Genomic DNA, 57,671 nt, shown 5'->3' on the forward strand with positions numbered 1-57,671 from the left:
CCACGCTGGAGGAGCTGGGGGGGGGGGGTCCAACCGGGCGGATTCGGAGAGTCCGTTTGCCTAGCCCCTTCCGGGGGGGCCCTTTCCGCGTCTGGGAACCGCCCCCTCCGCGTGTCGGGCGCCGCGCGTGCTTCAGGCACCCGCCGGCGGCGGCTCCGGTGCCACGGGCGTCCCCGAGGGGTTCTGCGAAGGGGTGCAGACCGTGTCGGCGGCCGGCACCTTCCCGTCCAACAGGTAGGAGTTCACCGCCTGCTGCACGCACTTGTCGCCGCTGTTGTACGCGCCGTGCCCCTCGCCCTTGTACGTGAGCTCCACGCCGACGCCGGGGCCGAGCCGCTCCACCATCTTGCGGGCGCCCTCGTACGGGGTGGCCGGGTCGCCGGTGTTGCCGATGACCAGGATGGGCGCCGACCCGGGGGCCGAGACGTCCGGCGTCTCCCAGGCGCCCGGGACCGGCCAGTCGGTGCAGCTCATCAGGGCCCAGCCGAGGAAGTCCCCGAAGACGGGGGACGCGGCGCGGAAGGAGGGCAGCTTCGCCTTCGTCTGCTCGAGCGTGAAGCGGTCCTTGAAGTCGGCGCAGTTGATCGCCGTGTTGGCGGCGCCGATGTTGCTGTAGTGCCCCTGCTGGTCACGGCCGTTGAGCGCGTCGGACAACGCCATCAGCAGCTGCCCCTGCCCGCCTTCGGCCTCGTCCAGCCCCTGCTCGAGCAGCGGCCACAGCTCCTGGGAGTACAGGGCCTGTGCGATGCCGTTGGTCGCGGCGGAGTCGGTGAGCATCCGGGTGCCGATGCCGGGGATGGGCTTGTCGGCCAGGCTCTTCTGCAGCTTGATGATGTTGTCCTCGATCTCCTTGGCGGTGCTGCCCTGGAGCCGGCACTCGTCGCCGCGGTCCACGCAGGCCTGCGCGAAGTTGCCGAGGGCCAGCTGGAACCCCTTGGCCTGGCCCAGTGCCCCCTCCTCGGAGGTCTTGGTCGGATCGACGACCGCGTCGAAGACGGCCCGGCCGACGTTCTTCGGGAAGAGGTGGGCGTAGACCCCGCCGAGCTCGGTGCCGTAGGAGATCCCGAAGTAGTTCAGCTTCTCGTCGCCGAGGGCCTGGCGGATCCGGTCGAGGTCGCGGGCGGCGTTCTCGGTGCCGACGTACGGCAGCAGGCGGCCGGAGTTGTCCTTGCAGGCCTGCTGGTACTTGTCGATGTTGCCGACGAAGGTCTTCTCCTCGGCCGGTGTCTCGGGACTCGAGTCCTGGGCGTAGTAGGCGTCGAGCTCCTTGTCGTCCTCGCACCGCACGGGGGCGCTGCGGCCGACGCCGCGCGGGTCGAAGCTCACGAGGTCGTACCGCGAGCGGAGGGCCTCGTACTCCTTGGCGGCGCCGGGCAGCGTACTGATCCCGGACCCCCCGGGCCCGCCGAAGTTGAACACGAGCGACCCGAGCCGCTTGCCCTTGTCCCGCGCCTTGGCCCGGATGAGCGCGAGCGGAATGGTCTCGCCCTCGGGCTTGGCGTAGTCGAGGGGCACGTGGAGCGTGGCGCACTCCCAGTCCTTGGGCGGAGCCTGCCCCCCGCCTTCGGCGACGGTGGGCGCCTCGCACTCCCCCCACTTCAACGGCGCGGCCCCCTTGGTCCCGCCGGCCTTGGGCGTCTTGCTGCTCTCCTCGGAACACCCACCGACCCCGCCCAGCCCAAGGGCAACCACAACGGCAACGGCGCCCCGCACCACGTTTCGACCCATGCCCCCATCGTGCGTTCCCGGGCTGCGCCCCGCCCGTGCGCTGACCCATTCGGGTCGCACCGGTCGGGGCGCGTGCGCCGCCCCCGTAAGCCGTTCATCGCCGTCGGTCGTCCGTCCCCGACGCTGCTGAGGCGGCGGCCTCGGGTGTGGGTGTCGCGCTCCTGCGACCTGGCAGATCAGTGGTCGGGAACGAAGACGAGTAGTTCCTTGACACTGATCCGCCCTGCTCCGTTGCCGACGAGGGTGACTTTGGCCAGCGGGCCCCGACGCACGGTTTCCGGCCGGGGCGGGTACCAGTGGAGCGTGGTCAGTTGAACCTCGACGTCGGGCACACCGACGGCTCGGAACACCATGCCGACCTCTGCCTCACCGGTGAGGTTTTCCGCCACGCACAGCAGCTCCTCGGCGGAGCTCTTCGCGAGCTGGGTCACGTACAGCCGCGTCGCAGTCGGCGGCGCAGGCTGCGCGGCGATCGCCTGAATGATGAGTTCGATGTCCTCGGACGCGGCGATACAGAACTCCTGATCAGGCTGGCTGATGGCCGTTCCGAGTTCATGGAGGTCCCCTCCGTCCGGTCCGGTCTCGTTGAGCAGCCTCGACGGCATGATCAACGAATTCTTCCTTTCACCGAAGGACCAGGCCATGTTCCGCGGTGCATCTCGCACCACAGAAGTGAACATGTCCTTCAACTCCGGGTGTGGCTCGCTGAAACGCCAACCGAGCGTGGGTACCTGAATATGCCCAGTGGCGTGATCTATTTCGCTGGGCGATCTGAGCCACACTACAGGTGCAAATCGCTCAAGGGCCGCTTTTGCCCGCTGGAAGCGCGGCAGTGGTCCCGCCATGCTTTCTCACCTCCACTGCGTGTTCCTGCGTAGCTGCCACAGCGCGCTCAGGTCGGCTCGGCCTTCCAATCGTATGACCCGCTCGGGGTTCTGCGATCGCAGAGCCCGCTCGTAGTCTCCTCTGGGTATCGGGTCCAGGCTCAGGGTCGGATCGTATACGTAACGACCGTCGGTGTAGACCTGATGGAATTCATACTCGACATTTGTGATTCCGTTGGCCCCGGCCTCAGGAGTCCTGAGTGTCCCGGATGGGGTGATGTAGTGGACGATCTTTCCTTCGCCGTTTGCCTGTCGCATGATGAATTCGGAGATTTCGGTGCAGTCCACGTATTCGCCTCTAGGCGCATCCCGCATGGCGTCGATCAAATTCTGTTTCGGCGGGTGAGCGGGGTTCGGCTCTCTGAAATCAAAGGGATCGCGCTCCGGGCACCCATCCGGTGCAAGGCCATGAGGATCCGACCAGGTGTGGGGGTTGGTGACGTACGTGGCCGGGTTGGGGGCGGGGGCCAGGCCCAGGGGGTCCGGGGAGAGGTAGCGGGCCGATTCGGGGTCGTACGTGCGGAAGTAGTTGTGGTGGAGGCCTGACTCGGGGTCGTAGTACTGGCCCGGGAAGCGGAGCGGGGTGTAGGCCGTCGCGTCGCTGTTCCACGTGGTCGTGCCCCACAACGTGGTGCGGGTGCGCCACGCCGTCGTGCCGTCTTCGGCGAGGAGCTGGGTCGGGGTGCCGATCAGGTCGGTGACGATCGCGAAGAAGCGGTCGTCGACTTCCGCCTGGTCGAGGCGTTCCGTCTGGGTGAGGGGGTGCAGGCCCTGATGGGTCCAGGTGAGGGTGACGCCGCCGGTGGTCTGTTCGCAGAGGGTGGTGCCGTCCCAGGTGAAGAGGACCTCTTCCGCCACTGTGCCGTCTGCCGACAGGCTTCGCTTGGCGGTGCGGCGGCCCAGCGGGTCGTACGTGTACTGCCAGCGGGTGCCGTCCGGGGTGATGACCGCCGTGAGCTGGTCTTCCGGGTTCCATTCGTAGCGCCACGTGTCCGGCCTGCGGGACAGCCGGGTCTTTTGGCGCAAGGTGACACGGCCCAGCGCGTCGTGTTCGTACCGGATCGAGCCCGCGCGCGTGATGCGGGTGCCCGTGTACGCGCGCCCGCCCTGCGCCTCCGAACCCGGGTGACGGGTCGGCCAGGAGGCGCTGGTCTGGTTGCCCGCCTCGTCGTACGCGTACCGCTCCGACCAGGACGCGGCATCCACCGCCGTGACGCGGGCCGCCGCGTCGAGGGTGAAGGTGCGGGGGCCGGTCAGCGAGTCGTCGATGCCGTTGAGGTAACCGTCCGCCCGGTAGCTGTAGCCGCGGCGCTGGAGGGTCCGCCCGTCCTGGCCGACGACCGACTGAGCGGTCCGGCGGCCCATGTCGTCGTACTCGTGGGTGAGGCAGAGCGACGGGCTCAGCGTGCGGGCCAGCTCTTGGCCTGCCGCGTCTCGGTCGAAGCTCAACGTGCGACCAGCGGTGGTCAGCGTCGAGCGCCTCCCGACCGCGTCGTACGCCCACGAGGACTCCGACCCCGTGGGGGTGATGCGGCTCGTGCGGCGGCCCAGGGTGTCGTAGCCGTACGTGAGGGTGCGGCCGTCGACCGTCTCCGAGAGCAGCCGGGCCGCCTCGTCGCGCAGCCAGGTGACCGTTGCGTCCGGGGACACCGCACTCGACAGGGCGTCGAAGGCGTCGTACGCGTAGGTCGTGACCAGACCTGCCGCGTCCTTGCGAAGGACCTGGCCGAGCGCGTTGTGCTCGTACGTCGTGATCTCGCCCACCGCGTTCATGCGTGCGCTGAGGCGGCCGGCGCCGTCGTAGCCGTACGTGAGGGTGCGGCCGTCGAAGTCCGTCTCGGCGGCCAGGCGGCCGGCCGGGTCGTACGCGTAGTCCCAGGTGAGGCCCTGAGGGTTGGTGACCCCGGTGAGGCGGAGCTGCGTGTCGTGCGCGAAGGAGTAGCGGGCGCCGTCCGGGCCGGTCCGGGCGACGAGGAGGTCGAAGTCGCCGTACTCGGAGACGGTCACTCCGCCCACCGCGTCCGTGTGCGTCAGGCAGTTTCCTTCTCCGTCGTACGTCCACGATTCCGTGCTGCCATCGGCATTCACGCGGTGGAGCAGACGGCCTTCGACGCTCCAGGCGAAGCGGGTGGTGTGGCCCAGTGGGTCGGTGACGGCGATCGGGCGGCCGAAAGCGTCGCGGGCGTACTGCGTCGTCGCGCCGAGCGGGTCCGTCGCCGACACCACCTGGCCCGCCGCATCGCAGCACACCGTCGTCGTATGGCCCGAGGCGTCCGTCACCGCGGACAGGTGGCCGCGGGTGTCGTACGTGAACCGGGTCGTGATGCCGGACGGGTCGGTGACGGAGGTCCGGTTGCCGTGGTCGTCGTACGTCTGCCGGGTCACCCGCCCGTCGGGAAGGACGACCTCGACCGGCAGCCCCAGGGTGTTGTACGCCGCGTGGATCTCGCGGCCGTCCGCGCGGACCACCTTGATGAGCCGGCCCTGTTCGTCGTAGCCGAAGCGGATGGTGTGACCGAGCGGGTCCGTGCGGGAGAGCAGACGGTTGTACGCATCGTGGGTGAAGTGGGTGGTCGCGCCCGTCGGGTCGATTTCCGCCGTGATCTGGGCGCGGTCGTTGACCAGGAACTGGGTTCGGTGGCCCAGGGAATCGATCAGGGTGGTGCGGCCCGGCTCGTACGTGAAACGGACGTTGAGATGGCCGTTGGTGCCGGACTGGGCTGTGCAGCGGTGCCGGTCGTCGTAGACGTAGTCGAAATGGCGGTCGTTTGTGTCGGTCCAGGAAGTGATCCGGCCCAGTTCGTCGTAGCCGAAGCGCAGGGGACGGCCCGAGGAGTTCGTGACGTCGGTGAGGTGGCCGTCCGTGTAGCCGTAGCGGAGGACCTGGGGGCCGTCCGCCAGGGCGAGGCCGGTTACACGGCCGTCCGACGACGTCAGGTGCAGCTCGTGGCCGCCGCTGTGGGAGATGGCGCTCGGCGCGCCGGACCCGTCGTAAGAAAAGGCGATCCAGGCGCCGTTGCGGTCGTCGACCTGCAGGAGCGCGCCGTCCTCCGCGAAGTGGCGGACGTGCCCGGACTCGGGGTCGGTCACCGTGTACGCGCCGTCGACGTCGAGCGTGAGCGGCCACCGCTGGCCGTGAGTGGGCAGGACGGCGATCCCGGGCTCGGGGACCGGATAGGCGAGCAGGCTGCCGTCCTCGCGGACGAGGATGACGCCTTCCTCGTCTATCTCCAGGCGCTGGTCGACCGTACTGGCCCAGGTCGGGCCGAACCACCGGCCCGAGCGGTACGAGGATTCGAAGGTACGGCTGAACACCAGCGGCAGTGAGCCGGGGAGCACGAGGTCCGTCTGCGGGAGGATCATCCGGCCCGTCGCCATGTCGACGGGGTCCTCACGGCAGGTCAGGTCCTCCTTCTTGGCGCGCGCCGCGGCTTCCTGCTCGGCCTGCTGCGCTGCCCGCGTCGCCTCCTTCCGGGCTGCGCTCTCCGCTCCTTCCTCCGCGAGGCGGACGCTGGTACGGGTGGCGCCGACCGTGCCCTTGGTGCCGAAGAGCTCGGGGACGAGTCGGCCCAGGAACTCGCTCGGGTCTTCCAGGAAGCTGTCGAGCATGGGACCGGGAATGCGTTCGGGATGGGAGGCCGCGGAGACGAGGCCCGCCAGGGTCGTGTTGACGTGCTCGAGGTAGTCGGCGGGGTGGGTGAGGTTGTAGGGATCCGCGGGATTGAGTCCGCGCCCGAAGTTGAGGAGGCCGGCCGTGCCCTTGACGACTCCGCCGAAGAAGTGGCCGAACTCCACCGCCTGGGCGCCTTCGTAGTCGGCGAACTCGGCCAGGAGCTGCTTGGTCGTCGACGGTACGGCCGGGGCATGTGCCAGGGCTGCGGTGAGCGCCCGCTCGGCTGCCGAAGCCGCGTCGTCGCGCTGGCGACGGGCCTCGCTGAGGTGGTCCTTGGCCTCCTGGCGGCCCGCCTTGCCCGGGTCGGCGCCGAGGACGGGTTCCGGTCCGGCGTCGCGGCCCGCCGCAAGGTCTGCCTTGTAGGTCTCGGCCTTGGTCCGGTGCGCGTCCTCCGCGTCCTTCGAAGCCTTCTCGGCGGCCTTGTAGGCGTCGATCGCCGCCTGGGCCTGGCGCTGGGCCCACTCCAGCGTCTCCATGTAGCGCAGGAGCGCACCGGCGGCCGCCTCGCAGGCGTCGGCTGCGTACAGCCATTCCGTCGGGTGCATCGCGAACTTGGCGCGGAAGGCGTCGGCCGCCGCCCCTTTCCAGTGCCCCGAGTCCAGGGCCCGCATGCCCTGGCCGACCCGGTCGAAGGCGCCCTGGAAGTCCTGGAAGTGCTTGACGGTTTCGCGGATCGCGGACGGTGAGCCGTGCACCAGCTCGTTGGGCTGCTCGGTCTGGCCGAGTTCCTTCTCGCGTACTGATACTCCGAGTTTCGAGGCTACATCGTCGCCGAAGTCCTCGACCTTGTCGGCCAAGTCGTGGGCGCCGACCGTGTCGAGGGCCCTGCCGAGACCCTCGGAAGCCTTGTCCACGACATGTCCGGTGAACTCTCTCGCGTTGTCCAGGCCCTTGTCGACCAGCCGCCCCCAGTCCGTCATCGGCCGTGGCCTTCCGGTGCCGGGCCGAGCACGTCCTCGACCACGTCGTCGACTTCGCCGCGCAGCCCGGCCGCGTCGATGGCCTGGTTGCTCAGGAGCATGTCGGAGCTGTTCACGTCGTGGGCCGCACCCTTCCAGGCCTCCTTGATGTTTCCCGAGGAGCGGTCGAAGGACTCGAGGCTGTAGTCGGCGTCGCGGATCTGCGTGAAGGGGTTGTCCGACACGACGTCGCCCCAGCCCTTCCCGGTGATGTCGTCCTCGGAGGCGTACGGGTTGCCCCAGGCCGCGTTCACGGCGATCTTGAAACTGCCCTGGATGTTCTGGTCCTGCTCGTGGAGGACGCCTGCCGACAGGCCCACGTTCGCTGCGAACGCGTTCCCCTGCTGGACCAGGGACCGCACACCCCACTCCCAGCGTTGGCAGAACGACCTGAGGGTGGAGGCCAGGCCGTCGTGGCCCGTCTGCATGCCGGAGAGGCCCAGGTGGGAGAAACCGCGGCCCATGCCGGCCGTGCCGACCATGCCGAGTTCCTCCAGCTCGGACAGCGTGTCCGTGATGCCTTTCGCGATCTGATCCAACGCCTGCTTCGAGACGTCCAGATCTGGCTGATCCCCGCTCACGCGGCCGCCTCCCCGTCGAGCGCTGCCGCGGCAGGAACGATTCCGCGCATGGGCGGGAAAACCGCGCCGTCGGGGCCGGCAGCGTTCAGGGCCACCCCGCACGGGAAGTCCAGCGCCGGGATGACCTCATCGAGCAGCCGGGCTCCGGTCACCCCCCGGTACGTCCATTCCCGCGAGGCATCGCCCCGTGCTACGGCGAACCGGGCCAGCGCCTCCTCGTCGGAGAAAGCGCAGATCCAGTCCAGGCCGCCGAGTTCGGCCGTCCACAGGCCGCCTTGTTCGTCCAGCGGCACGAGTGCCACCCGGCTGCGAAAGCCCGCCAGTCGTTCCAGCACTGCTGCACGGGCCGACTCGAAGGGATCGGCTACGGGTTCGTGCGTTCGCCCCGCGGCCTCCGTCCGCAGCCGGCCCCACTCCTCGTCGAACCCCATTCCGACACCCCCCGTACCGTTTGCAATCGAACGCAATTCTGTGGGGTGTTCGAGTTGGATCCAACTTTGCGCCTTGCCCGGCGCACATATTGAGACGGCGTCAGGGCTCGGAGAGGGTTGCGCGCCGTGCGGGCCGTGGCGATGCAGGCCGCCACGCCTATGCCCTCGTACGCCGCGCCGCACAGGGTGAGGCCCGGGAGCATGACGTTGCCTCGCGGTTGCGGGTAGGCGCCGGCCGGGGAGGGGTGGAAGGAGCTGCCGTCGTCGTCTTGAGGACGTGGGCTCCGCAGGACTTCGACGGCTTGCGGAAAGGAGCCCGCGCCGCCGGCTACTTGGAGGGCTACCGGGGCGCAGGCCCCCGCCGCCTGCGTCCGGCGCGGGGCAGGAGGGCGCCCCTGCTCGGCCGGGGCCGCGCGCCGCGAGGGGTGGTCGGTGCGGCCGGCGGAAGTCCCGTCGGCGAACTCCGGCCCCGCCCGGCGTTCGAGGCGCGGGCCCGGCGCAGGCGGGCTGTGCGACGGGGGTCACAGCCGCGGCGCGGCGCGGGCGGGGTTCGCACCCGCGGAGTCAGATGGCTTCCTTGCGGGTCAGGTAGTTGAACGAGATCCAGCCCGGCAGTACCGGCAGCCAGAACGTCATCAGGCGGAACAGCAGCACCGCCGAGATGGCGACCTCCTTGTCCAGCCCGGCCGCGATCAGGCCCAGCGTCAGCGTCGTCTCCACCGCGCCGATACCGCCCGGCGTCGGCGCCGCCGAACCCAGGGCGTTGCCCGCCAGGAAGACCACGGCGATGCTCGCGTAGCTGATGGCCTGGCCGCCGCCGAACGCCCGGATCGACGCGTCCAGGCACATCACGAAGCAGCCCGTCAGCAGCAGCATGCCGCCGATGCCCGTCATGAGCTTCTGCGGCCGCTGGAGCACGTCCAGCATGCGCGGCACGACACCCGCGAACAGCGCCCGCACCCGCGTGGCCACGAACTTCCGCAGGAACGGCACCGCCGTCACCACCAGCACCAGCACCGCCACCGTCAGCAGACCCGCGATGACCGTCCGGGACGGGGTCATCTCCGGGGTCTTCTCGGTGCCCGTCAGGTAGCCGAAGGCCAGCAGCAGCAGGACGTGGCTCGCCAGCCCGAACAGCTGCGAGGCACCCACGCTCGCCACCGCCAGCCCCGGCCGGATCCCGGCCCGCTGCAGGAAGCGGGTGTTCAGCGCGACACCGCCGACCGCCGCCGGTGCCACCAGCTTCACGAAGGACCCCGCCACCTGCGCGACCACCGTCCGCAGGAACGGCACCCGCTCCGGTACGAAGCCCAGCAGGCTCATCGCCGCCGCGAAGTACGTGAGCGCCGAGAAGGCCAGCGCGGCTCCCACCCAGCCCCACTCCGCCTCGCCGACGATCGTCGCGAAGTCCACGTGCGCCAGCTGCGTGAGCAGGAAGTACGCACCGAACGCCCCCGCGATGAACGACACCAGCGTCCGCGGCCGGATCCGCTCCAGCCGGGCCGGCTCCACCGGCGCCTGCGGGCGGATCAGCAGCACCTGCTGGCGGATCTGGCTCAGCAGGTCCTCCTCGCGGGCCCCGTCGAGTGCGTCGTCGAGCGCCTTCTTCTCGGCCTTCTTCTCCGCGGCCGTGACCGCCGCCGACTTGGCCCCGGCCTTGCCCGCCTTGCCGCCCGCCTTGCCACCCGGCTTGCCGGCCTTCTCCGCCTTGCGGTCCGGCTTCGCTTCCTCCGCAGCCGCCTCGCGCGCCGCCTTCGCCGCCCGCGAGGACTCCAGTACGGCCTCCCGCTGCCGGTCGGCCCGCTCCCGGGCCAGCCTGCGCAGCGTCGCCCGGGTGGAGCGGCTCAGCGCGATCGGCTGGAGCAGCGGCAGGCAGTCCGCCACCGCGTCCGGGCCGAGCACCGACAGCGCCGAGGCCACCGCGCGCTCCGCGCCGATCCGCAGGCCGAGCGTGGTCAGCAGCTGCGCGATGTCCATCCGGAGCACCAGGTCGCCGGCCGCGATCTCGCCGCCGCGCAGGTCGGTGAGGACGACATTGCCGGAACGATCCACCACGAGCGCGTCGCCGGTGAGCCGCCGGTGCGCGATCCGCCGCGACTGGAGCGCCTGTACCTGCTTCCACGTGCTGCGGGTCAGGTCGTCGGTGATCTCCTCGTCGGCGAGCGCGTCGAGAGGCCGGCCGTCCAGGTGCTCGTACACGAGCATCACGGCGTCCGGGCCGAGCTCGGAGGTGGCGATCAGCTTCGGCGCGTTGGCCCCGGCCGCGATGGCCGCGTACGCGAGCAGCGCCTCCTGCTCCAGCGCCTGGCGCAGCGACTGGAGGCTGCGCCGCGTCGTGATGCCGCGCAGGGTGAGCCGGCGCCAGACCCGGTAGAAGAACCCGTGGGCCTGCTGCTCGCGGTCGACGACGGTGACGTCGAGCGGCGGGCCGTCCTCCAACGTGACGTGGTACCGGCGGCCCCGGTCGCTCACCTCCGAGGCGTCGGCGCCGTCCGGGAGCTCCGCGCGCATGGCGCTGACCGGCTTGAAGCCGACCCGGCGCAGGCCGGCGAGGAGGGTCTGCCCGGTGGGGCGGACGTTCGGCGAGCCGACGGCGTACAGGGTCCCGTACGCGACGCTCCAGCCGATCAGCACGGTCAGGATGATCGAGAACGGGGTGGTGTACCCGCTCACCAGCATCGCGAAGGCGTCGAGCAGCAGCACCACCCACAGCGCGACCCGCCAGCGCGGCCTGCGGGTCATGCCGACGGCGGTCATGTACGCGATGACGGGCGCGAGGTAGCCGTGCACCGGGTCGGTGAGGGGGCCGCCGGCGCTGGTGGGACGGGTGAGGGCGTCCTGGATGGTGTCGGACGCGGCCTGGGAGACCCACAGGTCGGTGGCCAGGGTGACGCCGTGCGCGAGGACGGCGGCGAGCACGCCGTCGGCGATGCGCAGCCCGTCCCGCTTGATCAGCCGCTCGATGGCGAAGGCGACGGGTACGAGCAGCACGGCGATGCTGGACACCAGCCCGGCGACCTTGATCAGCAGATCGGGTGCGGCGCCGGTGCCCTGGGAGATGTCGGCCTCGAGGCCGGCGGTGGTGCGGTGCGCGAAGGCGGCGATGCCGAGGACGACGGCGATGCCGAGGACGCCGACGAGGAGGCGTACGAGGTCGGACGGGCGGTGGACGCGGGCGGCGAGCAGCGGCTCGTCGACCTCGACCTGGTCGGCGGACGCGGAGGCGCGCCCGTGCGGCCCCTCGGAGCCGGCCGCGCCGGGCTTGTCCCCCGCTCCGGCTCCCGCCCCGGCGGTGGCCCGGGCCCGGGGACCGGGCTCGGGTGCGGACCCCGTCCGCTCGGGCTCGGGTGTGGCCCGACCGGGGGGCTCGTCGGGGAGCTTCCCGGGCCCGGGGCGCGGGTCTGGGCGCGTGCCGTCGTCCTCAGCCGCGCCGTCCGGAGGGCTCACACCCTGCTCCTTCGTCGTCACTTCCGTCTCTTCTTGATCACGTATCACCAGTCACCGCCCGGAAGATGGTGGCACGGACCGACCGGCGGGCGGGTCATCAGGGTGCGCGCCGGTACGGAAGGAAACCTTCCGGGAACCGGTCCGTGATGTACGGCACCATGGGCGGAATGAGCGAAGAGCTGCCCGCGTACGCGGAGCGGGTGCTGGAGGCGGCCGAGCGGATTCCGCCCGGCCGGGTGATGACGTACGGGGACGTCGCCGAATGGCTCGGCGAGGGCGGACCGCGCCAAGTGGGGCGCGTGATGGCCCTGTACGGGGGAGCCGTGCCCTGGTGGCGGGTGGTCCGGGCGGACGGGCGACCGCTGCCCGGCAGCGAGCACCGGGCCCTGGAGCACTACCGCGCGGAGGCCACCCCGCTGCGTCTGACCGGCGACGGCGAGGCCCGGCTGAACATGCCGCGGGCGCGCTGGGACGGGCCGGAGGAGCACGCCGCACGGGACGAGGGTCACATCTGACAGCTTCGTCCATGCGGGGCCCGGGCGGGCGGTCGGGCGCCCGTACGGGCGACGGTGCGGGGGACCGTCGAGGGCTGCCGCGGCCTCCCTGTCGGTACCCCGGGGAACTGCGCGGGACCCGCCGGTTGCCGTAGCGTTGCCTCTTCGGCAAGCGCGGCAGCGGCCGCGGAGCCCGCAGCGGGCGCAGCAACCGCAGCAACCGCAGACCCACCAGGACCTGGACCGGCACCCCACGTGATCACCTCTCCATCCGACCGCTCCGAGCGGCGGCGTACGCGGACCCCTGACGCGTACCGCCTCGTGCGCACCGGGCCGGAACGGGTGGATCCCCCTCTTCTGGACGCAGCGCAGCAGGCGGTGGTTGATCACACCGGCGGCCCGCTTCTCGTCCTGGCCGGACCGGGCACCGGGAAGACGACCACGCTGGTCGAAGCGGCCGCGGCCCGGGTCGAAGCCGGCACGGACCCCGCCCGGATCCTGATCCTCACCTTCAGCCGCAAGGCGGCCGTGGAGCTGCGCGACCGGGCCGCCCTGCGGCTCGGCGGGGCGCGGGCCCCGCAGGCCACCACGTTCCACTCCTTCTGCTACGGGCTGGTGCGCGCCCACCAGGACACCGACCTGTTCGCGGATCCGCTGCGCCTGCTGTCCGGGCCGGAGCAGGACGTGACGGTCCGGACCCTGCTGGAGGGCCAGCGCCACATCCGGTCCATCCGCTGGCCCGACGACCTGCGGGCCGCGCTGACCACGCGCGGCTTCGCGGACGAGGTCCGCGCGGTGCTCGCCCGCGCCCGCGAGCTGGGCCTCGGCCCGACGGCGCTCGACGCGTTCGCGACCCGGCTGGGCCGCCCGGACTGGAAGGCGGCGGCCGCGTTCCTCTCCGAGTACCTGGACGTCCTCGACATGCAGGGCACGCTGGACTACGCGGAGCTCGTCCACCGGGCGGTCCTGCTGGCGGAACGCACCCCCTCCCTGGCCCTGTCGTACGACGTGATCTACGTGGACGAGTACCAGGACACGGACGCCTCCCAGCTGCGCCTGCTGCGCGCCCTGGCCGGGCCGGCGGGCACGCTGGTGGCGTTCGGCGACCCGGACCAGTCGATCTACGCCTTCCGCGGCGCCGACATCAACAACGTCCTGGACTTCGAGGGCTCCTTCCCGGGAGCGGCGGTGCACGCCCTGACGGTGGCCCGGCGCTCGGGCGCCGACCTCCTCGCGGCGACCCGGCTGCTGACCACCCGCATGCCGGTCCCGCGCCTCCCGTCGGCGGCGGTCCGCGCCCACCGCGCCCTGGCCCCGGTCCGGGAGGGCGGCGGGGTGGAGGTGTTCACGTACCCCACGGCCGGCGCCGAACTGGACAACATCGCCGACATCCTGCGCCGGGCGCACCTGGAGGACGGCGTGCCGTGGCAGGACATGGCCGTCTTGGTCCGCTCCGGCGGCCGCACCCTCCCGGCGATGCGCCGGGCCCTGATCTCGGCGGGAGTCCCGGCGGAAACGGACGGCTCGGACACCCCCCTGCGCCACGAACCGGCGATCACCCCCCTCCTCACGGCCCTCCGCACCGCCGCGACCCCGGCCACGGCTGACTCCGGGGCGGACGGGCGGGGTCCTTCCCCCGACCCCGCCGCCGCGGACACGGCTGACCTCGGCCCGGCCGGGCACGGCATCGGCAGCTCCGCCGCCGCCCTGGCCGCCGCAGGCGCCGGAAGCGACGTCGCCCCCGAGACCGCCGGAAGCGACGTCGCCCCCGAGACCGCCGGAAGCGACGTCGCCCCCGAGACCGCCGCAGGCGACGGCGTGGACCCCGAGGCCGGGCCCGCCGCAGGCGACGGCGAGGGGTGGGTCGGCGTCGAGGCGGCGCTCACGCTGTTGAGTTCGCCGCTCGGCGGGATGGATGCCGCCGATCTGCGCCGGCTCGGGCGGGCCCTGCGCGACGAGGAGCGGGCCGCCGGCATCAAGGTGCCGGCCCCGTCCGACGTCCTGCTCGCGCGCGCCCTCGCCGAGCCCGAACGGCTCACCGCCCACGACCCCGCCTACGCCCGCGGCGCGCAGCGCCTCGGCCTGCTCCTGCGCAAGGCCCGCGAGCTCCTCCAGGGCGGCGGCACCGCCGAAGAGGCCCTGTGGACCCTCTGGGAGGGCACCCCCTGGCCCCAGCGCCTGGAGCGCAACGCCCGCCGCGGCGGCGCGGCCGGCCGCAACGCCGACCGCGACCTCGACGCCGTCTGCGCGCTCTTCGACACCGCCGCCCGCGCCGAGGAGCGCACCGGCGGCCGCGGCGCCCTCAACTTCCTCGAACAGCTCGAGGCCGAGGACATCGCCGCCGACACCCTCACCACCCGCGCCACCCGCTCCGAGGCCGTCCGCCTCATGACCGCCCACCGTTCCAAGGGCCTGGAGTGGCGGCTCGTCGTCGTGGCCGGCGTACAGGAAGGGCTCTGGCCCGACCTGCGCCGCCGCGGCTCCCTCCTCGAAGCCGACCGCATCGGCCGGGACGGCCTCGCCGAGCCCCTCACCCCCGGCGCGCTCCTGGCCGAGGAACGCCGCCTCTTCTACGTCGCCGCCACCCGCGCCCGCGACTGCCTCGTCGTCACCGCCGTCAAGGCCCCCGCCGAGGACGGCGACCAGCCCTCCCGCTTCCTCACCGAGCTCGGCGTCACCCCCAAGGACGTCACCGGCCGCCCCCGCCGCCCCCTGGCCGTTCCCGCGCTCGTCGCCGAGCTGCGCGCCACCACCGTCGACCCCGACGCCTCGCCCGCGCTGCGCGACGCCGCCGCCCGCCGCCTCGCCCGCCTCGCCGCGCTCACCGACGAGGACGACCGCCCGCTGGTCCCCGCCGCGCACCCGCAGCGCTGGTGGGGGCTGTACGAGCCCACCCGCAGCAGCGTCCCCCTGCGCGACCGGGACCGGCCCGTCGCGCTCTCCGGCAGCGCCCTGGACCAGCTCGCCAACACCTGCTCCCTCCAGTGGTTCCTCGGCCGCGAGGTCAAGGCCGACGCCCCCTCCACCGCCGCCCAGGGCTTCGGCAACGTCGTCCACGTCCTCGCCGACGAGGTCGCCTCCGGCCGCACCCCCGCCGACCTCGCCGTCCTGATGGAACGCCTCGACTCCGTCTGGGACGCCCTCGCCTTCGACGCCCCCTGGAAATCCCGCCAGGAGAAGGACAACGCCCGCGCCGCCCTGGAGCGCTTCCTGCGCTGGCACACCACCGACCGCGCGGGCAGGGCGGCCGTGGCCACGGAGCACGCGTTCGACGTCACGCTCGAAGCGGGCGACTACGCCGTTCGGATCCGGGGTTCCATGGACAGGGTCGAATCGGACCCCCAGGGGCGTGCGTACGTCGTCGACTTCAAGACCGGCAAGGCCGCGCCCACGAAGGACGAGGTCGCGCGGCACCCCCAGCTCGCCGTGTACCAGCTCGCGGTGCGCGAAGGCGCCGTCGACGAGGTCTTCGACGGGTTGCGCCCCGAAGCGGGCGGTGCCGAGCTGGTGCATCTGCGCCAGGGCGCCGCCCAGCGCGACGGCGGCGACGCGGTGCCCAAGATCCAGGCGCAGCAGCCGCTGAACGGCGAATGGGTCGGCGACCTGCTCGCCACCGCCGCCGGGCGGGTCCTGGACGAGCGCTTCGCGCCCGCCACCGGCAAGCACTGCGACCACTGCTCCTTCCGCAGCTCGTGCAGCGCGCGCCCGGAGGGCCGCCAGACGGTGGAGTGAGTCACACGGCCGGAACCACGGGGCAACCGGTGACCGGCCATTGGCCGACCGGCCGGTGAGACGGCGGCCGGGAGTGTCCGTGGGTCCGGCTAGCCTCTTCACGTGTCCGCGCGTCCGTCCGTCCTCACCGACCCCGAGCAGCTCAAGGAGCTCCTCGGCATCCCCTTCACGCCCGAACAGCTGGCCTGCATCACCGCCCCGGCCGCCCCTCAGGTCATCGTGGCCGGCGCCGGCTCCGGCAAGACCACCGTCATGGCCGCCCGCGTGGTCTGGCTGGTCGGCACCGGAGCGGTCGCGCCCGAGCAGGTCCTCGGCCTGACCTTCACCAACAAGGCCGCCGGCGAGCTCGCCGAGCGCGTACGCAAGGCCCTCGCGCGGGCCGGCATCAGCGACCCGGACCCTTCCCCGGCCGAGGCCGACGCCGCCGGCGGGGAGCCGCGCATCTCCACGTACCACGCCTTCGCCGGCCAGCTCCTGAAGGACCACGGCCTGCGCATCGGCCTCGAGCCCAGCGCCCGCCTTCTCGCCGACGCCACCCGCTTCCAGCTCGCCGCGCGCGTGCTGCGCGGGGCCCCCGGCCCCTATCCGGCGCTCACCAAATCCGTTCCCGACCTGGTCAGCGACCTGCTCGCGCTCGACGGGGAACTCTCCGAGCACCTGGTCACCCCGGCCGAGCTGCGCGCGTACGACACGGAGCTCCTCGACACCCTCGCCGGCGCCAAGCTCACCAACGAGGACCTGCGCAAGGTCCCCGAGGCCGTGCGCGGCCGCCTCGAGCTGCTGGAGCTGACCGAGCGCTACCGCGCCGCCAAACGCTCCCGCGACCTGCTCGACTTCAGCGACCAGATAGCCCTCTCCGCGCAGCTCGCCACCACCCGGCCCGAGGTCGGGGCGCTGCTGCGCGAGGAGTTCCGGGTGGTCCTGCTCGACGAGTACCAGGACACCTCCGTGGCCCAGCGGCTCCTGCTGTCCGGCCTGTTCGGCGGGGGCAGCGGGCACGCCGTGACCGCCGTCGGCGACCCCTGCCAGGCGATCTACGGCTGGCGCGGCGCGTCCGTGGCCAACCTGGACGACTTCCCCGAGCACTTCCCGCACGCCGACGGGCGCCCCGCGACCCGGTTCTCGCTGAGCGAGAACCGGCGCAGCGGCGGCCGCCTCCTGGACCTGGCCAACGGGCTGGCCGCGCCGCTGCGGTCCCTGCACGAGGGCGTCGAAGCGCTGCGCGCGGCGCCGGGGGAGGAGCAGGCCGGTACGGTCCGCTGCGCCCTGCTGAACACGCACGCCGAGGAGCTCGAGTGGCTCGCGGACTCGGTCGCGCACCTGGTCCGTACGGGGACGGAGCCGCGCGAGATCGCGGTGCTGTGCCGGTCCGCGCGGGACTTCGCGCAGATCCAGGCCGTACTGGTGGCCCGGGACGTGCCGGTGGAGGTCGTCGGGCTCTCGGGACTGCTGCACCTCCCGGAGGTCGCGGACCTGGTCGCGGTGTGCGAGGTGCTCCAGGACCCGGGGGCCAACGCCTCCCTGGTCCGGCTCCTCATCGGCCCGCGCTGGCGGATCGGCGCCCGCGACCTGGCGCTGCTGGGTCGCCGGGCGCGGCAGCTGATCGGCCGCGCGCCGGCCGAGGTCGAACCGGACGAGCGCCTCGCGGCGGCGGTGGAGGGCGTCGACCCGGCGGAGATCGTCTCGCTGGCGGACGCGCTGGAGACGTTCCTGGACGGGGCCGGCTCCGGCTCCGGCTCTGGCTCTGGCTCTGGTTCTGCCTCCGATGACCTGCCGTTCTCCGCTGCGGCCCGGGTCCGCTTCGCGCACCTCGCCCAGGAGCTGCGCGACCTGCGGCGTTCGCTCGCGGACCCGCTGATGGACGTACTGCACCGGGTGCTGGCCGTGACCGGCCTGGACGTGGAGTTGTCGGCGTCGCCGCACGCGCTGGCGGCCCGGCGCCGCGAGTCGCTGTCCGGCTTCCTGGACGTGGCGGCCGGTTTCGCGTCGCTGGACGGCGAGGCGTCCCTGCTGGCCTTCCTCGGTTTCCTGCGCACGGCGGTCCAGTACGAGAAGGGCCTGGACCACGCCCTCCCCGGCGGGGAGAACACGGTGAAGGTGCTCACCGCCCACAAGTCCAAGGGGCTGGAGTGGGACGTCGTGGTGGTCCCGGACCTCTGCGCGGGCTCGTTCCCGAAGGAGAAGGCCCCGGAGCCGTGGACCTCGTACGCCAAGGTCCTGCCGTACGGCCTGCGGGGCGACGCGGCCACCCTCCCGGCCGATCCGCCGTGGACCTCGGCGGGCCTGAAGTCTTTCAAGGCCTCCCTGAAGGAGCACAAGGCGGTGGAGGAACTCCGTCTGGGCTACGTGACGTTCACCCGCCCCCGCTCGCTCCTCCTGGCCTCGGCGCACTGGTGGGGCCCGACGCAGAAGAAGCGCCGCGGCCCGTCCCCGTTCCTGTCCTCCCTCTACGACCACTGCGTGGCGGGCCACGGCGAGATCGAAGCCTGGGCGGAGGAACCGGACCCGGACGCGGAGAACCCCTCCCTCGCCACGGAGTCCACCCCCGACCGGTCCTGGCCCCTGGCCCTGGACCCGGACTCCCTCGAACTCCGCCGCGCGGCGGCAGCCCTGGTCGAGTCCCACCTGGCCACCCCGGCCCCGGACCCGGACCCCTACGTCTGGCCCCCGCACTGCGAGGACCCGTCGTACGCCGACGAACCCGCCCCTGCCGACGACGACCTCTGGGCGGCCGACGAGGCCTGGGCCGCCCCGGCCGCCGCCGAACCGAGCCCGCCGGGCCGGGCCGCCACCCCGTCTCCGGACTCGGACGATGACCTCTGGGCAGCGGATCCGGCCTGGGCCGGGCCGAGCGACGGCGTGGCGATCCCGCACGCCCGCGCCGAGGCGGGCTCGGACATGCCGGCCGGCACCGACCCCTGGCCGGCAGACGCCTCCGGCGCCGACCCCTGGCCTGCAGACGCCTCCGGCGCCGGGCCGGCCGACGGCGCCCCCGCCGTGCCCCGGGCCCGGGGCGGCGCCCCCGCCGACCCGTACGACGATCTGTGGCCGGACGACGACCGGGATTCCGGCGAACCCCGGGAAGGGCCGGGCGCGCCCGCCGCGGGCCCGCCCCCGCTCGGAGCCCGGAGCCGGGGCGGGAGGCGCCCGGCCCCCGGAGCCGGTGCCCGGGGCGCCACGGCAGCGGCCGGTCTCACGCCCGAGGAAGCCCGGGCCGTCGCGTCCTGGGACCGGGACCTCGACGCCCTCGAGGGCGAGCTCCGGCGTGCCCGCGCCGCCGTGCGCGACGTCGAGCTCCCGGCCGCCCTCTCCGCCAGCCAGCTCCTCCGCCTCGCCGCGGACGAGCAGGGCTTCGCCCGCGACCTCGCCCGCCCCATGCCCAAGCCCCCGCAGCCCGCGGCACGCCAGGGCACGCGCTTCCACGCCTGGGTCGAGTCCCGGTTCGACGAGCTCCCGCTGCCGCTCCTCGACGTCCTCGACCCCGCCACCGAGCTGCCGGGCTCCGATCAGGAGATCGCCGACGAGGCCGACCTCGACTCCCTCAAGGCCGCCTTCGAGCGGAGCGAGTACGCCGAGCGCACCCCCCACCGCATGGAGGTCCCGGTCCAGCTCACCCTCGCCGGCCGCGTCGTCCGCGGACGGATCGACGCCGTGTACCGCAACCACGACGACTCGTACGAAATCGTCGACTGGAAGACCGGCCGCACCACCGAGGCCGACCCCCTCCAGCTCGCCGTCTACCGCCTGGCCTGGGCGGAAGCCACCGGCACGCCCCTCGACCGGGTCCACGCCGCTTTCCTCCACGTCCGCAGCGGCCGCGTGATCCGGCCCCGCAACCTCCCCGACCGGGCCCGTCTTGAGCGGATCCTCCAAGGCAAACCGGACACGGACAGTGACCGGCAACCCGACAGTTAGGCTCGTAGGCATGAGCGAAACCCCGGCGGACAGCGTCGTCCGCACGTACATCGAGACCCACCGCGCCGCCTTCCTCGACGACCTCGCCGAGTGGCTGCGCATTCCCTCCGTCTCGGCCCAGCCCGAGCACGCGGACGACGTACGTCGCAGCGCCGAATGGCTCGCCGCCAAGCTCAAGGAGACCGGCTTCCCGGTCACGGAGGTCTGGCCGACCCCCGGCGCGCCCGCCGTCTTCGCCGAGTGGCCGAGCGCGGACCCGGACGCCCCGACCGTCCTCGTCTACGGGCACCACGACGTGCAGCCCGCCGCCGTCGCCGACGGCTGGCACACCGACCCGTTCGAGCCGGTGATCCGCGACGGCCGGATGTACGCGCGCGGCGCCGCCGACGACAAGGGCCAGGTCTTCTTCCACACCCTCGGCGTACGGGCCCACCTGGCCGCGACCGGCGCCGACGCCCCGGCCGTGCACCTCAAGCTGATCGTCGAGGGCGAGGAGGAGTCGGGTTCCCCGCACTTCCGTGCCCTGGTCGAGCGCGAGGCGGAGCGCCTCGCCGCCGACGTCGTGATCGTCTCCGACACCGGCATGTGGTCCGAGACCACCCCCACCGTCTGCACCGGCATGCGCGGCGTCGCCGACTGCGAGATCGACCTCCACGGGCCCGACCAGGACATCCACTCCGGCGCCTTCGGCGGGGCCGTGCCCAATCCGGCCACCGTCGCCGCCCGCCTGGTCGCGGCCCTGCACGACGCGGACGAGCGGGTCACGATCCCCGGCTTCTACGACAACATCGCCGAGCTCACGGACGAGGAGCGGGCGCTGATCGCCGAGCTGCCGTTCGACGAGTCCGAGTGGCTGCGTACGGCCAAGTCGCACGCGGCCGCGGGCGAGAAGGGCTACTCCACCCTGGAGCGGGTCTGGGCCCGCCCGACCGCCGAGGTCAACGGCATCGGCGGCGGCTACCAGGGCCCCGGCGGCAAGACCATCGTGCCCGCCTCCGCCCACCTGAAGCTGTCGTTCCGCCTGGTGTCCGGGCAGGACCCGTACGAGGTCGAGGCGGCCGTCCGGGACTGGGTCGCGGCGCGCATCCCGGAGGGGATCCGCCACTCCATCGTCTTCGGCGCCCCCACCCGGCCGTGCCTGACGCCGCTGGACCATCCGGCGCTGCAGTCGGTCGTACGGGCCATGGGCCGGGCCTTCGGCGAGAAGGTCCGCTTCACCCGCGAGGGCGGCTCCGGACCGGCGGCGGACCTCCAGGACGTACTGGACGCGCCCGTCCTGTTCCTCGGCATCTCCGTGCCGTCCGACGGCTGGCACGCGCCGAACGAGAAGGTCGAGCTGGACCTGCTCCTCAAGGGCGTCGAAACGGCCGCCTACCTGTGGGGCGACCTGGCGGCCGGCCACGGGAAGCCCGCCTGACGCAAGCCCGCACCACTGCACCACCCGCACCACCGCACAGCCCGCACCACCGCACAGCCCGCACCACACGTACCGCCCGCACCGCACGTACCGAGTCACCGAGCCTGCCTGTCCCACCACCGGGGGAGTTGGAAGTACCTGTGAGCACCCATACCGAGCAGCCGATCTCGCTCACCGCGCCCAGCGGAATCGACCGCGCCGCGCACCACCGCCTCGACGAGGCCTGGCTCGCCGCGGCCTGGAGCCACCCGACGACCCGCGTGTTCGTCGTCTCCGGCGGTCAGGTCCTGATCGACGACACCCCCGACGGGGAGACCGGGATCGTGATGACCCCGGCCTTCGAGGCCCCGCTCACCGAGACGCACCGCTACTTCCTCGGCACCGACGAGGACGGCGTACGGTACTTCGCGCTCCAGAAGGACTCGCTGCCGGGCCGGATGGACCAGTCGGCCCGCGCGGCCGGCCTGCGCGAGGCCGGACTGCTGCTGTCCCCGCGCGACGCCGGGCTGATGGTGCACGCGGTGGCCCTGGAGAACTGGCAGCGGATGCACCGGTTCTGCTCCCGCTGCGGCGAGCGCACGGTGGTCGCGGCCGCCGGGCACATCCGCCGCTGCCCGGGCTGCGGCGCCGAGCACTACCCGCGCACCGACCCGGCCGTGATCATGCTGGTCACCGACGAGCACGACCGCGCGCTGCTGGGCCGCCAGGTGCACTGGCCGGAGGGGCGCTTCTCGACGCTGGCCGGATTCGTGGAGCCGGGCGAGTCGATCGAGCAGTCGGTCGTGCGCGAGGTGTGGGAGGAGGCGGGCGTCAGGATCGGCGAGGTCGAGTACGTCGCCAGCCAGCCCTGGCCGTTCCCGTACAGCCTGATGCTGGGCTTCACGGCGCGCGCCACCACGACGGAGATCACGGTCGACGGCGAGGAGATCCAGGAGGCCCGCTGGTTCTCCCGCGAGGAGCTGCGCGCGGCGTTCGAGTCGGGCGCGATGGTGCCCCCGTCGGGGATCTCCATCGCGGCCCGCCTGGTCGAGCGCTGGTACGGAGAGCCGCTGCCTCGCCCGCTCGCCTAGGGCGGACGGACGACGTAAGGCTTCTCACACAGCAGAAGGCCCCCGCCGCGGCGGGGGCCTTTCTGTTCACGCAGCTCGGTTCACGCAGCTCGGTTCACGCAGCTCGGTTCACGCAGTGCGCCGAGCTGCGGCTCAGACGGCGAGGGCCTGCTTGACCTGGGCCAGGCTCGGGTTGGTCATGACGGCCTCGGTGCCGGCCGGGGACACGACGAGGACGGTCGGAACCGTCTGGTTGCCGCCGTTCGCCTTCTCGACGAACGCAGCGGACTCGGGGTCCAGCTCGATGTTGATCTCGTTGTACGCGATGCCTTCCCGGTCCAGCTGGGTCTTCAGCCGGCGGCAGTAGCCGCACCAGGTCGTGCTGTACATCGTGACGGAACCCGTGTCCTGCATGCTGCGCTCTCCTCTGTGGGGTCTGGGTGGTCCGAGTACTCGAACGTACGGGACCGCGGGGCCATTCCCGCACCCGCGGTACGGCTGGTACGTCAAGTACGTCACGTCCGTCAAGGACACCGGTACGAAGAATGCCCGCACCCTGTGGACAAGTTTCCCGTGCGCCCCTGGAGACCTGGCAGCATGGCGGGGTGACATCAGCAACGCACCCCTCATCCTTCCCTGCCGGAGCCGACTCGGCCGACGCGGTGCTCCTGGGCCTGGACCCGGAGCAGCGCGAGGTCGCGACGACCCTGCGCGGGCCGGTGTGCGTGCTGGCGGGCGCGGGCACGGGCAAGACCCGGGCGATCACCCACCGCATCGCCTACGGGGTCCGCTCCGGGCAGCTGATGCCGGCCAGCGTGCTGGCCGTCACGTTCACCAACCGCGCCGCGGGCGAGATGCGCGGCCGCCTGCGCTCCCTCGGCGCGGGCGGGGTGCAGGCGAGGACGTTCCACTCCGCCGCCCTGCGCCAGCTCCACTACTTCTGGCCGAAGGCCATCGGCGGGGAGATGCCCCGGCTCGTCGAACGCAAGGTCCAACTGGTCGCCGAGGCGGGCGCGCGCTGCCGCATCCGGCTCGACCGGGGCGAGCTGCGCGATGTCACCGGCGAGATCGAGTGGGCGAAGGTCACCCAGACCGTGCCCTCCGACTATCCGGCGGCCGCCATCAAGGCGGGCCGCGAAGCCCCCCGGGACATGGCGGAGATCGCCCAGATCTACGGGACGTACGAGCAGCTCAAGCGCGACCGCAGCATGATCGACTTCGAGGACGTGCTGCTGCTCACGGTGGGCATCCTCCAGGACCGGCACGACATCGCGGAGCAGATCCGCAGCCAGTACCAGCACTTCGTGGTGGACGAGTACCAGGACGTCAGCCCGCTCCAGCAGCGGCTGCTCGACCTGTGGCTCGGCGAGCGCGACAGCCTCTGCGTCGTCGGCGACGCCAGCCAGACGATCTACTCCTTCACCGGGGCCACCCCGGACCACCTGCTGAACTTCCGCACCCGCTACCCGCAGGCCACCCTGGTCAAGCTGGTCCGGGACTACCGCTCCACCCCCCAGGTGGTGCACCTCGCCAACGGGCTCCTCGCCCAGGCCAAGGGCCGCGCCGCCGAACACCGCCTCGAGCTGGTCTCCCAGCGCGAGCCCGGCCCCGACCCGGTCTACGCCGAGTACCCGGACGAGCCCGCCGAGGCCGAGGGCGTCGCCATCCGGATCCGGGACCTGATCGCGGCGGGCGTCCCGGCCGGCGAGATCGCCGTGCTCTACCGCATCAACGCCCAGTCCGAGGTCTACGAGCAGGCCCTCGCCGACGCCGGGGTCCCGTACCAGCTGCGCGGCGCCGAGCGCTTCTTCGAGCGGGCCGAGGTGCAGAAGGCGATCCTCGCCCTGCGCGGCGCCGCCCGCTCCGGCGGCAACGACCCGCTGCTCGACGACGTGGTCGAGCTCGGCTCCCAGGTCCGGGCCGTGCTCAGCTCCACCGGCTGGACGAGCGAGCCGCCCGCGGGCTCCGGCGCGGTCCGCGACCAGTGGGAGTCCGTGGCCGCCCTGGTCCGGCTCGCCGAGGACTTCGCCCGGAGCCGGCCCGGGGTCACCCTGGCCGACCTGACCGTCGAGCTGGACGAGCGCCGGGCCGCCCAGCACGCCCCGACCGTCCAGGGCGTCACCCTCGCCTCCCTGCATGCGGCGAAGGGCCTGGAGTGGGACGCGGTGTTCCTGGCCGGCCTGACCGACGGCATGCTGCCGATCACGTACGCCAAGACCGACGAGCAGGTGGAGGAGGAGCGCCGGCTGCTCTATGTCGGCGTCACGCGGGCGCGGTTGCACCTGACGCTGTCCTGGGCGCTCTCCCGGGCTCCGGGCGGCCGGGCCTCCCGACGCCCCAGCCGCTTCCTGAACGGGCTGCGGCCGGGCTCTGCGGCCCCGGGCGGCCGGGCGGGCGCCGGGGGCGCCCCGGCCGAGCGGGGGGTCCGCAAGCGGGGCCGTCGCGGCCCGGCGCTGTGCCGGGTGTGCGGCAAGACGCTGACCGAGGCCGGCGAGCTGAAACTGATGCGCTGCGACGACTGCCCGTCCGACATGGACGAAGGCCTCTACGAGCGGCTGCGGGAGTGGCGCGCGGGGCAGGCCAAGGAGCAGGGCCTGCCCGCGTACTGCGTGTTCACGGACCGGACGCTCGTCGCGATCGCCGAGGCCGCGCCGTCCGAGGAGGGCGAGCTCTCGATGATCTCTGGAGTCGGCGGCCGCAAGCTCGACCGGTACGGAGCCGACGTCCTGGCCATCTGTGCAGGTCAGGAGCCTGGGGGCGCGGAAGCTGACGACGCGTAGAAACTCGTCGGAAAAATAGTTTGCACATGCCCAGCGAATCCCCATAGGTTCTTAGCAACGGAAACGGTGGCTTCTCCGAAGCTCCGGATCCGTGCTGTACTTATCCGAATACGTATGGGACAGGCCCCCGGGCCCCGTCCCCGAGACGCCGAGAGGAGGCGAGACCAGTGACCAGCTTCATCACCAGCAACAAAATGACCGATCGCTCGGTCGCCGCTTCCTGCACGCTCGGCTCCTCCTCGCTCCTCCCGCTCCTGGGTACCGGTCTGTCTGCGATGTGCGCTGACAGCCGCGCCCTGCTGGCCGCGCCCGCCGCGCGCCTTGCGAGCGAGCGGAATGAGCGACCGACCCAGGCACCGGTGGCAGTACTGGAAGCCCAGGCGCACGGCGCCTATGGGTTTGCGGCCGCAGCCGGTGCCGGATCCCAGACGAAGCAGACGAAGCAGCAGCACCACCTGATGTGGGCCTTCCGCGGGCTCGAACCCTGGAGTGATCCAGCCTGATTCCAAGATCAGGCCGGCGCCTTCAGGGCCGCGGAACCCCACCCGGGATCCGCGGCCCTTCTGTTTGTCCCCGAACGGGGACGACGGCACGAAGGAGCCTCGGGACTGGCAAGACCAGTCGGTGTGAGACGTAGCCCAGCCGCCCCCGGCCGAACCCGGCCGGAACGACTAGCCAAACAAGACGAGGAAGAAAACACCGTGCAACTCGAAGCGCACGCCCCGTCCGTACCGCAGACCCAGACGATCTCCCCGCCCGCAGTCCCGGAGGACTCCACCTTGACTCCCCTCACCGCGCTGACCGCGCTCGACGACGCCATCGAGAACCTCGGCGTACCCGTCGCCTGCCGTACCTACGACCCCGAGGTCTTCTTCGCCGAGTCCCCGGCGGACGTCGAGTACGCCAAGTCCCTGTGCGCCACCTGCCCGCTGGTCGAGGCCTGCCTCGCCGGTGCGCTCGAGCGCCGCGAGCCCTGGGGTGTCTGGGGTGGCGAGCTGTTCGTCCAGGGTGTCGTCGTAGCCCGGAAGCGCCCCCGTGGCCGTCCGCGCAAGAACCCGGTTGTTGCGGCATGACCGCCATCGGAACCATCGACCGCCCCCTGACGCACGACCCCTTGAAGCAGGCCTCCATGACCGCCCACACGACGAGCGAGCAGCCGTACGGCTCCGCCACCGCAGACTTCATCACCGCCGGCGCGATCACCTCGCGTCAGAACAGGACTCGCGAAATGCAACTCATCCCAGAAGCCCTGGCTCGTGCCCATATGGACGACCGCATGCGTGAGGTCGACGCCGAGCGTCAGGCCCTGCGCCTGGTCGCCGCCCGTCGCATGCAGCGGCGAGCCGAGCGCGTCTCGCTGCGCGCCCGGCGTGCACTCGCCATGGCCGTCATGCACTGACAGCCGAAGAAGACAGAACGTCGGCCCTCACCAACCGGTTCACCGGAGGTGGGGGCCGACGTCCGTTTTCGGCGGTGCGCACGAGCCGGCGACCTGCTGGTGCGTCAGGACCTGGTCCCACGAGCCCCCGCGCGCTGATGACCCGGTGAGCACGGCGGACCGTCGCCCGGCACGACGGACTCCCGCAGGGCCCCTAGGGTGCAGGGCATGCAGCGTGACACGAGGCGCGCCCCGATGGCAGTGAAGCCGGCCGAGCTCGCGCACAACCCGTTCAATCCGCGTCTCCGGCTCGGCGACATCGAGGAGATAGCCAGGTCGCTGACCACCAGGGGACAGATCCAGGCCGTCACCGTGGTGCGGCGCGAAGCCTTCCTCGCCGTCCACACCGGGCAGGAGCACGTACTCGGCGAGGCGGACTACGTCGTGGTCGACGGGAACCGCAGGCTGGCCGCGGCCCGGGTGGCCGGGCTCGCCGAGCTGAGGATCGACATCCGTGACGAACTCGCGGCGAGCGCCGAGGAGATGCTCGAGACGGCGCTGATCACCAGCATCCACCGCGCCGATTTAGGGCCGCTGGAGGAGGCCATGGCGATCCGGCAGCTGGTCCTGGCGTACGGTCGCCAGAAGGACGTGGCGGCGAAGCTCGGCAAGACCGCCGCCTGGGTCTCGCAGCGGCTCGCTCTGCTCAAGCTCACCGATGACCTGAAGGACAAGGTCCGCAGCGGCGAACTCCCGGTGAAGGACGCCCGTCGCATCGGCGGGCTGGCCGCAGAACGGCAGCAGGCGGAGGCTGAGCAGGCGATGAGCCGGGCCAAGTCCGCGCGCAGGACGCCGACTCGGTCCGCGACCGGCTCCGGCGCCGCTGTGGCCGGTACCGGCGAACTGGTTAACCCGGTTAACCCGGTCCAGGTGTTCGCCGCGTACGTCGACCGCGCCGTGGAGTTCGCATCCAGCATGAAGGGTGTTGCCGCCGCGTACCGGGATGCCGCCACGGCCGACCAGGACGAGGCGGACCGCATGGTGGCGCGCCTGCTGGAGCGGATGGACCGGGTCGCACGGCACCTGCGCGACCAAGAGGTTCCGGCCGTCCCCGGCCCCTCGTGCCGCACCGCGGTCGCGGCACAGCCCCTTGACGCCGACCTGGCACCGTAGGCGAAGGCGGGGCAAGCAGAAAGGAGTTGTGGGTGAACAGTTTCGCCGGGAGCAGTCTCGTCAACCGCCGCGTCAGGATCTACCGGAAGACGCCGGAGATCGTCGCCGTGCAGCGGGCACTGATCGCGGAGCAGTTCGCGGCATGCCAGCGGATCGCGTTCACCACGTGCTCCGATCCGCGCGTGGACATCGAATGCGTCGTCGAGGACGCGTACGCCCGGCTCTGCGCCGACTGGGTGCGTCAACAGAACCGGGCGGTGGAATCGTTGCGCCGACTGGTGAAGTTCTACGCTCGCGAGGCGCTCAAGGACTTGCCGGACACCTGGTCCGGCAAGAGCTGGAGCAGCAATGAGTACGCCGTTCTCTTCGCCGACGTAGCCGACCCCGAGGTGATGCTGGGGCTGCGGGCCATCGACGGGATGCCCGACGCGATGAAGCGGGTCTTCGAGGCCCGCCGGGTCTTCGCCTATCCCATGGCTCTGGCCGCAGACCGGCTCGGGGTCTCCATCAACTCGGTCGGGACCACGAAGGCGGATGCCCGCATCAGCGCCGTGACGGACCTCGACGCCGTGGTGACGTTCTTCGCAGATCACATGGAAGGAGGTTCCTGATGCCCGGCAAGGACGCTCGACACAGCGCACTGACCGACCAGCGCTACGCACGAATCATGGAGAAGGCCGATGCGATCCAGGCTCGGCAGCACCGGGAAGACGAACAGACCAGCGTGGTTCTCGGCACGACCTCGCTCGCCACCCTCACGGCCGCCGTGAGTCTGATGGTGACCCTCACCGCCGCAGACATCTCCACGGTTCTCATTCCCGTGATCATGTCCGTATTCGCGGTCATCCCAGGCGTGGTCACGCTCTACCTGCGCTTCAAGAACCGACACTGACAAGCGGGCCCGCCCTCTCACCGACCGTCTCTCACAACACCCGATGAGGGGCCGGCCCACGGCGTATCCGGAGGGACACACCATGTGCAATCGTTGCACAAGCAGCTCACAGACACCCGAGCAGCCGGAAATCAGTCCAGAACCGACCACGGGAGCGACGGCGGCGACCGAACTGCCGCACAAGGCGGTGCGCTGGCTGCCCGATCCCGTCTCCCGGCTGGGCGCTACCTTCTACGCCTTCGCCGGCGCGGTGCTCTGGGAAACCCTGAGCTACGCGGCGCACCACGTCGACCTGACGATCACCCTGGTGTGAGCCGAGGCGGATGAGCCGAGTGGAGGGGAACCGTCCCCTCCGCCGGTGCGTTGCGCGCGGCTGTCGGCTCCGGACGGAGATATCGTCTGGAGGTGGACCAGCCGAATCCCCACCCCGCCCCGTCGGGACCCGAGGCCCAGCCCGCCGTCTGTGCGCGCTGCGGCAAGAAGGCACCCGACGGCGCCCCGCCCACCTGGACCTGCTCGGTGGAGAACGGGACCAGACAGTACTTCTGCGTCGACTGCGCGCGCGCCAACCTCAGGGCGATCGAGGGCCGCCTCGATTCGTCCTGGTGGTGACCTAGAGCCCCAAGGCCTCGGGCCCGCAGGCCTCGGACCGCAGGGTCTGTGCGCTCACTCCTCGGGCAGGAAACCCGGGAGCCAGGACTCCAGTTCACTCCGCAGCCGTACCGTCGCGCCCAGCTGGCAGAGCACCCCGATGGTGCTCAGCGTCACCCGGTGGATCAGCAGGTACGAGGGCGGCAGGTTGATCTGCCGGCCCAACTGGTGTGCGGGGGACCGGGGATCGGCGATCCGGGCCGCCTGCCCGCGCAGCCACGGCCGCGTGAAGGTGAACTCCTCGGCCTGGGCGGGCTCGATGATGGGCAACAGGTAGTCCAGCACCGCCTCCGGGTCCAGTTCTATGGACTCCTTCACGAACCCCTCGGCGCACAGGTGCCCGTATATCCCCTCGGCATCGCCCTCGAGCGTCATCCGCAGCGATGTGCCGATGGACTTGGGCAACCCGCCGGGCAGCCGGTCGACGGTGCCGAAGTCCAGCACGCCGAGGCGCATCCGGCCGTCCGCCCCCGTCAGCAGGCGGAAGTTGCCCGGGTGCGGATCGGCGTGCAGCAGCCCGGTGCGGGCAGGCCCCGAGAAGAGGAACCGCGCCAGCAGCTGACCGGCGCCGTTGCGCTCCTCCTCCGTGCCGTCCGCTATCACCTCCGACAGCGGGGTCCCCTCCATCCACTCGGTCACCAGCACCTGGTCGCCCTGGTGCACGACGTCCGGTACGACGACGTCCTCGTCGCCCTCGAACGCCTCCGCGTGGATCCGCTGGGCCTCGGCCTCGAGCTCGTAGTCCAGCTCCTCCGAGACCCGGTCCCGCAACTCCTTGATCAGCGGCTTGACGTCCATGCCGGGAATCAGCGGCCCCAGCAGCCCAGCGAACCGGGCCAGTTGCTTGAGGTCCGACAGCAGCGCCTCGCCGGCTCCCGGGTACTGGACCTTCACCGCGACCTGCCGGCCGTCGTGCCACACCGCCCGGTGCACCTGCCCGATCGAGGCGGCCGCGGCCGGCTTGTCCTCGAACTCCTCGAACAGGTCCCGCCAGTCGGCGCCCAGCCGGTCCGCCAGCACCTGGTGCACCGTCTCGGCCGGCAGCGGCGGGGCCGCTTCCTGAAGCTTGGTCAGCGCCGCCCGGTACGGCCCGGCGACCTCCTCGGGCAGGGCCGACTCGAAGACCGAGAGCGCCTGCCCGAACTTCATGGCGCCGCCCTTCAACTCCCCGAGCGTGCGGAACAGCTGCTCGGCGGTCCGCTGCTGGAGCTCGCGCGCCACGATCTCCGCAGACTTGCCCCCGATCCGCTTCCCAAGCCCCCAGGTGACCCGGCCCGCGAAGCCGAGCGGCAGCGCGGCCAGCTTGACGGTACGGGTGACCGCCTTCCGGGGAAGATCAGACATGTGCCCCTCCAATTCCCAGACTGCTGTCCCGCAAGCGGCGGTTCAGGTTGACCCTCGGCCAACCGCATCCTGTCATGGCGCCCCCGCCCCACCCCGTCCGAGGCACCCGTCCCGGACCAGGCACCGATCCGGCCATCGCCGCACGGCATGCACCCCCGTGGGACAGCACGCCCGGACAGCGGATCGAGCGCTCACGGCCCCACCGCCTGCTCCGCCGGGACCCGGGCTGCCGCGCAGGGGCAGGCGGCGTGCGGGTGGAGCGGGGTCCGGTCCCAGTGGAGGCCCGGGAGCGCGGCTTCCCAGCGGGAGGCCGTGGAGGCGGGGAGTTCGCCGTCGAGGAAGGACAGGGCGTGGGCCGCGGCGAGGCCGGCCACCGCCGTGGCCAGGCCGAGGTCGCAGGCCGCGGCGGTCCGGCGGCGGTGCGCCGAGCGCCACTGGACCAGCATCCGGGGCCAGGCCGGGTCGGACTCGACCCGGTCGCGTTCCATGCAGCCCGCGCACGCCGTGGCACCCGGCAGCACCAGCGGCCCCACCAGCCCGGTGCCCTCCAGCACCCCGGCATACAGATGAGGGGTACCGGTGGCGATCCAGTCGGCCGCGAGCCCCGGATCCGGGGCCCATGCCTGCAGGCCGTCCCGGGGCGCGACCACGACCAGGGACACCCCCGGCGCGGGTCCCTCGTGCTCCGCGGTCCGCGGCGCGCGCCCCGGGGCCGATGTGCGCACCAGCCCGGCCGCGGCCTCGGCCCGCAGCCGGCCGATGCTGCCGGGCCCGAGACCGCCCGGAGCCACGTCCGCCGGCTCCACGCGGCCGCCGTCGAGGACCTCGACCCGGCCCACGCCGGCTCCCGCCAGGACCCCGGCGATCACCCCGCCCACCCGGCCGCTCCCGCGCACCTGGACCCGTATGGCCCGGCGCGCCGCGACGCCCCGCAAGTCCCCTCCCGGGTCGCGGTGGACCAGCGAGAGCGAGGCCAGATCGGGGCCGAGCCGCTCCAGGGTCTCCGGTCGTTTGCGCACGGCCTGGGCCCGCGGCCCGCCCGCGGTGGCATCGTCCAGCAGCCCGGCCGCCGCCAGCCTCCGCACCAGCGCGTCCACCTGCCCCTCCGGCAGCCCCACGGCCGCCGCCTCCGCGCGCAGCAGTTCCATGCCCCGCGTCCCGTCGATCCGGTCGAGGAGCGATCCCGTCGCCGTGTCCACCGGGCCGAGCACCACCGCATGCGCGGGCGTCACCCCGAACTGCACCGTCTGCAGATCCCGCCAAGCCCTCGCCAGCGCCGGCTTCACCTTCGGATACATGGCCTTTTCCCCCCTCGTACGAACTCCGCCGTTTTCCCTTCCCCCGCAGAGTGCCCGCCCGCCGCATTCCGTGCGCGCATTTGTCCACAGGCAAGGGTTATTAGGCATATGAGATGAAGAAAAGGGGTGTTTCCTGTACCGGCTCCGAATCGGTCATGTTCGAACCGTGGAGCAGGGCGACTTCCTCCACGGCGAGCGGGTACGGTCTTGGGCGTGTCCGCCGACCCACAGCAGCGCGCCGTCGAAGTCCGCCGGAGCGCGCGCCGCCGCAGGACCGTATCCGCCTATCGCGAGGGTGACCGTACGGTCGTCCTCATCCCTGCCCGGATGTCCGAGGCCGAGGAACAGCGCTGGGTGGGGGTCATGCTCGACAAGCTGGCCGCGCAGGAGAGCAAGCGCACCCTCGGGGACGCGGAACTCACCGAGCGCGCCGAGCGTTTGTCCGAGCAGTACTTCGGCGCCCGTGCCCGCCCCCGCTCGGTGCGCTGGGTCACCAACCAGAACACCCGCTGGGGCTCCTGCACCCCGGCCGAAGGCAGCATCCGGCTCTCGCACCGCCTCCAGGGGATGCCGGAGTACGTCGTCGACTACGTGCTGCTCCACGAACTCGCCCACCTCCTCGTGCCCGGCCACGGCCCCCGCTTCTGGGAGCTGCTCGAGGCCTACCCGCGCACCGAGCGGGCCCGCGGCTACCTCGAGGGCGTGGTCGCCGCCGAGCGCCTCCCCAAGGTCCCGGCGGCCCGCGAGGAATGACGCCGTCCGCTCACCGTCGGGCCCGGAGGTATCGATATGTACCGGGTCGGTACCGGCTTGGCCGGATGTCGGCAGATGCAGCTAGCCTGAGCGGCACGCATTTCACTGTCGGGATGGGGGACGGTCGTTACGTATGGCCAGGGAATTCCAACGCGGTCACAAGGCCAAGATCAGCGATCTGACGGCAGGCACCGATCTGTACGTGGGCGTCCAGATCGCCGGCCCCGGACTCGCCTTCGACATCAGCTGCTTCGGTCTCGACGCCAACGAGCAGCTGTCGGACGACCGCTACTTCGTCTTCTACAACCAGCCGAAGTCGCCTGAGGAGTCCATTCAGCAGCTCGGCACGCAGGCCGGCGACACCGAGTCCTTCCGGGTGACGCTGGACCGCGTTCCGGCGAGCATCCACAAGCTGTCGTTCACCGCCACGATCGACGGCGCCGGACAGATGTCGCAGATCGGCCCGGGTTACATCCGGATCGTGGCCGGTGGCGAGGAAGTCGTCCGGTACTCCTTCACGGGCGCGGAGTTCAGCACCGAGCGCGCGGTGATGCTCGGCGACTTCTACCTCAAGGACGTGTGGCGCTTCGCCGCCGTCGGCCAGGGCTTCGACGGCGGACTCGCCGCCCTGCTGAAGAACTTCGGCGGCGAGGTCGCCGAGGAGGACCAGGCGCAGGCCCAGCAGCAGCCGCAGGCCCCCGCCCAGGCCCAGTCCGGCGCCGCGCCGGGATTCGCCCCGCCGCCGCAGGCAGCCGCCCCGGCGCCGTCCTTCGGCGCCCCGGCCCAGGCCCCGCAGGCCCCGCAGGCCCCGCAGGCACCTCAGCCCCCGCACGTCCCGCAGCCGGCCCCGGCCCCCGCCCCCGTGCACTCGGCCCCGACCATGGTCGGCCCGATCACCACCCCGCCGGCCCCCGCGCCGTACGGCCAGCCGCCCCACGCCCCGCAGCCGCCCGGCCCGCCCTCGTACGGGCAGCAGCCGCAGCCCTCGTACGGCCAGATGCCCGGCCACGGCCAGGTCCCGCCGCCGGCCCCGGCCCCCGCGCCGTACGGCCAGCAGCCCCCCGGCTACGGCCAGGTCCCCGGCCAGCAGCCGCCCCCGTACGGCCAGGCGCCCGGGCAGATGCCCGGCCAGCAGCCCGGCTACGGCCAAGGCGTCCCGCAGGCCGCCGGTGCCGGCCTCGCCGCCGCCCTCCAGCCGTACAAGGAAGTCCCCACCGGCACCCGCTGGACCGCGCAGAACCAGCAGCTCGTGCGGGTCGACCTGGCGATGGGCGGCCAGCCCGTCCTCGCCCGCCAGGGCAGCATGGTCCTCTACCAGGGCAAGGTCGACTTCAGCTACAAGGGCGCGGGCTTCGCCGGCCGCATCGTCGGCAACGCCACCGGCCAGGAGATGCAGCTGATGCGCTGCAGCGGCCGCGGCCAGGTCTTCCTCGCCGAGAACGGCGCGCACCTGCACGCCATCGAGCTCCAGGGCGACGGAATCTGCGTCTCCGCCGAGAGCGTCCTCGCCTTCGACGAGTCCCTCCAGCACGAGGTCCGCCGCATCGAGGGCCACGGCATCCCCGGCGGCGCCCTGTTCACCATGCTGTTCCAGGGCTCCGGCACGGTGATCGTCAAGACGCACGGCACGCCGGTCGTGCTGCCCGTCACCCCGACCACCTTCGCCGACAGCAACGCCATCGTCGCGTGGTCCGCGGCCTCCCAGGTGATCGTCTCCAGCCAGGTCCGGCTGCGGCGCAACGCCTACCCCGGCCACAGCGGGGAGACCGTGAACCTCCAGTTCCGCGGCGCTCCCGGCAACTTCATCGTCGTCCAGCCGTACGAGGTCTGAGGGAGCCCGTCATGAACGCAATGAACCAGCAGCTCGCGGGCTACGCCCCCACCCCCGTCACGGCCCGCATGGAGAACCACGGCCGGGCCATGCTCAAGGTCGCCATGCAGAGCGGCCAGGACCTCTTCGCGCGCACCGGATCGATGGTCGCGTACGAGGGCTTCGTCCAGTACGAGCCCAACCCGCCGGCCCTGCGCCAGATGGCCTCGCAGTGGCTCACCGGCGAGGGCGCCCCGCTGATGAAGTGCACCGGCGACGGCCTGCTCTACCTCGCCGACTACGGCGCCGACGTCGTCGTGATCAACCTCAACAACGACGCGCTGTCGGTCAACGGCACCAACCTGCTCGCCTTCGACGCCCACCTCCAGTGGGGCGTCGAACGGGTCAAGGGCATGGCCAAGTTCGCCGGCCAGGGCCTGTTCAACGTGCAGATCGCCGGCACCGGCTGGGTCGCGATCACCTCCCGCGGCACCCCGATCGTGGTCGACTGCGGCCGCGGTGAGGACGAGACGTACGTCGACCCGGACGCGCTCGTCGCCTGGTCCCCGAACCTCAAGGTGAAGGGCAAGCGCAGCTTCAAGGCCTCGTCGATGATCGGCCGGGGCAGCGGGGAGGCCTACCAGATGGCCTTCTCCGGCCAGGGCATCGTCGTCGTACAGCCCAGCGAGGACAGCACCGACCGGCTCCGGACCCGGGGCTGAGGGGGAGCGGACACATCATGCAGAGCGCACTTTTCGCCCACGCCGAGGCGCAGTCCCAGGAGCGGTACGCCGTCCAGAACCCGCAGCTGCTGCGGGTCACCCTGACCGGCTCCGACGACGTGCTCGCCCGCAAGGGCGCCATGGTCGCCTACCAGGGGATCGTCGACTTCGACGGCGAGTACCAGAGCACCAACCAGCGCAACGCCCGCCGCCGCACCGGCGAGGGCCTGGACCTGATGCGCTGTTCCGGGCAGGGCACGGTCTACTTCGCCAACCTCGCCCAGTACGTGCACGTCGTGGACGTCGACCACGACGGGCTGACCGTCGACAGCAGCTACGTCCTGGCCATGGACTCCACCCTGCACTCCGAGGTCATCGCGGTGGACAGCCAGTACGGGATCTCCGGCTCCGGCAAGTACCAGCTCAACATCTCCGGCCGCGGCAAGGTCGCGCTGATGACCTCCGGGCAGCCGCTGATGATGCAGGTCACGCCCGACAAGTACGTCAACGCCGACGCGGACGCGATCGTCGCCTGGTCCACCTCGCTGCGCGTGCAGATGCAGGCCCAGACGCACTCCACCGGCGTCTGGCGGCGGCGCGGCAACACCGGCGAGGGCTGGGAGCTCAGCTTCCTCGGCACCGGCTTCGCGCTGGTGCAGCCGAGCGAGGTGCTGCCGCCGCAGAACTCCCAGCTCGGGCAGGGCATCGCCGCGCAGTACGGCATGGGCCAGCACGGCGCCCACGCCCAGAACCAGAACAACGCCTGGAACTGACCGGCCACGTACGGAAGGGGCGGCTCCGCGGATGCGGGGCCGCCCCTTCCGGGCTGTTCAGAGGGCGTCAGAGCCGCGCCCGGGTCGCCTCCAGCAGCCGCACGACCGAGGTGTCGGCCACCGCCGCCACTTCCTCGTACGGGAACCAGCGCAGGTCCAGCGACTCCTCGCTGATCTCCGCGACCGCGTCGGCCGGCGCCAGCGCCGCGTACTGCACGTCCAGGTGCCAGTTGCACGGCGCCGGGATCGGATGCCGGTCCAGCCGCACCGGGCCGCCCGGCAGCAGGGTCAGCCCGGACGCGATGCCCGACTCCTCGACGGCCTCGCGCAGCGCGGCCCCGGCGAGGGTGGTGTCCTCGGGCTCGCAGTGGCCGCCCATCTGGAGCCAGATGCCGAGCTTCTTGTGCAGGGTCAGCAGGACGCGCCCGCCCACCGGGTCGACGACCAGCGCGCTGCCGGTGATGTGCCCGGTCTGGCAGGGCTTGTAGACCCCGTCGGGGTGCGCGGCCAGGTGCTCCAGATAGCGGTCCCTCAGTTCGGGCTGGCCCTCGTACTGCTTGAGGACCAGCACCGCGTCGTCGTACAGGCTCACTTCTTCGCTTCACCCTCGCCGTCGGAGTCGGAGTCGGAGCTGCTCTGCTCCTCCTGGGCACCCTGCTTGCCCTGGTCGCGCTTCTGCGCCGCCTCGCCGAGCATCTTGTCGATCTCGGAGAAGTCCAGCTGCTCACGGTGCACGAACCCGTCCGGGTCGTCCAGGTCGGAGGCCGTCGGCAGCATGTCCGGGTGCTCCCACAGGCCGTCGCGGCCGTCCACGCCGCGCGCGTCGGTCAGCGAGGCCCACAGCCGCGAGGCGTCCCGCAGCCGGCGCGGGCGCAGCTCCAGCCCGATCAGCGTCGCGAAGGTCTGCTCCGCCGGGCCACCCGAGGCGCGCCGCCGGCGCATGGTCTCGCGCATGGCGTCCGCCGAGGTCAGCCGGGGCTTGGCCGCCTCGTGCACGACCGCGTCCACCCAGCCCTCGACCAGTGCGAGCGCCGTCTCCAGGCGGGCCAGCGCGGCCTTCTGCTCGGGGGTGTCCTGCGGCTGGAACATGCCGCCCTGCAGGGCTTCCTGCAGCTGCTCCGGGTTCGACGGGTCGAGCTGGCCGACCACGTCCTCCAGCTTCGAGGTGTCGACCTTGATGCCCCGGGCGTACCCCTCGACCGCGCCCAACAGGTGCGAGCGCAGCCACGGCACGTGCGCGAAGAGCCGGGCGTGGGCCGCCTCGCGCAGGGCCAGGTACAGCCGCACCTCCTCGGCGGGGACGCCGAGGTCCTTGCCGAAGCTCTCGATGTTCAGCGGCAGCAGGGCGGCCTTGCCGGCCGGGCCCAGCGGCAGGCCGATGTCGGTCGAGCCGACGACCTCGCCCGCGAGCACGCCCACGGCCTGGCCGATCTGCTGGCCGAACATGGCCCCGCCCATCGAGCGCATCATGCCGAGCAGCGGGCCCGCCATGGCCTGCATCTCCTCGGGCAGCACGCTGCCCATGGCCGCGCCGACGCGCTCGGCGACCGGGTCGACGAGCTCCTTCCACACCGGGAGGGTCGCCTCGACCCACTCGGCGCGGCTCCACGCGACGGCCGTCGTGGCGCCCGAGGCCAGCGAGGTCACCCCGTCCAGCCAGTGGTCGGCGAGGCGCACGGCCTCCTCGACGGCGGACTTCTCGGCGACGCCGACGCTCGTGTCCTTCACCCCGTCCGTGCCCTGGGCGACGGTCTGGCGGGCGATGTCCTTGGCCATGTCCCAGTTCACGGGACCGCCCTCGTAGCTGAGCATCTGGCCGAGCTGCTGGAAGGCCGCGCCGAGGTCGTTCGGGTTCATCGATCCGAACATCGCCGCGAACGGATTGTCCGCGCCGCCGGGGCCGCCGGCGCCGCCAGGCAGGCCCATGCCGGGGAACCCGAACGGATTCGGGCCGCCCTGACCGCCCTGATTGCCCTTCTTGTTGCCCTCGTCGCCGTTCTCCGGCTCCTCCGGCGGAAGGCCGAATCCGAATGGGGTGTCGCTCACGGGTTTCCTCGGCTCGTAGGGCCGCCGGCGAGGGCCGACGGGAAATGGTCCGACAACACCACCCAGCGTAGACACCACACCCGCTTCCGGGCTCGGTGCTCCGCCGACTCCTGGGCTGCGGCAGGATGGACATCACCTGGTAGGTACGCGTCACGGCGCGTCCCTACTGAAGACAACCGCTGGAGACGCCTGGTGAGTTCCCCAGATCCGCAGGTTCGCGCGCCGCACGACGCCGAAAACCGCCCTGAGCACGGCGAGAGCGCCCATGGCGTTCGCCAGCCGCGAAACCAGGCAGCCCGAGGCCCCGTGATCGCCGTGACCGGTGCCGCCTCCGGGGTCGGGGCGGCCCTGGTGGCCCGCCTGGCCGCTTCCGACGAGGTCAAGCAGGTCGTGGCGATCGACGAGCGGCGCGGCGAGTGCGCGGCCGCGCAGTGGCACGTCCTGGACGTACGGGACCCCGCGATCGCCGAGAAGCTGCGCGGCGCCGACGTGGTCGTCCACCTGGCGCTGGACCTCGACCTCGAGACGGACCCGGCGGCCCGTACGGCGTACAACGTGCGCGGGACCCAGACCGTGCTGACGGCCGCCGCGGCGGCGGGGGTGCACCGGGTCGTGCTGTGCACCTCGGCGATGGTCTACGGGGCCCTGCCTGACAATGACATCCCGCTGTCGGAGGACGCCGAGCTGCGGGCCACGGCCGAGGCGACCGGCGTCGGCGACCTGCTGGAGATCGAGCGGCTGGGCCGCCGGGCCCCCCGGGCGCACCCCGGCCTGAACGTCACGGTGGTCCGCCCTGCGGTCCTGGTCGGCGGCACGGACACCGCCCTGACCCGCTACTTCGAGTCACCGCGCCTGCTGGTGGTGGCCGGATCCCGGCCGACCTGGCAGTTCTGCCACGTCGAGGACCTGGTCAGCGCGCTCGAGTACGCAGCCCTGGAGAAGGTCGAGGGCGAGCTCGCGGTGGGCTGCGAGGGCTGGCTGGAGCAGGAGGAGGTCGAGGAGCTGAGCGGCATCCGCCGCATGGAGCTCCCGTCGGCGGTCGCGCTGGGCGCGGCGGCCAGGCTGCACCGGATCGGCCTGACGCCGTCCCCGGCGGGCGACCTCGCGTACACGATGCACCCGTGGGTGGTCAGCGTCAGCGGGCTGCACGCGGCGGGCTGGCGGCCGCGCTGGACCAACGAGGAGGTGCTGGCCGAGCTCCTCCAGGAGGTCGCGGGCCGGCACACGGTCGCGGGCCGCCGCCTGGGCCGCAAGGACGCCACCGCCGCGGGCGCCGCGGGCGCGACGGTGGCCCTGCTGGGCGCCGCCGCGGTCGTCCGGGCCGCCCGCCGCCGCCGAGGCCTCTGACCGGCACCGCCCCCCTCCGGGGCCTGCCCCGGCCCGGGACCCGGCCCCGGCCCCGGGACCCGGCCCCGGCCCCGGCCCCGGGTGCCGGCCCAGGTCCGGGCCTCGGGGGTGTCTTGGTTCGGGGAGCGGGCGGGGGGTTCTGTAGGAGGCTCCATATCCGCAGGCCGCACAGCCGGTCGAATTGGCTATTCCGGGATGTGAGAGCGGTGGTGCACGATGGCTGCATGGCACCGCACTTCGACCACCCCGGCGAGCAGGCCGCTCCGGACCCGATCCGGCTGCTCGAGATCCGCGAGACTCCGCTCTCGATCGACGAGGTCTTCACGGCCGTCGGCGACGACGCGACGGGGGGCACGACGCTCTTCGTCGGCACGGTGCGCAACCACGACAGCGGGGCGGACGTCGACGCGCTCGGCTACTCCTGCCACCCCTCGGCCCAGGCCGAGATGCGGCGCATCGCCGAGCGCGTGGTGGCCAAGTACCCGGTCCGCGCCCTGGCCGCCGTACACCGCATCGGCGACCTGTCCGTCGGCGATCTCGCGGTGATCGTGGCCGTGTCGTGCCCGCACCGCGGCGAGGCCTTCGAGGCCTGCCGGATGCTGATCGACGACCTGAAGCACGAGGTCCCGATCTGGAAGCACCAGACCTTCTCGGACGGTACGGAGGAGTGGGTCGGCGCCTGCTGAAGGCGTTCGGGCAGGGCTCCCGGCCGACGGTTCGGCGGGCGGGCTCCGGCGCGGCCGTGCGACGCCTGCGAGGCGCCCGGCGCCGCGCAGCGCGAGGGCGGCCGCGAAGCAGGGGACCCGGGCGTCAGGAGGTTTTCGCGAACCGGTACTGTCCCACCCGTTCGGCCGCGCAACACGCCCTCGATTTGCGTAACCCCCTCCCGGGCACGAGCGTTGAAGCCACCAACGACACGTACTTTCGGGGCAGGGAGGCACGTCCATGGCGTCACTGGCGTGGTTGCTGATTCCGCTGTTCGCCGCCATCGGAGCGGCGATATGGGGCAGCTGGGCGGCGCGCGACCGTACTCAGGGTGACATATCCGAACTCGCGGGCTACGCGAGGTTCCGTGAAGTGATGGACAAGTCCGATCAGGCCAGGGCGAAGGCAGCGGCCCATTCCGGTTCCGACGCGGTGTGACGCGTCCCGGGCGAGGCCCCCTCGGCGCCTGAGAATCCGCTGAGAGTTCCGCGTACGGGCGCCGTACGGACCGGCCCCGGCGGCCGCCCGTCAGGGCCGTCCCGTACTGTCGATCCATGCCACGCCGCACTGCGACGATGCTCGCCTCCACCCTCATGCTGTTCGCGCTGCTCTGCGCAGGGGTGTTCATCACGGTCCCGTACTCGGAAATGAGCCCGGGCCCCACGGTGAACACGCTCGGGGACTCGCGCGGCGAGCCCGTCATCAGCATCGCGGACCACAAGACGTACCCGACCAGCGGGCACCTCAACATGACGACGGTCCGCGTCACGGGCGCCGACTACGACATGAACCTGCTCGAAGCGGTCTACGGCTGGCTGTCCGACGACAACATCGTCGTCCCGCACGAGAACCTCTACCCGGACGGGAAGACGGAGGAGCAGTCCACCCAGGAGAACGCGGAGGAGTTCAGCCAGTCGCAGGAGAGCGCCAAGGTGGCGGCCCTCAAGCAGCTGGGCACGCCGGGGGTCACCTCCCGCGTCGTGGTCTCCACCGTCGTCAAGGGCAGCCCCGCCGAGGGCAAGCTGCACGCCGGTGACGTGATCCGGGCGGTCGACGGCAGCCCGGTCAACGCCCCCGAGGACGTGGCCAAGCTCGTCACCAAGCGCAAGGCCGGGGAGCCGGTCGAGTTCACCATCGTGCCCACGGCCGAGGCGGCCGAAGCCGAGAAGGCCCACCGCGAGCCCACCCAGTCGACCAAGGTCGTGATCACCACCGCCAAGGCGGAGGGCGACGGGCACGCCATCGTCGGCATCCGGGCGGGCACCGACCACACCTTCCCCTTCACGATCGACATCAAGCTCGCCGACGTCGGCGGACCGAGCGCGGGCCTGATGTTTGCCCTCGGCATCGTCGACAAGCTCACCCCGGGCGATCTGACCGGCGGCAAGTTCGTCGCGGGCACCGGAACCATCGACGAAGCGGGCAAGGTCGGCCCCATCGGCGGCATCCAGATGAAGACGATCGGCGCCCGCCAGGCCGGCGCCGAGTACTTCCTGACGCCCGCCGAGAACTGCTCCTCCGCCGCCCAGCACATCCCCGACGGCCTGACCCTCGTGAAGGTCTCCACCATCGGCGACGCCACCCAGGCGCTGGAGAAGATCAGCAAGGGGGACACGGCCGGGCTGCCGCAGTGCGGCTAGGAGGTGTCGTCAAAGTCCCGTCTGGCCGGCGGGGCCCGGCACGCGCGCTCGCCGCGTTGTCGTCGGTCGACGACGCGAGCGTCGCCTCCCTCCTCCGCCTTGCGATCACACGCACCAGACCCCGCCGGCCCCGCCCTCACGGGCGGACGACGCTACTTAGACGACACCCCCTGGCCCTGACCGGTCCGCCGAAGACGAGGCGGCCGGCCCCGCTCAGTCCAGGAACGTCGCCGCCAGCGCGTCGGCCAGGCCCGGGACCAGGCTCGCGCCGGTCAGCACCTCCGTCGACGAGTCCTTCTCGCGCAGGCGCACGGCAGACTCCCGCGACCCGTCGCGCAGCACGCCCACGGTGAGCCGCACCTCCTGCCGGTCCGGGTGCGCGGCGACCCACTTGGCCAGCTGCTTGTCGCCCAGACCCTCCGGTACCGAGGCCTCCGCGGACGGCGGCAGCATCAGCCGCTCCACCGTCAGCGCGCAGCCGACGATCGACGGGGGCCACGCGATGGTTCCCAGGAACTTGTCCAGCGGCGTGCCCTTCGGCACCTCGTCCTGCTCGATCGGCGTGAGCTGGCTCTTGCCCGCGTCGTCCTGGTCGAGGCCGAGCTGGCTCGCGAGCCGGGGCTCCGACGTGCGGAGCTTGGCGGTGTCGACGAGCGCGAACAGCCGGGCGGGCTTGTCCCAGCCGAGGGTGGAGGCGTACTCGTCGATCTCGAGGACGGCACGCGTCAGGGGTGTGGCCGCCATCGGCGTGCCACCCGGGGAAGGCGAAAGGTTGGACATGGACAACATCCTGCCTCCTTTCCGCCCGATACCGGGAACTGACTAAAGCCTCAGTAAGTTGCATGAGTGGGCCCTACCATCGGGGGCCCAGCTTGAGAAATGTCCAGTAACGAGACTCAGCGACTTTCGAGGTGCGCACCTTGGCTTTCCAGATGCCGGACCGCGGCGGAGGCCCCTCCGGGCCACGGATGAGAGTCGGCCGCCCCTCCCGGCGTGCCCGAACTCTTCTGATGACCTTGGGCGTACTGGCCGTCCTCGGCATGGCGTTCATCATGTTCGCGGGCTTCTGGACGGACTGGCTCTGGTTCCGCTCCGTGAAGTACTCGACCGTCTTCACCACCACCCTGTGGACCAAGATCGGCCTCTTCGCCGTCTTCGGCCTGCTGATGGCGGGTGCCGTCGGGCTGAACATCTGGCTGGCGTACCGGCTGCGGCCGCCGCTGTCCGCGATGTCGATGGAGCAGCAGAGCCTCGACCGCTACCGGATGAGCGTCGCCCCGTACAAGACGTGGCTGCTCCTCGGGATCGCGGCGCTCGTCGGCATGATCGCGGGCGCCTCGGCGGCGGGCCAGTGGAAGACCTGGCTGATGTACGTGAACGGGGTGCCCTTCGGGCAGAAGGACCCCCAGTTCCACCTGGACGTGTCGTTCTACACCTTCGACCTGCCCTGGTACCGCTTCCTGCTCGGCTTCGGCTTCGCCGCGGTCGTGCTGTCGGTGATCGCCGCGGTCGTCGTCCACTACCTGTACGGCGGGCTGCGCGTGACCAGCCCGGGCGCCCGGGCCACCGCCGCGGCGACCGGACACCTGTCGGTGCTGCTCGGCCTCTTCGTGACGCTGAAGGCGCTCGCGTACTGGCTCGACCGGTACGGCCTCGCCGTGAAGTCCAGCGACTTCAAGGCCGCGGACAACTGGACCGGCCTGCGCTACGTCGACGCGAACGCGTACCTGCCGGCGAAGACGATCCTCGTCGCCATCGCCGCCATCTGCGCCGTGCTCTTCTTCGCGACGCTGTGGCGCCGCACCTGGCAGCTGCCCGTCATCGGCTTCGGCCTGATGGTGCTCTCGGCGATCCTGATCGGCGGGCTCTACCCGGCGATCGTGCAGAAGTTCCAGGTCCAGCCGAACGAGCAGGCCAAGGAATCGCCGTACGTCGAGAAGAACATCAAGGCGACGCGCGACGCGTACGGGATCGACCAGTCCGACGTGAAGGACTACCCGGGCGTCCCGCAGACCGAGGACAAGACCAAGCTGCGGCAGGCGGCCAACACCACCGCCAGCGTCCGGCTCCTCGACCCGAACATCGTCTCGCCGGCCTTCCAGCAGCTCCAGCAGGTCAAGGGCTACTACGCCTTCCCGTCCACGCTCGCCGTGGACCGGTACAGCGGCCAGGACACGGTCATCGGGCTGCGCGAGCTGAACATCGGCGGCATCCCGAAGAACAACTGGATCAACGACCACTTCAAGTACACGCACGGCTACGGCGTGGTCGCTGCCAAGGGCACCACCGTGAAGGACGGCGCTCCCGACTTCACGCAGTCCGACCTGCCCTCCAAGGGGATGTTCGGCACGGACTTCGAGCAGCGCATCTACTACGGCGAGCAGACGAAGCAGTACTCGATCGTCGGCGGACCGCAGAAGGAGCTCGACTACTCGGACGACAAGGGCGAGAAGGAGACGAGCTACAAGGGCGACTCCGGCGTCAACCTCGACAACCCGGTCAACCGGGCGGCGTACGCGCTCGCGTTCAGCGAGCCGCAGATCCTTTACTCCGGCGCCATCGGCGACGGTTCGCGGATCCTCTACCACCGCACGCCCAAGGAGCGCGTCGAGGCCGTCGCCCCGTGGCTGACCATCGACGGCGCCCCGTACCCGGCGGTCATCGACGGCCGGATCAAGTGGATCGTCGACGCGTACACGACGACGAACGGCTACCCGTACGCCTCGCGCACCACGCTGGGCCAGAGCACCGCGGACTCGCTCACCAACAGCCAGCGCGCGGTGGTGGCCCAGGAGAACCAGGTCAACTACATCCGCAACTCGGTCAAGGCCACCGTCGACGCGTACGACGGCACGGTCGACCTGTACCAGTGGGACACCGAGGACCCGGTCCTGAAGACCTGGATGAAGGCGTTCCCGGGGACGGTCAAGCCCAAGAGCGACATCTCCAAGCCGCTCATGAACCACCTGCGCTACCCGCAGGACCTGTTCAAGGTCCAGCGTGAGCTGCTCACCCGGTACCACGTCACGGACCCGCAGACCTTCCTCAGCGGCAGTGAGGCCTGGGCCGTCCCGGACGACCCGACGACCAAGGCCGGCACGGCGGTCCCGCCGTACTACCTGTCGATGAAGATGCCGGACCAGAAGGAGAAGGACCAGGTCTTCTCGCTCACGACGACGTTCACGCCGAACGAGCGGGACAACCTGAGCGCCTTCATGGCGGTCAACGCCGATCCGGGCACGGCGGACTACGGCAAGATCAGAATCCTGAAGCTGCCGACCAGCAAGCCGGTCGACGGCCCCAAGCAGGTGCAGAGCAAGTTCCAGTCCGAGCCGAAGATCGCCGAATCGATCCGGCTGCTGCGCGGCGGCGACTCCGAGGTCGAGTACGGCAACCTGCTCGCGGTGCCGCTCGACGGCGGGATGCTGTACGTGGAGCCGGTGTACGTGCGCAGTTCGGGGCTGAAGTACCCGCTGCTGCGCAAGGTGCTGGTGACGTACGGCGGCCAGACCGCGTTCGAGGACTCCCTGGAGAAGGCGCTGAACGTGGTCTTCGGAGCCGAGGCGCCGACGGTGCCCACGACTCCCGTGACCCCGCCCGGCGAAGGCACCACCACGCCCCCGACCGCCACGGACCCGACGGTCAAGACGGCCCTCGACGATGCGAAGAAGGCGATCGAGGCAGCCGAGAAGGCCCGTCAGGCAGGCGACTGGGCGGCCTTCGGCAAGGCCCAGGACGACATCAAGGCGGCGCTGCAGCGGGCGATCGACGCGGAGGCGAAGCTGACGGCCCCGACGCCTGGTGGTTGATCGGTAATGGCTCAGTCCCGCGTCGTGATACTGTGGTTTCACCGACGCGGGGTGGAGCAGCTCGGTAGCTCGCTGGGCTCATAACCCAGAGGTCGCAGGTTCAAATCCTGTCCCCGCTACTGAAGATGAAGGCCCGGATCCATGGGATCCGGGCCTTCGTCATGTCCGGGTTCATCACGTCGTTCGCCATGTCCAGGGGGACACGCGGGCGTCATGAGGTAGCTGAGACGGGTGAGTTGGGGCGGGAGCGTGTTTGACTTATCTCTCTGTGGGCATGTCGACAAAACGCTGTAGTGACCTCACAGGCTGCGACATACCAGGTGTACGCGGGTAGCAGGTGATGCGACGATGGGATTTATGGGGGACAGGTCAACTCTGCTGGAGACAGGGCGGTTTGTGAGGGCGGAAGTCGAATCGGGCGCAGAGGCCGACGAGGAGGCTCCGGTCGTTAACGCGCAGACCGCACTGACCGATGCGGATTTCGCGGAAGAAATGTTCGCCGAGACCGACCCGGCGAGCGACACCGAGCTGGAAGCACGGCACCGGGTCGCGGCCGACCGGGGCGACCCGGGCGCGATGAGCGTGCTCGGGGCGCTGCTGCTGCGCCGCGGTGACCTGACCGGCGCCGAGCCGTACCTGCGCGGCGCCACCGCGGAGGGGGACCGCGCCGCGGCCAACAACCTGGGAGTGCTCCTGCTCCAGCGCGGCTACCCCGAGGAGGCCGCCGGCTGGTGGCGGGTCGCCGCCGTCGCCGGATCCGCGCCGGCCGCACACGCACTGGGCCGCCACTTCCGCGAGCGCGGGGACGAGCCCGCCGCCGAGTACTGGCTGCGCCAGGCGGCCGAGTCCGGGCATGCCCTGGGCGCGTACGGGCTGGCCGAACTGCTGGAGCACCGCGGTGACAAGGGCGTCGAGCGCTGGCTGCGCCAGGCGGCCGAGCAGGGGCACCGCGAGGCCGCCTACCGGCTGGCCCGGCACCTGCGCAAGGGCGACCCCGCCGAGGCCGAGCAGTGGTACCGGCAGGCCGCCGCGCGCGGGCACCGGCGGGCCGCGCTGCACCTGGGCGCCCTGCTGGAGGCGCGCGGGGAGCTCAAGGAGGCCGGGCGCTGGTACCTCACCTCCGCCAAGCAGGGCGAGGCACGGGCCGCGTGCGCGCTCGGCTTCCTGCTGCGCGACGCCGGCGACGAGGAGAGCGCCGTCGCGTGGTGGAACCGGGCCGCGCAGGACGGCGACGGGAACGCAGCCAATGCGCTGGGTGCGCTGCACGCCGCGCGCGGGGAGACCCAGACCGCGGAGAAGTGGTACCGGACCGCCATGGACGCGGGCGACCAGAACGGGGCGTACAACCTTGCTTTGCTGTGCGCCGCACAGGAGCGGACCGCGCAGGCCGAGCAGTGGTACCGGCGGGCGGCCTACGCCGGCCACCGGGAGGCGGCCAACGCCCTCGCGATCATGCTGCTGCAGGTCGGCGACGCGGCGGGGGCCGAACCGTGGTTCTCGAAGGCGGCCGAGGCGGGCAGCGTCGATGCCGCGTTCAACCTCGGGATCCTGTTCGCGAGCCGGGACGAGGACCGGACGGCGCTGAAGTGGTACGAGCGGGCCGCGTCGGCGGGCCACACGGACGCGGCGCTCCAGGTCGGCATCGCGCTCGTCCGCGACGGCGAGGACCGGGCGGCCGAGCGGCACCTGCGCTGCGCCGCGGGCGGCGGCAGCGCCGAGGCGGCGTTCCGGCTGGCCGCGCTGCTGGAATCGCTGGCTCCGCCGCCGGAGCCGGTGGCGCTGGGCGAGCCGGTCGGCGGCGCCGAGCGCACCGAGAGCGAGGAGTGGTACGAGCGGGCCGCGGAGCTGGGGCACCGGCGCGCGCAGGTCCGGGTCGGGATGCTGGCCGCTGCGCGGGGCGATCTGGCGGTCGCGGCGCGGTGGTACCGGGAGGCGGCCGAGGCGGGCTCCCGGAACGGGGCGTTCAACCTCGGGCTGCTGCTCGCCCGCGAGGGCAACGAGCCGGAGGCCGCGCTGTGGTGGACCCGGGCCGCGGTGGCCGGGCACGGCCGGGCGGCGCTGCGGCTGGGGCTCCTCGCCGCGCGGCACGGGGACCTGGCGGAGGGGCAGAAGTGGTGCGTCCGGGCCATGGAGCTGGGGCCGGCGGAAGTCTCCGAGCGGGCGGCCAGGCTCCGCGAGGCGCTGGCGGAGGAGCTTTCGGCGTAGGGGCCGCGACCGGGTCCGCCCGGTGGCCCGAACGGCGAACGCCGGGCCGCTCGTCGCGGCCCGGCGTCCGGGTGGGTCGGGTGGCGTCTCGGCTGGTCAGCCGACCGTGCCGAGAGCGGTCCAACCGTTGGACAGGGGGTCACCGCCGTTGAAGGCGTAGACGGTCGCCATGTCGTTGGCACCGGCCACGATGTAGTCGGCGCGGGTGTCGCCGCTGTAGTCGGCGAAGTGCACCTTGTCCTTGTCGCTGGTCAGACCTGACGCGAGCTGACCCGTCCACAGCCAGCCTCCGCGGTTGTCTCCGCCGCGGTTCCAGTAGCCGGAGATGGAGCCGTTCGCGGCGATGACCAGGTAGTCGGCGCGGCCGTCCCCGTCGACGTCGGAGAGCCGGACCCGCGAGCGGTCGGAGGTGGCACCGGTGGTCACCTGCCCGAGGCCCTGCCAGCCGCCGCCGGCGTCCCCGCCGCGGTTCGCGTACACGGTGATGGCGCCGTTGTCGGCGAAGACGGCGTAGTCGGTCTTGCCGTCGCCGTCGAAGTCGCTGAAGCGGACCTTGTCCTGGGTGCTGGTGAGGCCCGAAGCGACCTGTCCGACGGCCTGCCAGCCGCCTCCGCCGTCGCCACCGCGGTTGAGGTAGACGACGATGCTGCCGTTGGGGTTGACGAGCAGGTAGTCGGCCTTGCCGTCGCCGTCCCAGTCCGCGAAGCGGGCGCGGCTGCGGTCGGTGGTGAGACCGGCCGCGACCCGGACGAGGGTCTGCCCGTCGCCGGAGTTCCCGCTCGGGTTCAGCTTGACGTCGACCTGGCCGTTGTCGGCGACGGTGATCCGGTCCTGGCGGCCGTCACCGTCCCAGTCGGCCCAGCGCACCCGGTTGGCACCGCCGGACTCGTTGCCGCCCCGCGGCGTCCGCTTGGTCCAGCCGTCGGTGACTACCTGCTCCAGGGCGCCGTAGTAGGCGTTGGCGAGCTTGACGTGGCCTGAGTCCTGGGGGTGGAGACCGTCGAGCATCTCGTCCGGCAGGGTCATCTTGGGCGGCTCGACGAATCGGAAGTGCTGGCCGGCGGCCTGACGGTTGGCAACCTGTCCTCGTATGACCGAGTTGAAGGCCTTCGTGCGCTCTTCCTGGCCGACGGTGTCGGTCAGCAGACCGAGGACGATGACGGTGACGCCGGGCCGGTTGTACTGGATCCGGTCGATGAGCTCGGAGAGCTTGTTCGCCGCCGCGACCGGGTCGTCGTTGTTCTTCTTGAGGTTGTTGATCCCCAGGTGGAGCAGGACCACGTCCGGACCGGCTGTGGACTGCCACTTGTCGATCTCGGCGCGGATGTCCTCGATCGGCCATCCGCTGTGACCCTCGCTGTCGGGGTCGGCGATGGGGCCGTTTTGCTTCGAGCCGACGAAATCGGGTTTGTACCGGGACTGGCCGGCCATCAGGTCCCACAGAGGTCCGCGGTAGCCGCGCCCGTCGGTGCTGTTCGCGCCCTCGGTGATGGAGTCGCCGAGCGGCATGATCTTCAGGACGGGCGGCTGCGGAGCCGCAGTTGCCGGGGCGGCGCTGATCCCCATGAGGGCAGCCCCGGCGGCGAGCAGGGCGAGGCCGAGTTGAACCCTGGGCTTCTTCACTGGTGTTTTGACTTTCGGTGGAGTGGGTCGAGAGGGCGTTCTCGATAGGGCATGGCGAGACCCGCCTACGAGGTCCTCACGACGGGCAGGCGTAGGTGCGGTTGCGTGATCAGCCGGTGGCGCTGATCTCGACGAGAACGTGACCCGTGTTCTGCCGGGGCCCCTCACCGAAAGTTGCGTACTGGTTCTTGGCCACACTGAGGGTGGCCGACAGGTTCTTGCTGGTGAACACCGCGCTCACCGGCCGCGCCCCCGTGTCGATGGCGAAGACCTGGTCCAGCTCCAGCGTGATCCGCCCGGTGCTGTTGTGGGCGGTGAAGCAGTACATGGAATTCCGCTTAGCCGCGGGATCCGGGTTCGAGTACAGCCGGATCTGCGAAAGGTTGGTTCCGCATTTGTCGAGCGTGATGCCGCCGTTCCCGCTGTTCAGCTTGATGCCGTCCTTGGCGAGGATCGCCGCGGCGTCGGGGTAGGGCCGGTCCTCGTCCGCCGCGGCTGCGGCGCTGCCCGACGGCGCGGGCGAGGGCTGCCCCACCTTGGTCTGCGCGGGCTTGCTCTGTGCGGGCGAAGGCAGCGCGGACGGGGTGGCGGCCACGGGCTGGGCGGCCACGGTCTCGCCGTGCACGTCGGATGTCGCGACGTAGACGCCGCCGGATCCGAGCACGATGACCGCGAGGGCGGCGAGGGCAGGTTGACGCGCGCCAGAAAGCACCGACAGGAGTCCTTTCGAAAATGACTGGTGAAGATCAGGTGCAAAAATTGCGTTGATCTTGATCAATGTCAATCCGATTGTTGGTGACCTCTGTCACCGCCCGTTATGGGCGCTCTACGGGAAGCGGGTTTGCATCTCGCCGAGACCTTCGCGTAAGGTCGTGTTTACCGACGCGGGGTGGAGCAGCTCGGTAGCTCGCTGGGCTCATAACCCAGAGGTCGCAGGTTCAAATCCTGTCCCCGCTACTGAAGGCCGAAGGCCCGGATCCTCTGGATCCGGGCCTTCAGTCGTTTCACGACAGGCTTCACGACAAAAAGACGGGCCCGGGAGCATTGCTCCCGGGCCCGTCTTCGTTCGTCGTTCGTCACGCCCCCGCGCAGGACGGGCACAGGCCCCGGTACGTCACCTCGACCGCCGACACCACGAACCCGAAGCGCTCCGCGTCCGGGAGGTCGGCCAGCGGGTTGCCCGACGGGTGCACGTCGCGGATCGCGCCGCACTGGGCGCAGACCAGGTGCTGGTGGGGCTTGTGGGCGTTCGGGTCGTACCGCTTGGCCCGGCGGTCCGTGGAGACCTCCAGGACCTCGCCGAGGGACACGAGCTCGCCCAGCGTGTTGTAGACGGTGGCGCGCGAGATCTCCGGCAGCTTGTCCACTGCCCTGGCATGCACCTCGTCGGCCGTCAGGTGAACGTGGTCACCGTCGAGCACCTCGGCCACGACGCGCCGCTGTGCGGTCATGCGCCATCCGCGTCCGCGAAGTCGTTCCAGCAGGTCACTCATGGACACCAGCCTAACAGCGAGGGGATTCGGTGTAACTCCCGAACCTGTATGGAGTTGGATCCTTACTTGACTTAGACAAAGTCCATCGTAGGATCGAGTACGGCAAAGGCCATGGACAGGACACGCAGGGAATGACGCAGGAGGCGCACGTGACGCAGGGACCGCTCACCACGGAGGCCGGGGCTCCGGTCGCCGACAACCAGAACAGCGAGACGGCCGGCGTCGGAGGTCCCGTACTGGTCCAGGACCAGCTGCTCCTGGAGAAGCTGGCGCACTTCAACCGCGAGCGCATCCCGGAGCGCGTGGTGCACGCCCGCGGCGCCGGCGCGTACGGCACCTTCACCCTCACCCGTGACGTCTCGCAGTGGACCCGGGCGAAGTTCCTGTCCGAGGTCGGCAAGCAGACCGAGACCTTCCTGCGCTTCTCCACCGTCGCGGGCAACCTCGGTGCGGCCGACGCGGTGCGCGACCCCCGCGGCTGGGCGCTGAAGTTCTACACCGAAGAGGGCAACTACGACCTCGTCGGCAACAACACCCCGGTGTTCTTCATCAAGGACGCCATCAAGTTCCCCGACTTCATCCACACCCAGAAGCGCGACCCGTACACCGGCTCGCAGGAGGCGGACAACGTCTGGGACTTCTGGGGTCTGTCGCCCGAGTCGACCCACCAGGTGACCTGGCTGTTCGGCGACCGCGGCATCCCGGCGTCCTACCGCCACATGAACGGCTACGGCTCGCACACGTACCAGTGGAACAACGAGGCCGGCGAGGTCTTCTGGGTCAAGTACCACTTCAAGACCGACCAGGGCATCAAGAACCTCACCCAGGCCGAGGCCAATGCCCTCGCGGGTGAGGACCCCGACTCGCACCAGCGCGACCTGCGCGAGTCCATCGAGCGCGGCGAGTTCCCGACCTGGACCGTGCAGGTCCAGATCATGCCGGCGGCGGACGCGGCCCACTACCGCTTCAACCCGTTCGACCTCACCAAGGTGTGGCCGCACGAGGACTACCCGCCGGTCGAGATCGGCAAGCTGGAGCTCAACCGCAACCCGGAGAACGTCTTCGCCGAGGTCGAGCAGAGCATATTCAGTCCGGCCCACTTCGTTCCCGGCATAGGCCCGTCCCCGGACAAGATGCTCCAGGGCCGTCTCTTCGCGTACGGCGACGCCCACCGCTACCGCGTCGGCATCAACGCCGACCACCTGCCGGTGAACCGCCCGCACGCCACCGAGGCGCGCACCAACTCCCGAGACGGCTTCCTGTACGACGGCCGCCACAAGGGTGCGAAGAACTACGAGCCGAACAGCTTCGGCGGCCCCTTCCAGACGGACCGTCCGCTGTGGCAGTCCACCGCGGTCACCGGCGGCACGGGCAACCACGCCGCCCCGGTGCACTCCGAGGACAGCGACTTCGTCCAGGCGGGCGACCTCTACCGCCTGATGTCCGAGGACGAGAAGTCCCGTCTCGTCGAGAACCTGTCCGGCTTCATCGCCAAGGTCTCGCGTGACGACATCGCCGAGCGCGCGATCGACAACTTCCGCCAGGCGGACGGTGACTTCGGCAAGCGGCTGGAGGCCGCGGTCCAGGCCCTCCGCGGCTGATTCCCCGCTCGCCGAGAGCTGAAGGGCCGGACCCCGACGGGGTCCGGCCCTCCGGCTTGTGCCGGTCCGTACGGTGCTGCGGACGTACGCGGCTGCGTACGTACGGCGCTACGCCGGTACGGTGCTGCGCCGCGCCGGCACCCAGCAGCGGATGACGTCGCGTACGGACACGATGCCGACGGGCCCGCCGTGCTCCAGCACGATCAGATGGCGGAAGCCGCCGTGGACCATCGCCTCGGCGGCTTCCTGGACGGTTGCCTGCGGGGTGCAGAACACCACGTTGTTGGTGGTGTGCGCACCCACGGACTCGCGGTCGGGATCGTGTCCCGCGCCGATGGAGTTGAGGATGTCGCGTTCGGTCAGGATGCCGATTCCACTGTGGTCGGGATCGAGGACGACGGCTGCGCCGACCCGTCGGCCGGACATCAGGCAGGCCGCCTGCCGGAGGGTGTGGGCGGGTCCGAGGGTGAGGATCACGGTGCTCATGGCGTCGCGGACGAGCATGAAGAGAGCCACCTCCTGGGGAGAGTCCCTCCGCTTGGGTGGGTGCACCCGGTGAAGGTCCGCGCCGAACGGCACGGAACTTAGAGAAGTCCTTCACAAGCGCACAAGCGGATGGATTCTCAGATTCCCATGGACACGGAGGGTCATCAAGAGGGCGCACCCGGTTGTCCGGGCGCAGGGCCCGAACAGCTCAGGCGCGCGGGCGCAGATATCCCAGCATCTCCTCGTGCAACAACCCGTTCGAAGCCGCCGCGTTCCCGCCGTGCACGCCCTCCGCGCCGTCCAGGTCGGTGAACCGGCCGCCCGCCTCCTGGACCACGACCGCGATGGCGGCCATGTCCCACAGGTTCAGCTCCGGCTCGGCGCACAGGTCCAGCGAGCCCTCCGCGACCATCATGTACGGCCAGAAGTCGCCGTAGCCGCGGGTGCGCCAGCACTGCCGGGTCAGATCCAGGAACCCGGCGAGCCGGCCCTGCTCCTCCCAGCCGCTCAGCGAGGAGTACGCGAAGGAGGCGTCGCCCAGGGTGCCCACCTGCGAGACCCCGAGCGGTACGGGGGCACCGCCCAGCGCACCGCCGGCGTACGCGCCCGCGCCCTGCGCCGCCCACCAGCGGCGGCCCAGCGCCGGAGCCGAGACCACGCCGACCACCGGCCGGAAGACCCCGTCGGCGCCCTCCGCCATCAGCGAGATCAGCGTGGCCCAGACGGGCACGCCGCGCACGTAGTTCTTCGTACCGTCGATCGGGTCCACGACCCAGCGGCGCGGGCCGCTGCCCTTGAGGCCGTACTCCTCGCCCAGGATGGCGTCGGCGGGCCGCGCGGCCTCGATCCCGGCCCGGACGATCTCCTCGGCGGCCTTGTCCGCCTCGCTCACCGGGGTCATGTCCGGCTTCGTCTCGACCTTCAGGTCGAGGGCGCGGAAACGCTGCATCGTGGCGGCGTCCGCCGCGTCGGCGAGCTCAAGGGCGAGGCGGAGGTCATCGTCATACTCGGGCATGGCCGAACAGTATCGGGACTCCCCGGACCCGGCGAACGCCGTCCACGGTGCGACCCGCAGGCGCCCTTGACAGGATCTGTCGGTCCGTCAACTCTGGCGGGGAAGCCCAGCGGGTCATCGGAGCGGGGGAAGTGGAGCGGGGAGGCGCGGATGCCGGCAGCCCGGGAGTCCTTGCTGGAAGCGGCGGGAGCGGCGCTGCTGGCGCGCCCCTGGCCGTCCGTGCGGATGGTCGACGTGGCGGCCACCGCCGGAGTGTCCCGGCAGACCCTCTACAACGAGTTCGGCGGCAAGGCGGGCCTGGGCCGGGCCCTGGTGCGCCGCGAGGCCGACTGGTACCTCGAAGGGGTGGACCGGGTCCTGCGGTCCCCGGCCGGGGCCGCAGAGCGCCTCGCCTCGGTCGCGGAGTGGACCGTACGGGCGGCCCGCGCGCGTCCCCTCGTACGGGCCCTGCTGACCGGGTGCTGGGACGGGAACTTACCCGTGCCGCCCGGGCAGGGAGTGCGGCCGGGCGTACCGGCCCAGGGGCCCGGGGAGCTGGCCCGGGCCGTCCGCGACCGGGCATCGGTGGCGCTCACGCCGGGGGAGGGGGCGCAGCGGTGCGAGCTCGCCGTGCGCCTCGCGCTGTCGTACGTGATAGCCCCGGGCGAGGAGCCGGGGCTCGGGGAGCTGATGCGGCTGCTGCGCCTGCTCAGTGAGCCGAACCGGACAGCTGGAGGCCGATGACGCCCAGGATGACCAGCGAGATCGAGACGAGTTTGAGGGTCGAGACCAGGTCGCCGAGGAAGACCATGCCGTAGATGGCGGTCCCGGCGGCCCCGATGCCCGTCCACACCGCGTAGGCCGGGCCCACGTCCAGCTTCTTCAGGGCCAGGGTCAGCAGCCCGAAGCTGCCGAGCGCGAACGCGGCGAAGGCGATGGTCGGCCACAGCCGGGTGAACCCGTGGGACAGCTTGAGGCAGACCGCGAAACCGGTCTCCAGGATTCCGGCGACGACCACCAGCAGCCACGCCATGGCCATGCCTCCCCGCGTCAGGTGACGTCGTGTCACGTGGTGCGATTATGCATTTACCAGACGTGGTACCCGGCAAACCCCGCCGGACGATCAGTCTCCTTCGCGGCGCTCGCGGGTCTGGAGCAGCCGCCGCAGCGAGTACAGGCGCGCCGGATCCGCGTGGCCGTCCTCCACCCACTTGTCGAGCGCGCAGTCCTGCTCGTCGTGGCTGCAGGCCCGCGGGCAGCCCTCCGTACCCGGAACCAGTTCCGGGAAGGCCAGGATCACCCGGGACGGGTCCACGTGGTGCAGGCCGAAGGAGCGCACGCCCGGGGTGTCGATGACCCAGCCGTCGCCGCCCGGCAGCGGCAGCGCCAGCGCCGAGGTGGTGGTGTGCCGGCCGCGGCCGGTCACCGCGTTGACGTGGCCGGTGGCGCGCTGGCGGCCCTCGGCGACCAGCGAGTTCACCAGGGTGGTCTTGCCGACGCCCGAGTGGCCCACGAAGGCGGTGATCCGGCCGTTGAGGCGCTCGCGCACCCGGTCGGCGGCGTCGCCGCTCGCGAGCTCCTCGCGGTTGGTCACCACGTAGTTCAGGCCGAACGTGGAGTAGATCTCCAGGATCTTGTCCGGGGAGGTCAGGTCCGACTTCGTGAGCACCAGCAGCGGCTCCAGCCCGGCGTCGTACGCGGCCACCAGACAGCGGTCGATCATCCGGGGCCGCGGCTCCGGGTCGGCCAGCGCCGTGACGATCGCCAGCTGGTCCGCGTTGGCGACGACCACCCGCTCGTACGGGTCGTCGTCGTCCGCGGTGCGCCGCAGGACGGACTTGCGCTCCTCGATCCGCACGATCCGCGCGAGGGTGTCCTTCTTGCCCGTCAGGTCGCCCACGATCCAGACCCGGTCGCCGACCACCGCCGCCTTGCGGCCCAGCTCGCGGGCCTTCATCGCGGTGATCGAGCGGCCGTCGACCAGGCAGGTCAGCCGACCGCGGTCGACGGTCAGGACGAAGCCCTCGGCCGCGTCCTCGTGCTTGGGCCGGATGGTGGTCCGGGGCCGGTTGCCCTTGGGGTTGGGCCGCTGGCGGATGTCGTCCTCGTCGGTGTGCTTGCCGTACCTGCGCATGACGGGCCCTACGCTCCCGCAACCCGCGGGGCTTCGCCGAGCATGTGAGCCCACATCTTCGGGAAGTCCGGCAGGGTCTTCGCGGTCGTCGCCACGTTCTCGATCTCCACGCCCTCCACCGCCAGGCCGATCACCGCGCCCGCGGTGGCCATCCGGTGGTCGTCGTACGTGTGGAAGACGCCGCCGTGCAGCCGGCGCGGGCGGATGTGCAGGCCGTCCGCGGTCTCGGTGACCTCGCCGCCGAGGCCGTTGATCTCCGCGGTCAGCGCCGCCAGCCGGTCCGTCTCGTGCAGCCGCAGGTGCGCCACCCCGCGCAGGGTGGACGGGGAGTCGGCCAGCGCCGCGACGGCCGCGATGCCGGGGGTCAGTTCACCGACCTCGCTCAGGTCCACGTCGATGCCGTGGATCTTGCCGCTGCCGGTGAAGACCAGGCCCGCGTCGGTCAGCTCGCAGGAGCCGCCCATCTCGGTGAAGATCCGGCGCAGTTCGTCGCCGGGCTGGGTGGTGCGGCGCGGCCAGTCCCGGATCGTGACCGTGCCGCCGGTGATCAGGGCCGCCGCCAGGAACGGCTGCGCGTTCGACAGGTCCGGCTCCACGACCATGTCGCGGCCCAGCAGCGCGCTCGGCGCGACCCGCCACACGTTCGGCTCGCCGCCCGCCTCGGGGGTGTCGACCTGGGCGCCCGCCGCGCGCAGCATCTCCACCGTCATCCGGATGTGCGGCATCGACGGCAGGGCGGTGCCGGTGTGCCGGACCTCGACGCCCTGGTTGAAGCGCGGGCCGGAGAGCAGCAGCGCCGAGACGAACTGCGAGGAGTTGGAGGCGTCGATCTCGACGACGCCGCCCTCCAGGGCCCCGCCGCCCTGGACCGTCAGGGGCAGCGCGCCCCGGCCGTCGTCGTCGATCCGGGCGCCGAGGGTGCGCAGGGCGCTGATGACCTGGCCGAGCGGGCGCTCGTAGGAACGCGGGTCGCCGTCGAAGCGGATGTCGCCGGCGGCCAGCGTGGCGACGGGCGGCAGGAAGCGCATGACCGTGCCCGCGTTGCCGACGTCGACCGTGGCCGGGCCGTGCAGGGCCGCCGGGATGATCCGCCAGGCCTCGCCGCCGGCTCCGTCGCCGGAGCTGGAGGAGGCGGTCTCCTCGATGCCGACGCCCAGCGCGCGCAGCGCGTCCGCCATCAGCTGGGAGTCGCGCGAGCGCAGCGGGCGGCGCACCCAGCCCGGCTCGGCGGCGAGCGCGGCGAGGACGAGGGCGCGGTTGGTGACCGACTTGGACCCGGGCACGGTGACGGTGGCGTGGACGGCGCCGTCGGCGAGCGGAGCGGGCCAGAGGGCGTGGAGCGCGGGGGTCTCGGTCATGGCCCCCACTTTAGTGGCTCCTGCCGAACCCAGATCTTGATCGCGCCGCCGCAGCGGGGCCGGGCAGGGGTCCGTCTCAGAGGTTGAGAAGCCAGCGCCCGCCGCCGATGAGCGAGCACAGCGCGACGGCGTGGAAGAGGAGCAGCCAGGCCACCGGGTGGACGTGGGTGAGCCGCCCCAGCTGGTCCGCGTCGGAATCCGGCGCCCCGCCGTGCCGGCGCTTGGCGCCCAGCTCGAAGACGGGCCGTACGCCGCCCAGCAGCAGGAACCACACCACCAGGTACGCGAAGACCGCCTGGACCTCGGCCGGGGCGAGCCAGGAGACCAGCACGAACGCGGCGCCGGA

47 protein-coding genes and 2 tRNA genes (1 of these 49 cut by a window edge) are annotated in these 57,671 nt (G+C 71.8%); 28 read left to right on the forward strand and 21 right to left on the reverse strand.

Annotated features, from left to right (window positions below):
• Positions 1–132 precede the first annotated feature (132 nt).
• From ACZ49B_RS00420 to ACZ49B_RS00445, 6 genes are all read right to left on the reverse strand, one after another.
• The gene (locus ACZ49B_RS00420) at positions 133–1,728 is read right to left on the reverse strand and encodes an alpha/beta hydrolase (protein WP_468299014.1); all 1,596 of its coding nucleotides are present in this window, start codon (positions 1,726–1,728) and stop codon (positions 133–135) included.
• A gap of 176 nt (positions 1,729–1,904) precedes the next feature.
• Positions 1,905–2,573, reverse strand: coding sequence for a hypothetical protein (locus ACZ49B_RS00425; protein WP_468299016.1), 669 nt, complete (start codon positions 2,571–2,573; stop codon positions 1,905–1,907).
• Between the two features lie 6 nt (positions 2,574–2,579).
• Entirely contained in the window at positions 2,580–7,205 is a 4,626-nt protein-coding gene (locus ACZ49B_RS00430; protein ID WP_468299018.1) for a putative T7SS-secreted protein, read from the reverse strand.
• Positions 7,202–7,825 carry a hypothetical protein gene (locus ACZ49B_RS00435; RefSeq protein ID WP_468299020.1) on the reverse strand — a complete coding sequence of 208 codons (624 nt, stop codon included), beginning with the start codon at positions 7,823–7,825 and terminating at the stop codon, positions 7,202–7,204. Before ACZ49B_RS00435 ends, ACZ49B_RS00430 begins: the two co-directional genes overlap by 4 nt.
• Positions 7,822–8,256: an SseB family protein gene (locus ACZ49B_RS00440; RefSeq protein ID WP_468299022.1), complete on the reverse strand. Its 435-nt coding sequence runs from the start codon at positions 8,254–8,256 to the stop codon at positions 7,822–7,824. Before ACZ49B_RS00440 ends, ACZ49B_RS00435 begins: the two co-directional genes overlap by 4 nt.
• 564 nt (positions 8,257–8,820) lie before the next feature.
• Entirely contained in the window at positions 8,821–11,703 is a 2,883-nt protein-coding gene (locus tag ACZ49B_RS00445; protein WP_468299024.1) for a lysylphosphatidylglycerol synthase transmembrane domain-containing protein, read from the reverse strand.
• Positions 11,704–11,861: 158 nt separating this feature from the next.
• Here ACZ49B_RS00445 and ACZ49B_RS00450 point away from each other — a divergent pair, with 158 nt between their 5' ends.
• The 5 genes from ACZ49B_RS00450 (at position 11,862) to nudC (ending at position 22,331) form a co-directional block, all read left to right on the forward strand.
• Positions 11,862–12,218, forward strand: a complete 357-nt coding sequence (locus ACZ49B_RS00450) for an MGMT family protein (RefSeq protein ID WP_468299827.1) — start codon at positions 11,862–11,864, stop codon at positions 12,216–12,218.
• A gap of 237 nt (positions 12,219–12,455) precedes the next feature.
• Positions 12,456–15,929 carry an ATP-dependent helicase gene (locus ACZ49B_RS00455; protein WP_468299829.1) on the forward strand — a complete coding sequence of 1,158 codons (3,474 nt, stop codon included), beginning with the start codon at positions 12,456–12,458 and terminating at the stop codon, positions 15,927–15,929.
• A 102-nt stretch (positions 15,930–16,031) separates the two neighbouring features.
• Positions 16,032–19,844: a UvrD-helicase domain-containing protein gene (locus ACZ49B_RS00460; RefSeq protein WP_468299026.1), complete on the forward strand. Its 3,813-nt coding sequence runs from the start codon at positions 16,032–16,034 to the stop codon at positions 19,842–19,844.
• 10 nt (positions 19,845–19,854) lie between these two features.
• A complete protein-coding gene (locus tag ACZ49B_RS00465) occupies positions 19,855–21,261 on the forward strand; it encodes a dipeptidase (protein ID WP_468299028.1) in 1,407 nt (468 codons plus the stop codon).
• 128 nt (positions 21,262–21,389) lie between these two features.
• Positions 21,390–22,331, forward strand: coding sequence for an NAD(+) diphosphatase (gene nudC, locus ACZ49B_RS00470; protein ID WP_468299030.1), 942 nt, complete (start codon positions 21,390–21,392; stop codon positions 22,329–22,331).
• Positions 22,332–22,463: 132 nt separating this feature from the next.
• Here the strand turns inward: nudC and ACZ49B_RS00475 are convergent, their stop codons facing one another.
• Positions 22,464–22,724, reverse strand: a complete 261-nt coding sequence (locus tag ACZ49B_RS00475; protein ID WP_030291216.1) for a mycoredoxin — start codon at positions 22,722–22,724, stop codon at positions 22,464–22,466.
• Positions 22,725–22,855: 131 nt separating this feature from the next.
• Here ACZ49B_RS00475 and ACZ49B_RS00480 point away from each other — a divergent pair, with 131 nt between their 5' ends.
• The 9 genes from ACZ49B_RS00480 to ACZ49B_RS00520 all read left to right on the forward strand — a co-directional run bounded on the left by ACZ49B_RS00480 (position 22,856) and on the right by ACZ49B_RS00520 (position 29,145).
• Positions 22,856–25,090 carry an ATP-dependent DNA helicase UvrD2 gene (locus tag ACZ49B_RS00480; RefSeq protein WP_468299033.1) on the forward strand — a complete coding sequence of 745 codons (2,235 nt, stop codon included), beginning with the start codon at positions 22,856–22,858 and terminating at the stop codon, positions 25,088–25,090.
• A gap of 167 nt (positions 25,091–25,257) precedes the next feature.
• The gene (locus ACZ49B_RS00485; protein WP_468299035.1) at positions 25,258–25,593 is read left to right on the forward strand and encodes a hypothetical protein; all 336 of its coding nucleotides are present in this window, start codon (positions 25,258–25,260) and stop codon (positions 25,591–25,593) included.
• Between the two features lie 198 nt (positions 25,594–25,791).
• Entirely contained in the window at positions 25,792–26,163 is a 372-nt protein-coding gene (locus tag ACZ49B_RS00490; protein WP_030153506.1) for a WhiB family transcriptional regulator, read from the forward strand.
• Positions 26,160–26,489: a hypothetical protein gene (locus tag ACZ49B_RS00495; protein WP_468299037.1), complete on the forward strand. Its 330-nt coding sequence runs from the start codon at positions 26,160–26,162 to the stop codon at positions 26,487–26,489. Before ACZ49B_RS00490 ends, ACZ49B_RS00495 begins: the two co-directional genes overlap by 4 nt.
• A gap of 234 nt (positions 26,490–26,723) precedes the next feature.
• Positions 26,724–27,641 (forward strand): ParB/RepB/Spo0J family partition protein, encoded by a 918-nt coding sequence (locus tag ACZ49B_RS00500; RefSeq protein ID WP_468299039.1) that lies wholly within the window; start codon positions 26,724–26,726, stop codon positions 27,639–27,641.
• A 32-nt stretch (positions 27,642–27,673) separates the two neighbouring features.
• Entirely contained in the window at positions 27,674–28,252 is a 579-nt protein-coding gene (locus tag ACZ49B_RS00505) for an RNA polymerase sigma factor (protein WP_468299041.1), read from the forward strand.
• Positions 28,252–28,533, forward strand: a complete 282-nt coding sequence (locus tag ACZ49B_RS00510) for a hypothetical protein (RefSeq protein WP_266996925.1) — start codon at positions 28,252–28,254, stop codon at positions 28,531–28,533. Before ACZ49B_RS00505 ends, ACZ49B_RS00510 begins: the two co-directional genes overlap by 1 nt.
• Before the next feature lie 82 nt (positions 28,534–28,615).
• The gene (locus ACZ49B_RS00515; RefSeq protein ID WP_468299044.1) at positions 28,616–28,846 is read left to right on the forward strand and encodes a hypothetical protein; all 231 of its coding nucleotides are present in this window, start codon (positions 28,616–28,618) and stop codon (positions 28,844–28,846) included.
• Between the two features lie 92 nt (positions 28,847–28,938).
• The gene (locus ACZ49B_RS00520; protein WP_366099922.1) at positions 28,939–29,145 is read left to right on the forward strand and encodes a hypothetical protein; all 207 of its coding nucleotides are present in this window, start codon (positions 28,939–28,941) and stop codon (positions 29,143–29,145) included.
• Between the two features lie 54 nt (positions 29,146–29,199).
• Here ACZ49B_RS00520 and ACZ49B_RS00525 read toward each other — a convergent pair whose 3' ends face one another.
• Together ACZ49B_RS00525 and ACZ49B_RS00530 are read right to left on the reverse strand one after the other, a co-directional pair.
• Positions 29,200–30,528: an ABC1 kinase family protein gene (locus ACZ49B_RS00525; protein WP_468299046.1), complete on the reverse strand. Its 1,329-nt coding sequence runs from the start codon at positions 30,526–30,528 to the stop codon at positions 29,200–29,202.
• A 191-nt stretch (positions 30,529–30,719) separates the two neighbouring features.
• Positions 30,720–31,826 carry a ThiF family adenylyltransferase gene (locus ACZ49B_RS00530; RefSeq protein ID WP_468299048.1) on the reverse strand — a complete coding sequence of 369 codons (1,107 nt, stop codon included), beginning with the start codon at positions 31,824–31,826 and terminating at the stop codon, positions 30,720–30,722.
• 213 nt (positions 31,827–32,039) lie between these two features.
• On the opposite strand from ACZ49B_RS00530, the gene ACZ49B_RS00535 reads away from it, so the two are divergent.
• The 4 genes from ACZ49B_RS00535 to ACZ49B_RS00550 all read left to right on the forward strand — a co-directional run bounded on the left by ACZ49B_RS00535 (position 32,040) and on the right by ACZ49B_RS00550 (position 35,884).
• Positions 32,040–32,579, forward strand: a complete 540-nt coding sequence (locus ACZ49B_RS00535) for a M48 metallopeptidase family protein (protein WP_468299050.1) — start codon at positions 32,040–32,042, stop codon at positions 32,577–32,579.
• A 133-nt stretch (positions 32,580–32,712) separates the two neighbouring features.
• The gene (locus tag ACZ49B_RS00540; RefSeq protein WP_468299052.1) at positions 32,713–34,410 is read left to right on the forward strand and encodes a TerD family protein; all 1,698 of its coding nucleotides are present in this window, start codon (positions 32,713–32,715) and stop codon (positions 34,408–34,410) included.
• Between the two features lie 20 nt (positions 34,411–34,430).
• Entirely contained in the window at positions 34,431–35,111 is a 681-nt protein-coding gene (locus ACZ49B_RS00545; RefSeq protein WP_356849952.1) for an AIM24 family protein, read from the forward strand.
• A 17-nt stretch (positions 35,112–35,128) separates the two neighbouring features.
• The gene (locus tag ACZ49B_RS00550) at positions 35,129–35,884 is read left to right on the forward strand and encodes an AIM24 family protein (protein WP_468299054.1); all 756 of its coding nucleotides are present in this window, start codon (positions 35,129–35,131) and stop codon (positions 35,882–35,884) included.
• Positions 35,885–35,951: 67 nt separating this feature from the next.
• On the opposite strand, the gene ACZ49B_RS00555 is transcribed toward ACZ49B_RS00550, so the two are convergent.
• Both ACZ49B_RS00555 and ACZ49B_RS00560 read right to left on the reverse strand, forming a co-directional pair.
• Positions 35,952–36,476 (reverse strand): NUDIX hydrolase, encoded by a 525-nt coding sequence (locus ACZ49B_RS00555; RefSeq protein ID WP_468299056.1) that lies wholly within the window; start codon positions 36,474–36,476, stop codon positions 35,952–35,954.
• A complete protein-coding gene (locus ACZ49B_RS00560; RefSeq protein WP_468299058.1) occupies positions 36,473–37,930 on the reverse strand; it encodes a zinc-dependent metalloprotease in 1,458 nt (485 codons plus the stop codon). The genes ACZ49B_RS00555 and ACZ49B_RS00560 overlap by 4 nt, the downstream gene beginning before the upstream one ends.
• A gap of 192 nt (positions 37,931–38,122) precedes the next feature.
• Here ACZ49B_RS00560 and ACZ49B_RS00565 point away from each other — a divergent pair, with 192 nt between their 5' ends.
• From ACZ49B_RS00565 to ACZ49B_RS00580, 4 genes are all read left to right on the forward strand, one after another.
• Positions 38,123–39,277 carry an SDR family oxidoreductase gene (locus tag ACZ49B_RS00565; protein ID WP_468299060.1) on the forward strand — a complete coding sequence of 385 codons (1,155 nt, stop codon included), beginning with the start codon at positions 38,123–38,125 and terminating at the stop codon, positions 39,275–39,277.
• 224 nt (positions 39,278–39,501) lie between these two features.
• A complete protein-coding gene (locus ACZ49B_RS00570) occupies positions 39,502–39,963 on the forward strand; it encodes a molybdenum cofactor biosynthesis protein MoaE (RefSeq protein WP_468299062.1) in 462 nt (153 codons plus the stop codon).
• A gap of 259 nt (positions 39,964–40,222) precedes the next feature.
• Positions 40,223–40,420 carry a hypothetical protein gene (locus tag ACZ49B_RS00575; protein WP_468299064.1) on the forward strand — a complete coding sequence of 66 codons (198 nt, stop codon included), beginning with the start codon at positions 40,223–40,225 and terminating at the stop codon, positions 40,418–40,420.
• 116 nt (positions 40,421–40,536) lie between these two features.
• Positions 40,537–41,622, forward strand: coding sequence for a YlbL family protein (locus ACZ49B_RS00580; protein WP_468299066.1), 1,086 nt, complete (start codon positions 40,537–40,539; stop codon positions 41,620–41,622).
• Between the two features lie 213 nt (positions 41,623–41,835).
• On the opposite strand, the gene ACZ49B_RS00585 is transcribed toward ACZ49B_RS00580, so the two are convergent.
• Positions 41,836–42,411: a PPA1309 family protein gene (locus tag ACZ49B_RS00585; protein ID WP_266663971.1), complete on the reverse strand. Its 576-nt coding sequence runs from the start codon at positions 42,409–42,411 to the stop codon at positions 41,836–41,838.
• A gap of 143 nt (positions 42,412–42,554) precedes the next feature.
• On the opposite strand from ACZ49B_RS00585, the gene ACZ49B_RS00590 reads away from it, so the two are divergent.
• The 3 genes from ACZ49B_RS00590 (at position 42,555) to ACZ49B_RS00600 (ending at position 47,636) form a co-directional block, all read left to right on the forward strand.
• Entirely contained in the window at positions 42,555–45,431 is a 2,877-nt protein-coding gene (locus ACZ49B_RS00590) for a UPF0182 family membrane protein (protein WP_468299831.1), read from the forward strand.
• 45 nt (positions 45,432–45,476) lie between these two features.
• Positions 45,477–45,550: transfer RNA gene (locus tag ACZ49B_RS00595), tRNA-Met, on the forward strand.
• A gap of 229 nt (positions 45,551–45,779) precedes the next feature.
• Positions 45,780–47,636: a tetratricopeptide repeat protein gene (locus tag ACZ49B_RS00600; RefSeq protein WP_468299069.1), complete on the forward strand. Its 1,857-nt coding sequence runs from the start codon at positions 45,780–45,782 to the stop codon at positions 47,634–47,636.
• Between the two features lie 96 nt (positions 47,637–47,732).
• On the opposite strand, the gene ACZ49B_RS00605 is transcribed toward ACZ49B_RS00600, so the two are convergent.
• Both ACZ49B_RS00605 and ACZ49B_RS00610 read right to left on the reverse strand, forming a co-directional pair.
• Positions 47,733–49,259, reverse strand: a complete 1,527-nt coding sequence (locus ACZ49B_RS00605) for an FG-GAP-like repeat-containing protein (protein WP_468299071.1) — start codon at positions 49,257–49,259, stop codon at positions 47,733–47,735.
• A 109-nt stretch (positions 49,260–49,368) separates the two neighbouring features.
• On the reverse strand, positions 49,369–50,037 hold the full coding sequence (locus ACZ49B_RS00610; protein ID WP_468299073.1) for a hypothetical protein: 669 nt from the start codon (positions 50,035–50,037) through the stop codon (positions 49,369–49,371).
• A gap of 105 nt (positions 50,038–50,142) precedes the next feature.
• Between ACZ49B_RS00610 and ACZ49B_RS00615 the strand changes: the two genes are divergently transcribed.
• Positions 50,143–50,216 (forward strand) — tRNA-Met (locus ACZ49B_RS00615).
• 119 nt (positions 50,217–50,335) lie between these two features.
• On the opposite strand, the gene ACZ49B_RS00620 is transcribed toward ACZ49B_RS00615, so the two are convergent.
• Positions 50,336–50,752, reverse strand: coding sequence for a Fur family transcriptional regulator (locus tag ACZ49B_RS00620; protein ID WP_266663964.1), 417 nt, complete (start codon positions 50,750–50,752; stop codon positions 50,336–50,338).
• A gap of 131 nt (positions 50,753–50,883) precedes the next feature.
• On the opposite strand from ACZ49B_RS00620, the gene ACZ49B_RS00625 reads away from it, so the two are divergent.
• Complete coding sequence (locus ACZ49B_RS00625; RefSeq protein ID WP_468299075.1) at positions 50,884–52,353, forward strand: catalase; 1,470 nt, start codon at positions 50,884–50,886, stop codon at positions 52,351–52,353.
• A gap of 108 nt (positions 52,354–52,461) precedes the next feature.
• On the opposite strand, the gene ACZ49B_RS00630 is transcribed toward ACZ49B_RS00625, so the two are convergent.
• Together ACZ49B_RS00630 and hisN are read right to left on the reverse strand one after the other, a co-directional pair.
• A complete protein-coding gene (locus ACZ49B_RS00630) occupies positions 52,462–52,857 on the reverse strand; it encodes a CBS domain-containing protein (RefSeq protein WP_053784601.1) in 396 nt (131 codons plus the stop codon).
• 190 nt (positions 52,858–53,047) lie between these two features.
• Positions 53,048–53,854, reverse strand: coding sequence for a histidinol-phosphatase (gene hisN / locus ACZ49B_RS00635; protein ID WP_468299077.1), 807 nt, complete (start codon positions 53,852–53,854; stop codon positions 53,048–53,050).
• Positions 53,855–54,004: 150 nt separating this feature from the next.
• On the opposite strand from hisN, the gene ACZ49B_RS00640 reads away from it, so the two are divergent.
• Entirely contained in the window at positions 54,005–54,577 is a 573-nt protein-coding gene (locus ACZ49B_RS00640; RefSeq protein WP_468299079.1) for a TetR/AcrR family transcriptional regulator, read from the forward strand.
• Here ACZ49B_RS00640 and ACZ49B_RS00645 read toward each other — a convergent pair.
• The 4 genes from ACZ49B_RS00645 to ACZ49B_RS00660 form a co-directional block, all read right to left on the reverse strand.
• A complete protein-coding gene (locus ACZ49B_RS00645; RefSeq protein WP_030153546.1) occupies positions 54,543–54,866 on the reverse strand; it encodes a DMT family transporter in 324 nt (107 codons plus the stop codon). The two genes, ACZ49B_RS00640 and ACZ49B_RS00645, sit on opposite strands and share 35 nt — an antisense overlap.
• A gap of 90 nt (positions 54,867–54,956) precedes the next feature.
• Positions 54,957–55,967, reverse strand: a complete 1,011-nt coding sequence (gene rsgA, locus ACZ49B_RS00650; RefSeq protein WP_053784604.1) for a ribosome small subunit-dependent GTPase A — start codon at positions 55,965–55,967, stop codon at positions 54,957–54,959.
• Between the two features lie 8 nt (positions 55,968–55,975).
• Positions 55,976–57,325 (reverse strand): 3-phosphoshikimate 1-carboxyvinyltransferase, encoded by a 1,350-nt coding sequence (gene aroA, locus ACZ49B_RS00655; protein WP_468299082.1) that lies wholly within the window; start codon positions 57,323–57,325, stop codon positions 55,976–55,978.
• A 76-nt stretch (positions 57,326–57,401) separates the two neighbouring features.
• On the reverse strand, positions 57,402–57,671 hold the 3' portion of the coding sequence (locus ACZ49B_RS00660; RefSeq protein ID WP_468299084.1) for a M50 family metallopeptidase. 444 nt of this gene lie beyond the right edge of the window; the window shows 270 of its 714 coding nt (coding positions 445–714); the start codon falls outside the window, past its right edge; its stop codon occupies positions 57,402–57,404.

This window comes from Streptomyces sp. NPDC031132, assembly GCF_055570595.1.

Bases quoted from the DNA above. Each gene is read 5' to 3' on its own strand.
- ACZ49B_RS00510 (WP_266996925.1), top strand. From the start codon at position 28,252: ATGCCCGGCAAGGACGCTCGACACAGCGCACTGACCGACCAGCGCTAC.
- ACZ49B_RS00575 (WP_468299064.1), top strand. From the start codon at position 40,223: ATGGCGTCACTGGCGTGGTTGCTGATTCCGCTGTTCGCCGCCATCGGA.
- ACZ49B_RS00645 (WP_030153546.1), bottom strand. From the start codon at position 54,866: ATGGCGTGGCTGCTGGTGGTCGTCGCCGGAATCCTGGAGACCGGTTTC.
- ACZ49B_RS00495 (WP_468299037.1), top strand. From the start codon at position 26,160: ATGACCGCCATCGGAACCATCGACCGCCCCCTGACGCACGACCCCTTG.
- ACZ49B_RS00430 (WP_468299018.1), bottom strand. From the start codon at position 7,205: ATGACGGACTGGGGGCGGCTGGTCGACAAGGGCCTGGACAACGCGAGA.
- ACZ49B_RS00540 (WP_468299052.1), top strand. From the start codon at position 32,713: ATGGCCAGGGAATTCCAACGCGGTCACAAGGCCAAGATCAGCGATCTG.
- ACZ49B_RS00545 (WP_356849952.1), top strand. From the start codon at position 34,431: ATGAACCAGCAGCTCGCGGGCTACGCCCCCACCCCCGTCACGGCCCGC.
- ACZ49B_RS00515 (WP_468299044.1), top strand. From the start codon at position 28,616: ATGTGCAATCGTTGCACAAGCAGCTCACAGACACCCGAGCAGCCGGAA.
- ACZ49B_RS00525 (WP_468299046.1), bottom strand. From the start codon at position 30,528: ATGTCTGATCTTCCCCGGAAGGCGGTCACCCGTACCGTCAAGCTGGCC.
- ACZ49B_RS00480 (WP_468299033.1), top strand. From the start codon at position 22,856: ATGCCCGCACCCTGTGGACAAGTTTCCCGTGCGCCCCTGGAGACCTGG.
- ACZ49B_RS00580 (WP_468299066.1), top strand. From the start codon at position 40,537: ATGCCACGCCGCACTGCGACGATGCTCGCCTCCACCCTCATGCTGTTC.
- ACZ49B_RS00500 (WP_468299039.1), top strand. From the start codon at position 26,724: ATGGCAGTGAAGCCGGCCGAGCTCGCGCACAACCCGTTCAATCCGCGT.
- ACZ49B_RS00440 (WP_468299022.1), bottom strand. From the start codon at position 8,256: ATGGGGTTCGACGAGGAGTGGGGCCGGCTGCGGACGGAGGCCGCGGGG.
- ACZ49B_RS00420 (WP_468299014.1), bottom strand. From the start codon at position 1,728: ATGGGTCGAAACGTGGTGCGGGGCGCCGTTGCCGTTGTGGTTGCCCTT.
- ACZ49B_RS00630 (WP_053784601.1), bottom strand. From the start codon at position 52,857: ATGCTCGTCCGCGACGCCATGAGCACCGTGATCCTCACCCTCGGACCC.
- ACZ49B_RS00640 (WP_468299079.1), top strand. From the start codon at position 54,005: ATGCCGGCAGCCCGGGAGTCCTTGCTGGAAGCGGCGGGAGCGGCGCTG.
- ACZ49B_RS00465 (WP_468299028.1), top strand. From the start codon at position 19,855: ATGAGCGAAACCCCGGCGGACAGCGTCGTCCGCACGTACATCGAGACC.
- ACZ49B_RS00600 (WP_468299069.1), top strand. From the start codon at position 45,780: ATGGGATTTATGGGGGACAGGTCAACTCTGCTGGAGACAGGGCGGTTT.
- hisN (WP_468299077.1), bottom strand. From the start codon at position 53,854: ATGCCCGAGTATGACGATGACCTCCGCCTCGCCCTTGAGCTCGCCGAC.
- ACZ49B_RS00550 (WP_468299054.1), top strand. From the start codon at position 35,129: ATGCAGAGCGCACTTTTCGCCCACGCCGAGGCGCAGTCCCAGGAGCGG.
- ACZ49B_RS00475 (WP_030291216.1), bottom strand. From the start codon at position 22,724: ATGCAGGACACGGGTTCCGTCACGATGTACAGCACGACCTGGTGCGGC.
- ACZ49B_RS00450 (WP_468299827.1), top strand. From the start codon at position 11,862: ATGGGCGGAATGAGCGAAGAGCTGCCCGCGTACGCGGAGCGGGTGCTG.
- ACZ49B_RS00590 (WP_468299831.1), top strand. From the start codon at position 42,555: ATGCCGGACCGCGGCGGAGGCCCCTCCGGGCCACGGATGAGAGTCGGC.
- ACZ49B_RS00570 (WP_468299062.1), top strand. From the start codon at position 39,502: ATGGCACCGCACTTCGACCACCCCGGCGAGCAGGCCGCTCCGGACCCG.
- ACZ49B_RS00585 (WP_266663971.1), bottom strand. From the start codon at position 42,411: ATGTTGTCCATGTCCAACCTTTCGCCTTCCCCGGGTGGCACGCCGATG.
- aroA (WP_468299082.1), bottom strand. From the start codon at position 57,325: ATGACCGAGACCCCCGCGCTCCACGCCCTCTGGCCCGCTCCGCTCGCC.
- ACZ49B_RS00530 (WP_468299048.1), bottom strand. From the start codon at position 31,826: ATGTATCCGAAGGTGAAGCCGGCGCTGGCGAGGGCTTGGCGGGATCTG.
- ACZ49B_RS00625 (WP_468299075.1), top strand. From the start codon at position 50,884: ATGACGCAGGAGGCGCACGTGACGCAGGGACCGCTCACCACGGAGGCC.
- ACZ49B_RS00425 (WP_468299016.1), bottom strand. From the start codon at position 2,573: ATGGCGGGACCACTGCCGCGCTTCCAGCGGGCAAAAGCGGCCCTTGAG.
- rsgA (WP_053784604.1), bottom strand. From the start codon at position 55,967: ATGCGCAGGTACGGCAAGCACACCGACGAGGACGACATCCGCCAGCGG.
- ACZ49B_RS00620 (WP_266663964.1), bottom strand. From the start codon at position 50,752: ATGAGTGACCTGCTGGAACGACTTCGCGGACGCGGATGGCGCATGACC.